The sequence below is a fragment of the Microbacterium sp. 22215 genome (genome assembly GCF_052045655.1).
Classification (GTDB): domain Bacteria; phylum Actinomycetota; class Actinomycetes; order Actinomycetales; family Microbacteriaceae; genus Microbacterium; species Microbacterium phyllosphaerae.
In genome coordinates, this window is sequence record NZ_JBQEPC010000008.1 from 1 (window position 1) to 55,906 (window position 55,906).

Annotated in this window: 51 protein-coding genes (1 of these 51 cut by a window edge); 24 read left to right on the plus strand and 27 right to left on the minus strand. The window is 68.9% G+C overall.

What is annotated here, in order from left to right:
* The first annotated feature begins 162 nt into the window (after positions 1–162).
* Entirely contained in the window at positions 163–1,068 is a 906-nt protein-coding gene (locus ACTJKH_RS13245; protein WP_440737300.1) for a DUF559 domain-containing protein, read from the plus strand.
* Between the two features lie 101 nt (positions 1,069–1,169).
* Here ACTJKH_RS13245 and ACTJKH_RS13250 read toward each other — a convergent pair whose 3' ends face one another.
* Positions 1,170–2,354: a thiolase family protein gene (locus tag ACTJKH_RS13250; RefSeq protein WP_440737301.1), complete on the minus strand. Its 1,185-nt coding sequence runs from the start codon at positions 2,352–2,354 to the stop codon at positions 1,170–1,172.
* Positions 2,355–2,554: 200 nt separating this feature from the next.
* Here ACTJKH_RS13250 and ACTJKH_RS13255 point away from each other — a divergent pair, with 200 nt between their 5' ends.
* The gene (locus ACTJKH_RS13255) at positions 2,555–3,142 is read left to right on the plus strand and encodes an antibiotic biosynthesis monooxygenase (RefSeq protein WP_440737302.1); all 588 of its coding nucleotides are present in this window, start codon (positions 2,555–2,557) and stop codon (positions 3,140–3,142) included.
* A 90-nt stretch (positions 3,143–3,232) separates the two neighbouring features.
* Here ACTJKH_RS13255 and ACTJKH_RS13260 read toward each other — a convergent pair whose 3' ends face one another.
* The 5 genes from ACTJKH_RS13260 to ACTJKH_RS13280 form a co-directional block, all read right to left on the minus strand.
* Positions 3,233–4,192 (minus strand): aldose 1-epimerase family protein, encoded by a 960-nt coding sequence (locus tag ACTJKH_RS13260; protein WP_440737303.1) that lies wholly within the window; start codon positions 4,190–4,192, stop codon positions 3,233–3,235.
* Positions 4,192–5,715, minus strand: a complete 1,524-nt coding sequence (gene araA, locus ACTJKH_RS13265) for an L-arabinose isomerase (RefSeq protein WP_440737304.1) — start codon at positions 5,713–5,715, stop codon at positions 4,192–4,194. Before araA ends, ACTJKH_RS13260 begins: the two co-directional genes overlap by 1 nt.
* Positions 5,716–5,753: 38 nt before the next feature.
* Complete coding sequence (locus tag ACTJKH_RS13270) at positions 5,754–7,373, minus strand: xylulokinase (RefSeq protein ID WP_440737305.1); 1,620 nt, start codon at positions 7,371–7,373, stop codon at positions 5,754–5,756.
* A complete protein-coding gene (locus ACTJKH_RS13275) occupies positions 7,370–8,056 on the minus strand; it encodes an L-ribulose-5-phosphate 4-epimerase (RefSeq protein WP_440737436.1) in 687 nt (228 codons plus the stop codon). Before ACTJKH_RS13275 ends, ACTJKH_RS13270 begins: the two co-directional genes overlap by 4 nt.
* 147 nt (positions 8,057–8,203) lie before the next feature.
* The gene (locus ACTJKH_RS13280) at positions 8,204–9,217 is read right to left on the minus strand and encodes a LacI family DNA-binding transcriptional regulator (protein WP_440737306.1); all 1,014 of its coding nucleotides are present in this window, start codon (positions 9,215–9,217) and stop codon (positions 8,204–8,206) included.
* Positions 9,218–9,274: 57 nt separating this feature from the next.
* Between ACTJKH_RS13280 and ACTJKH_RS13285 the strand changes: the two genes are divergently transcribed.
* Positions 9,275–10,120 (plus strand): NAD-dependent epimerase/dehydratase family protein, encoded by an 846-nt coding sequence (locus ACTJKH_RS13285; protein ID WP_440737307.1) that lies wholly within the window; start codon positions 9,275–9,277, stop codon positions 10,118–10,120.
* A gap of 89 nt (positions 10,121–10,209) precedes the next feature.
* Here ACTJKH_RS13285 and ACTJKH_RS13290 read toward each other — a convergent pair whose 3' ends face one another.
* Complete coding sequence (locus ACTJKH_RS13290; RefSeq protein WP_210096002.1) at positions 10,210–11,232, minus strand: LacI family DNA-binding transcriptional regulator; 1,023 nt, start codon at positions 11,230–11,232, stop codon at positions 10,210–10,212.
* Between the two features lie 191 nt (positions 11,233–11,423).
* On the opposite strand from ACTJKH_RS13290, the gene ACTJKH_RS13295 reads away from it, so the two are divergent.
* The 4 genes from ACTJKH_RS13295 to ACTJKH_RS13310 all read left to right on the plus strand — a co-directional run bounded on the left by ACTJKH_RS13295 (position 11,424) and on the right by ACTJKH_RS13310 (position 16,477).
* The gene (locus ACTJKH_RS13295; RefSeq protein WP_440737308.1) at positions 11,424–12,722 is read left to right on the plus strand and encodes an ABC transporter substrate-binding protein; all 1,299 of its coding nucleotides are present in this window, start codon (positions 11,424–11,426) and stop codon (positions 12,720–12,722) included.
* Between the two features lie 80 nt (positions 12,723–12,802).
* Positions 12,803–13,708 carry a carbohydrate ABC transporter permease gene (locus ACTJKH_RS13300; protein ID WP_210096004.1) on the plus strand — a complete coding sequence of 302 codons (906 nt, stop codon included), beginning with the start codon at positions 12,803–12,805 and terminating at the stop codon, positions 13,706–13,708.
* A 10-nt stretch (positions 13,709–13,718) separates the two neighbouring features.
* A complete protein-coding gene (locus ACTJKH_RS13305) occupies positions 13,719–14,609 on the plus strand; it encodes a carbohydrate ABC transporter permease (protein WP_194762532.1) in 891 nt (296 codons plus the stop codon).
* The gene (locus ACTJKH_RS13310) at positions 14,606–16,477 is read left to right on the plus strand and encodes a glycoside hydrolase family 127 protein (RefSeq protein ID WP_440737309.1); all 1,872 of its coding nucleotides are present in this window, start codon (positions 14,606–14,608) and stop codon (positions 16,475–16,477) included. The genes ACTJKH_RS13305 and ACTJKH_RS13310 overlap by 4 nt, the downstream gene beginning before the upstream one ends.
* 82 nt (positions 16,478–16,559) lie before the next feature.
* On the opposite strand, the gene ACTJKH_RS13315 is transcribed toward ACTJKH_RS13310, so the two are convergent.
* From ACTJKH_RS13315 to ACTJKH_RS13345, 7 genes are all read right to left on the minus strand, one after another.
* On the minus strand, positions 16,560–17,609 hold the full coding sequence (locus tag ACTJKH_RS13315; RefSeq protein ID WP_440737310.1) for an ABC transporter permease: 1,050 nt from the start codon (positions 17,607–17,609) through the stop codon (positions 16,560–16,562).
* On the minus strand, positions 17,606–18,673 hold the full coding sequence (locus ACTJKH_RS13320) for an ABC transporter permease (RefSeq protein ID WP_440737311.1): 1,068 nt from the start codon (positions 18,671–18,673) through the stop codon (positions 17,606–17,608). The genes ACTJKH_RS13315 and ACTJKH_RS13320 overlap by 4 nt, the downstream gene beginning before the upstream one ends.
* A complete protein-coding gene (locus ACTJKH_RS13325) occupies positions 18,670–20,277 on the minus strand; it encodes a sugar ABC transporter ATP-binding protein (RefSeq protein WP_440737312.1) in 1,608 nt (535 codons plus the stop codon). Before ACTJKH_RS13325 ends, ACTJKH_RS13320 begins: the two co-directional genes overlap by 4 nt.
* 88 nt (positions 20,278–20,365) lie before the next feature.
* A complete protein-coding gene (locus tag ACTJKH_RS13330) occupies positions 20,366–21,367 on the minus strand; it encodes a substrate-binding domain-containing protein (protein ID WP_440737313.1) in 1,002 nt (333 codons plus the stop codon).
* Between the two features lie 180 nt (positions 21,368–21,547).
* The gene (locus ACTJKH_RS13335) at positions 21,548–23,095 is read right to left on the minus strand and encodes a sugar ABC transporter ATP-binding protein (protein WP_440737314.1); all 1,548 of its coding nucleotides are present in this window, start codon (positions 23,093–23,095) and stop codon (positions 21,548–21,550) included.
* Positions 23,092–24,111, minus strand: a complete 1,020-nt coding sequence (locus ACTJKH_RS13340) for a LacI family DNA-binding transcriptional regulator (RefSeq protein WP_210096011.1) — start codon at positions 24,109–24,111, stop codon at positions 23,092–23,094. Before ACTJKH_RS13340 ends, ACTJKH_RS13335 begins: the two co-directional genes overlap by 4 nt.
* A gap of 68 nt (positions 24,112–24,179) precedes the next feature.
* Positions 24,180–25,439, minus strand: coding sequence for a D-arabinono-1,4-lactone oxidase (locus ACTJKH_RS13345; RefSeq protein ID WP_440737315.1), 1,260 nt, complete (start codon positions 25,437–25,439; stop codon positions 24,180–24,182).
* Between the two features lie 77 nt (positions 25,440–25,516).
* On the opposite strand from ACTJKH_RS13345, the gene ACTJKH_RS13350 reads away from it, so the two are divergent.
* From ACTJKH_RS13350 to arfA, 5 genes are all read left to right on the plus strand, one after another.
* The gene (locus tag ACTJKH_RS13350) at positions 25,517–26,563 is read left to right on the plus strand and encodes a LacI family DNA-binding transcriptional regulator (RefSeq protein ID WP_440737316.1); all 1,047 of its coding nucleotides are present in this window, start codon (positions 25,517–25,519) and stop codon (positions 26,561–26,563) included.
* A 176-nt stretch (positions 26,564–26,739) separates the two neighbouring features.
* Entirely contained in the window at positions 26,740–28,077 is a 1,338-nt protein-coding gene (locus ACTJKH_RS13355; RefSeq protein WP_440737317.1) for an extracellular solute-binding protein, read from the plus strand.
* The gene (locus ACTJKH_RS13360) at positions 28,074–29,024 is read left to right on the plus strand and encodes a carbohydrate ABC transporter permease (RefSeq protein ID WP_440737318.1); all 951 of its coding nucleotides are present in this window, start codon (positions 28,074–28,076) and stop codon (positions 29,022–29,024) included. The genes ACTJKH_RS13355 and ACTJKH_RS13360 overlap by 4 nt, the downstream gene beginning before the upstream one ends.
* Positions 29,024–29,929, plus strand: a complete 906-nt coding sequence (locus ACTJKH_RS13365) for a carbohydrate ABC transporter permease (protein WP_440737319.1) — start codon at positions 29,024–29,026, stop codon at positions 29,927–29,929. Before ACTJKH_RS13360 ends, ACTJKH_RS13365 begins: the two co-directional genes overlap by 1 nt.
* 39 nt (positions 29,930–29,968) lie before the next feature.
* Entirely contained in the window at positions 29,969–31,492 is a 1,524-nt protein-coding gene (gene arfA, locus ACTJKH_RS13370; RefSeq protein WP_440737320.1) for an arabinosylfuranosidase ArfA, read from the plus strand.
* Positions 31,493–31,597: 105 nt separating this feature from the next.
* Here arfA and ACTJKH_RS13375 read toward each other — a convergent pair whose 3' ends face one another.
* The 5 genes from ACTJKH_RS13375 to ACTJKH_RS13395 form a co-directional block, all read right to left on the minus strand.
* On the minus strand, positions 31,598–32,731 hold the full coding sequence (locus tag ACTJKH_RS13375) for a bifunctional 2-methylcitrate synthase/citrate synthase (protein WP_440737321.1): 1,134 nt from the start codon (positions 32,729–32,731) through the stop codon (positions 31,598–31,600).
* Positions 32,732–32,733: 2 nt separating this feature from the next.
* On the minus strand, positions 32,734–33,636 hold the full coding sequence (prpB, locus tag ACTJKH_RS13380; protein ID WP_210096019.1) for a methylisocitrate lyase: 903 nt from the start codon (positions 33,634–33,636) through the stop codon (positions 32,734–32,736).
* Positions 33,636–35,162, minus strand: coding sequence for an MmgE/PrpD family protein (locus ACTJKH_RS13385; protein ID WP_440737322.1), 1,527 nt, complete (start codon positions 35,160–35,162; stop codon positions 33,636–33,638). Before ACTJKH_RS13385 ends, prpB begins: the two co-directional genes overlap by 1 nt.
* Entirely contained in the window at positions 35,159–35,827 is a 669-nt protein-coding gene (locus ACTJKH_RS13390; protein ID WP_440737323.1) for a GntR family transcriptional regulator, read from the minus strand. The genes ACTJKH_RS13385 and ACTJKH_RS13390 overlap by 4 nt, the downstream gene beginning before the upstream one ends.
* 73 nt (positions 35,828–35,900) lie before the next feature.
* Positions 35,901–36,881 (minus strand): EamA family transporter, encoded by a 981-nt coding sequence (locus tag ACTJKH_RS13395; protein WP_440737324.1) that lies wholly within the window; start codon positions 36,879–36,881, stop codon positions 35,901–35,903.
* Between the two features lie 39 nt (positions 36,882–36,920).
* Here ACTJKH_RS13395 and ACTJKH_RS13400 point away from each other — a divergent pair, with 39 nt between their 5' ends.
* On the plus strand, positions 36,921–37,457 hold the full coding sequence (locus ACTJKH_RS13400; RefSeq protein ID WP_440737325.1) for a CGNR zinc finger domain-containing protein: 537 nt from the start codon (positions 36,921–36,923) through the stop codon (positions 37,455–37,457).
* A gap of 35 nt (positions 37,458–37,492) precedes the next feature.
* Positions 37,493–38,473: an acetylxylan esterase gene (locus ACTJKH_RS13405; RefSeq protein WP_440737326.1), complete on the plus strand. Its 981-nt coding sequence runs from the start codon at positions 37,493–37,495 to the stop codon at positions 38,471–38,473.
* 32 nt (positions 38,474–38,505) lie between these two features.
* On the opposite strand, the gene ACTJKH_RS13410 is transcribed toward ACTJKH_RS13405, so the two are convergent.
* Complete coding sequence (locus ACTJKH_RS13410) at positions 38,506–39,180, minus strand: hypothetical protein (RefSeq protein WP_440737327.1); 675 nt, start codon at positions 39,178–39,180, stop codon at positions 38,506–38,508.
* A 180-nt stretch (positions 39,181–39,360) separates the two neighbouring features.
* Here ACTJKH_RS13410 and ACTJKH_RS13415 point away from each other — a divergent pair, with 180 nt between their 5' ends.
* From ACTJKH_RS13415 to ACTJKH_RS13440, 6 genes are read left to right on the plus strand one after another with little or no spacing between them, the layout of a single operon-like run.
* The gene (locus ACTJKH_RS13415) at positions 39,361–39,951 is read left to right on the plus strand and encodes a glucose-6-phosphate isomerase family protein (RefSeq protein ID WP_259161676.1); all 591 of its coding nucleotides are present in this window, start codon (positions 39,361–39,363) and stop codon (positions 39,949–39,951) included.
* A gap of 9 nt (positions 39,952–39,960) precedes the next feature.
* On the plus strand, positions 39,961–41,463 hold the full coding sequence (xylB, locus tag ACTJKH_RS13420) for a xylulokinase (RefSeq protein ID WP_440737328.1): 1,503 nt from the start codon (positions 39,961–39,963) through the stop codon (positions 41,461–41,463).
* Positions 41,463–42,419: an NAD(P)-dependent oxidoreductase gene (locus tag ACTJKH_RS13425; RefSeq protein WP_440737329.1), complete on the plus strand. Its 957-nt coding sequence runs from the start codon at positions 41,463–41,465 to the stop codon at positions 42,417–42,419. The genes xylB and ACTJKH_RS13425 overlap by 1 nt, the downstream gene beginning before the upstream one ends.
* 11 nt (positions 42,420–42,430) lie before the next feature.
* The gene (locus ACTJKH_RS13430; protein ID WP_440737330.1) at positions 42,431–43,387 is read left to right on the plus strand and encodes a shikimate dehydrogenase family protein; all 957 of its coding nucleotides are present in this window, start codon (positions 42,431–42,433) and stop codon (positions 43,385–43,387) included.
* Positions 43,387–44,355: a phosphotriesterase family protein gene (locus ACTJKH_RS13435; RefSeq protein ID WP_440737331.1), complete on the plus strand. Its 969-nt coding sequence runs from the start codon at positions 43,387–43,389 to the stop codon at positions 44,353–44,355. Before ACTJKH_RS13430 ends, ACTJKH_RS13435 begins: the two co-directional genes overlap by 1 nt.
* A gap of 46 nt (positions 44,356–44,401) precedes the next feature.
* Positions 44,402–44,698, plus strand: a complete 297-nt coding sequence (locus ACTJKH_RS13440; protein WP_120494319.1) for a putative quinol monooxygenase — start codon at positions 44,402–44,404, stop codon at positions 44,696–44,698.
* 70 nt (positions 44,699–44,768) lie between these two features.
* Here ACTJKH_RS13440 and ACTJKH_RS13445 read toward each other — a convergent pair whose 3' ends face one another.
* From ACTJKH_RS13445 to ACTJKH_RS13460, 4 genes are all read right to left on the minus strand, one after another.
* Complete coding sequence (locus ACTJKH_RS13445; RefSeq protein WP_440737332.1) at positions 44,769–45,767, minus strand: ABC transporter substrate-binding protein; 999 nt, start codon at positions 45,765–45,767, stop codon at positions 44,769–44,771.
* A gap of 53 nt (positions 45,768–45,820) precedes the next feature.
* Positions 45,821–46,855 (minus strand): ABC transporter permease, encoded by a 1,035-nt coding sequence (locus ACTJKH_RS13450; protein ID WP_440737333.1) that lies wholly within the window; start codon positions 46,853–46,855, stop codon positions 45,821–45,823.
* The gene (locus ACTJKH_RS13455; protein WP_440737334.1) at positions 46,855–48,357 is read right to left on the minus strand and encodes a sugar ABC transporter ATP-binding protein; all 1,503 of its coding nucleotides are present in this window, start codon (positions 48,355–48,357) and stop codon (positions 46,855–46,857) included. Before ACTJKH_RS13455 ends, ACTJKH_RS13450 begins: the two co-directional genes overlap by 1 nt.
* Before the next feature lie 186 nt (positions 48,358–48,543).
* Positions 48,544–49,413 carry a sugar phosphate isomerase/epimerase family protein gene (locus ACTJKH_RS13460; protein WP_440737335.1) on the minus strand — a complete coding sequence of 290 codons (870 nt, stop codon included), beginning with the start codon at positions 49,411–49,413 and terminating at the stop codon, positions 48,544–48,546.
* Positions 49,414–49,627: 214 nt separating this feature from the next.
* Between ACTJKH_RS13460 and ACTJKH_RS13465 the strand changes: the two genes are divergently transcribed.
* Positions 49,628–50,629 (plus strand): LacI family DNA-binding transcriptional regulator, encoded by a 1,002-nt coding sequence (locus ACTJKH_RS13465; RefSeq protein ID WP_440737336.1) that lies wholly within the window; start codon positions 49,628–49,630, stop codon positions 50,627–50,629.
* 113 nt (positions 50,630–50,742) lie between these two features.
* Here ACTJKH_RS13465 and ACTJKH_RS13470 read toward each other — a convergent pair whose 3' ends face one another.
* Positions 50,743–51,708, minus strand: coding sequence for an aldo/keto reductase (locus ACTJKH_RS13470; protein WP_440737337.1), 966 nt, complete (start codon positions 51,706–51,708; stop codon positions 50,743–50,745).
* Positions 51,695–52,990: an L-fuconate dehydratase gene (locus tag ACTJKH_RS13475; RefSeq protein WP_440737338.1), complete on the minus strand. Its 1,296-nt coding sequence runs from the start codon at positions 52,988–52,990 to the stop codon at positions 51,695–51,697. The genes ACTJKH_RS13470 and ACTJKH_RS13475 overlap by 14 nt, the downstream gene beginning before the upstream one ends.
* 134 nt (positions 52,991–53,124) lie before the next feature.
* Here ACTJKH_RS13475 and ACTJKH_RS13480 point away from each other — a divergent pair, with 134 nt between their 5' ends.
* Positions 53,125–53,985 (plus strand): fumarylacetoacetate hydrolase family protein, encoded by an 861-nt coding sequence (locus tag ACTJKH_RS13480; RefSeq protein WP_440737339.1) that lies wholly within the window; start codon positions 53,125–53,127, stop codon positions 53,983–53,985.
* Positions 53,967–54,740 (plus strand): SDR family NAD(P)-dependent oxidoreductase, encoded by a 774-nt coding sequence (locus ACTJKH_RS13485; RefSeq protein WP_440737340.1) that lies wholly within the window; start codon positions 53,967–53,969, stop codon positions 54,738–54,740. The genes ACTJKH_RS13480 and ACTJKH_RS13485 overlap by 19 nt, the downstream gene beginning before the upstream one ends.
* A gap of 39 nt (positions 54,741–54,779) precedes the next feature.
* Here ACTJKH_RS13485 and ACTJKH_RS13490 read toward each other — a convergent pair whose 3' ends face one another.
* The gene (locus ACTJKH_RS13490) at positions 54,780–55,784 is read right to left on the minus strand and encodes an amidohydrolase family protein (RefSeq protein WP_440737341.1); all 1,005 of its coding nucleotides are present in this window, start codon (positions 55,782–55,784) and stop codon (positions 54,780–54,782) included.
* 46 nt (positions 55,785–55,830) lie between these two features.
* Here ACTJKH_RS13490 and ACTJKH_RS13495 point away from each other — a divergent pair, with 46 nt between their 5' ends.
* Positions 55,831–55,906, plus strand: the start of a protein-coding gene (locus tag ACTJKH_RS13495) for a FadR/GntR family transcriptional regulator (protein ID WP_210096041.1). 602 nt of this gene lie beyond the right edge of the window; 76 of the gene's 678 nt are visible here — the first part of the coding sequence; its start codon is at positions 55,831–55,833; its stop codon lies off the right edge, out of view.

Here is a 55,906-nt window from a genome sequence, read left to right on the forward strand (position 1 = left end):
GACCGATTCCCGGGTCATTCACGCGATTCGAACGCGTCGGGGCTGTGGACAGCGCGAGCCCCGCCCTGAGATTCATGTCACCGTGACGCGATGGGACCAACGACGAATCTTCCGGACGAGTGCGGCGACGGATTCCCGGTCCGTATCGCCCGGATGCACGGGGTGAGCCGAAGCCGACTTCGAGGGCGAGACCTGGAGGCGCCGTTTCGCGGTGTGCGCATCCGCGCCGGGAGCATCCCGTCGCTCAGCGAGGCCACGGACCCATACGTCAGACAGCGACAAGCGAGGATCCACCGCGCGCGCACCTACGCGCCCGGACTCCACCAGGGACACTTCTTCAGCCACCAGACGGCGGCATCGATCTGGGGTGCACCGCTGCCACTCGAGTTCACCGACGACGACCGGATCGCCGGATACGCCGACCTCGCACTGCACGTGAGCGCCGCCGGTGCGACGCCATTCCCACGGGCCACCGGCGTGACAGGACACCGCACGCTGGCCAGTCTGACCTCGATCCGCCAGCAGGACGGACTCCGGGTCACATCCCCAGCCGCGACGTGGGTGTCGCTGGGCACACTCCCTCTGTTCGACATCGTGGCACTCGGAGACCACATGTGTCGGGCATGGCGCGAGGGTCGGGGCAGACCGACGCCTGGCCGTCGATCGCTCTGCACGGTCGATGATCTGCGGGCCGCGATCGATGCCGGACGACGGCGTGGCGCCGCCCGGCTGCGCACCGCCGTCGAGTTGATCCGCGAAGACTCCTGGTCGCCCCGAGAGACGCGGGTGCGATGCATCCTCATCGCGGCCGGTGTGCCGGAGCCCGAGCTCAACGTCGACCTCTTCGACGAACACGGGCGATTCCTCGGCTGCGTTGACATGGCGTATCGACAGGAGCGTGTCGTCATCGAGTACCTCGGGATGCTGCACGACGCCAGGTGGGCTGCCGACGTCGAGCGCATCGCGGCTCTCCGGGCCGCGGGGTGGACGGTCATCGAGGTGACATCACCACTCCTCCACAGGCCGGAGGAACTGGTGCGTCGCGTGACCGCAGCGCTGCGACGGTGACCTGCCCTGCCGTTCGAATCGCGTGAATGACCGCATCTCGCCTGTTTTCAGGGTCATTCACGCGATTCGAAAGGAGATTGGAGCCGAGCCGGATGCCGGGCCTACAGCCGCTCCACGATCGTCGCGTTCGCCATGCCGCCGCCCTCGCACATGGTCTGCAGGCCGAAGCGGCCGTCGACGGCGTCGAGCTGGTCGACGAGCGTGCCGAGCAGGCGGGTGCCCGACGAGCCGAGGGCGTGCCCGAGGGCGATCGCCCCTCCTCGGGGGTTGAGCTTCGCGGCATCCGCCCCGACTTCGGCGGCCCAGGCGAGCGGCACCGACGCGAAGGCCTCGTTGACCTCGTACGCGTCGAGGTCGTCGATCGTGAGGCCGGTGCGTTCGAGGATGCGCCGCGTCGCGGGGATCGGCCCCGTGAGCATCATCAGCGGGTCGTCTCCGACCACCGTGAACGCGTGGAATCTCGCTCGCGGCGTGAGCCCCAGCGCGTCGGCGCGCTCGGCGCTCATCAGCAGCGCGGCGGATGCTCCGTCGGTGAGCGGCGAGGAGTTGCCGGGGGTGATGCGCCAGTCGACGTCGGGGAACCGCGCGGCGAGCGCATCCGTGCGGAAGGCCGGGTGAAGTCCCGCCAGCCCCTCGGCCGTCGTGCCCGCACGAACGGTCTCGTCGTCGACGGCATCCGGAGCCTCGGCGACCGAGATGACCGTGCGGTCGAAGAATCCGTCGGTCCACGCGGCCGCGGCGCGGCGGTGCGATTCTGCCGCATAGGCGTCGAGGGCAGCGCGGTCGAGGTTCCAGCGCTGGGCGATCAGCTCGGCCGAGACGCCCTGGTTCACGAGCCCGTCCGGATACCGCTCGCGCAGACGCGGCGACATCGGCGAGCCACCCGCGGCGGATGACCCGAGGGGCACTCGGCTCATCGACTCGACACCACCGACGATCACCGCGTCATAGGCGCCGGCGATGATGCCCTGCGCGGCGAAGTGCACGGCCTGCTGGCTCGATCCGCACTGCCGGTCGATCGTCGCGGCCGGGACAGACTCGTCGAATCCGGCGGCGAGCACCGCCTGACGGGCGATGTTCGACGACTGGTCGCCCACCTGGCTCACGCAGCCGAGCAGCACGTCGTCGATCTGTCGCGAATCGAGCCCGCTGCGCTCGAGGATCGCGGCGAGCGCTCCGGCAGCGAGATCGACCGGATGCACCCCCGACAGGGCTCCGCCCGGCTTGCCCCGCCCGACGGGGGTCCGGACGACATCGATCAGAACGGCTTCGCTGCGCGTGCTCATGCGTCCCATTCTCTCCCCCTCCCGGAGGGCGGGTCGCGGGTCGCCGCCGTCGGAACCTCGGATGCCGTCTTCGCGCGCCGCGAAAACCGGGCGGCGACCCCGGCATCCGAAATACAATCGTTGATGCGCCCGCACCCTGGCGCATCCCCCACCGTCGAGGCGCCCGTGACCCGGGCGACCGCAGTCTCCGAGGACCCACCATGTCCAGCGAACCCATCACCGTCTCCATCCGCCGCGAGGTCGATCCCGAGCATGTGGCCGCAGCCACGGCCTGGGTGCAGACCGGCGTCAACCTCGCCCACCGGTATCCGGGATTCCTCGGCTCCGGATGGGTCCGCGACGGCGAGGACTCGCACGTCTGGCACATGCTCTACCGCTTCTCCGACGAGAAGTCCCTCGTCGCCTGGGAGCAGTCCGGCGAGCGCGAGTGGTGGAAGTCGACCGGCGACCAGTTCGTGCGCAGCGAGCGTGTACGGCGTCGCAGCGGCATCGAGGGCTGGTTCGACGAGCCGACCACCGACACGATCACGCTGCCGCGGGCGGACGGATCGACGACCACGGTCGCGATGGTCAGCACTCCCCCGCGGTGGAAGCAGGCCGTGTCGATCTGGCTCGGATTCTTCCCGCTGAACGTCGCCCTCACCTACGCTCTGAGCCCCGTGCCCGGCTGGAACGAGCTGCCGATCTGGCTGCGGGTGCTCGCGACGACGGTCGTGCTCACGCCGATCATGACCTACTGGGTGCTGCCGTTCGTCACGCGGTCGCTGCGCACCTGGCTCAACCGCTGACGGCGAGCCGGCGCTCCCGTCGCAATTCGTGCCGCGCCTCAGCCTGCTCAGCGGCACGATCTGCGACCGGAACGACCGCACCGAGCGGCCTCAGACCGCGGAGATCCTCCAGGATGCCGCGTGCGCAGCGCCCGGTTCGAGCACGACGAGGTCGGTTCCCGAGTTGAACGCGTCCGGCGGGCAGGTCATGGGCTCGACCGCGAGGCCGATGCGATGGATCGCGTCGATCTCGGGGTTGTCGGCCGTGTGCACCTGCACCCAGGGGCAGCGCTCGTCGAACGTCATCGCGACGCCGGTTCCGGTATCCGTCACCAGTCGCACCTCGGCGACACCGCCCTCGCGCGCGAGTCCGGTGAAGGCGTGGTCGATGAACACGTCGGAGATCGGGCGCGCAGCGCGGAAGTCCCACTGCGGATGCTCCGCCACACCCTCGAGAGCCACGGGGCTCAGCCGGTCGTCGGTGACGGTGAGCACCTCGGATGCCGGCAGGGTGAGCGTCCAGTCATCCACGCGGCCGTCGGGCCCGGCGACGAGATAGGGGTGCGGTCCGGTGCCCCACGGCGCAGCATCCGCCCCGAGGTTGTGCGCGGTCACGGTCTGACGCAGTCCGTCGGCGTCGATGCGGTACTCCGTCTCGACCTCGACGCGGAACGGATACCCGGTCTGCGGCTCGATCACGGCCGCGAGCACGACCCGGTCGTCGAGCACGAGACGGTCCTCGAACTCGGCCCAGGCGAGCAGGCCGTGCAGCGCCTGACCACGGGCGGGCTCGGTGAGGGCCAACTGGTGCTCGGTGCCGCCGAACGGGTAGCGGCCGTCGACAATGCGGTTGGGCCACGGCGCGAGAGTGGTGCCCCGGTATCCGGGCCGCACCTCGTCGGCGTCGAACGGCACGACCAGGTCGCGGCCCTCGAACGACAGCACCCGCAGCGATGCGCCGACGCTGGCGATCACGGCCTCGTAGCCGTGCCCGGCGATGCGCAGCTGACGACCCGAGCGCGGGCGCGCAGCGGTCGCGACGTCCACGGTGACCGAAGAGACGTCGGTCATCACAGCCCCTGAGCGAGTCGGTAGTACGCCTGGTTCCAGCGCACCTGCTTCTGGAACTCGGGCAGCGTGGTCGCATCGTCGATCACGAGCAGCTCGACCTCGGCCATCTCGGCGAAGTCGCGGAACGCCTCGAGCCCCACGGCCGTCGACATGACCGTGTGGTGCGCGGCGCCCGCGGTCAGCCAGGCGGCGGCGGAGGTGGTGAAGTCGGGCTGCGGCTTCCAGACGGCGCGGCCGACCGGGAGCTTCGGCAGCGACTGACGCGGCGGCACGTTCTCGACCACGTTCGCGGTGAGGCGGAACCGGTCACGCATGTCGCTGAGTGCGACGACGATCGCCGGGCCGGGGTCGGCCGTGAAGACCAGGCGCACCGGGTCGTCCTTGCCGCCGATGCCGAGCGGGTGGATCTCGAGCGTCGGCTTCGCGGTGGTGAGCGATGGCGAGACCTCGAGCATGTGCGCCCCGAGGATCAGCTCGTCGCCGGGGGTCATGTCGTAGGTGTAGTCCTCCATGAGGCTCGCACCACCGGGCAGCCCCGCGCCCATCACGTTGGCGACGCGCACGAGGATCGCCGTCTTCCAGTCACCCTCGGCACCGAAGCCGTAGCCCTCGGCCATCAGGCGCTGCACCGCGAGACCCGGCAGCTGCGTCAGGGCGCCGAGATCCTCGAACGAGGTGGTGAAGGCGCCGAAGCCGCCCTCCTCGAGGAACGTCCGCAGACCGATCTCGATCGCGGCACCATCGCGCAGCGACTGGTGGCGGTCGCCTCCGCGACGAAGCTCGGGGACGACCTCGTACAGCTCTTCATACTCGGCCACGAGGGCGTCGATATCGGACTCGGATGCCGCGGCGACCGCATCCGCCAGATCGTTCACGCCCCACGTGTTGACCTGCACACCGAAGCGCAGCTCAGCCTCGGTCTTGTCGCCCTCGGTGACGGCGACGAAGCGCATGTTGTCGCCGAAGCGGGCGAGCTTGAGCGAGCGGGAGGCCGCGAGGCCGGCGGCCGCACGCTGCCACGTCGCGATCTCCTGACGCACTCGCGGGTCGCTCGCGTGACCGACGACGGTCTTGCGCGGCACCCCGAGACGCGTCTGGATGTACCCGAACTCGCGGTCGCCGTGCGCCGCCTGGTTCAGGTTCATGAAGTCGAAGTCGATGTCGGCCCACGGCAGCTCGACGTTGGCCTGCGTGTGCAGGTGCGCGAGCGGCTTCTGCAGCGCGTCGAGACCGGCGATCCACATCTTGGCGGGGCTGAACGTGTGCATCCAGGCGATCAGGCCGATGACCCTGTCGTCGGCGTTCGCCTCGAGCGCGGTGCGCTTGATGGCCGCGGCATCCGTCAGCACCGGCTTCCAGACGATCTTCACGGGCACCTCGCCGGCCTCGTCGAGGATGCGCGCGATCTCCTGCGACTGGTCGGCGACCTGGGCGAGCGTCTCGGGGCCGTAGAGGTGCTGGCTGCCGGTGAGGAACCAGACCTCGTAGCCGTCGAGCGAGGTGGTGAGCGGGGTGCGGGGCATGAGTGGTCCTTCGGTGTTCCGGTATCAGCGGGAAGAGTTCAGAGAGCCGTGGTCGCGGCGGCTTCGATGGCGAGGCCCGCGCGGTAGCGGTCGAGATAGGCGGTGAAGCCGGCGACGTCGTCGGGGTCGGGGTCGGCGACCGCGAGGGATGCCGAGGCGAAGACGTCGCTCTCGAGATACTCCCCCAGCGTCTGCCCCTCGGCGCGTGCGAGGTACGACGCGAGCACCGCGATGCCCCACGCCCCACCCTCGGAGGCCAGTTCGCCCACCGCGACCGGAGCACCGAGCGCTCCGGCGAGGAAGCGCTGGGCCACTCCGGCGGTGCGGAACATGCCCCCGTGCGCGAACATGCGGTCGAGCTCGACGCCCTCTGCGGCGAGCACCTGCATCCCCAGCGCCAGCGTGCCGAACACGCCGTACAGCTGTGAGCGCATGAAGTTCGCGAGGGTGAAGGCGCTGTCGGGGGTGCGCACGAACAGCGGGCGCCCCTCGGTCAGGCCGGCGATGGGCTCGCCGGCGAGGTGGTTGTAGGCGAGAAGCCCGCCGGCATCCGCCTCACCGTCGAGAGCCTCACGGAAGAGGGCGTCGAAGACGGCGTCGTCACTCAGCGGCTGACCCGCCGCGGCCGAGAAGCGGGTGAAGAGACCCGCCCAGGCGGCGAGCTCGCTCGCACCGTTGTTGCAGTGCACCATCGCCACAGCGTCACCGGCGGGAGTCGTCACGAGGTCGAGTTCGTGATGCACCTCGGCCAGCGGGCGCTCGAGAACGACCATCGCGAAGATGCTCGTGCCGGCCGAGACGTTGCCCGTGCGCGGAGACACGGAGTTCGTCGCCACCATGCCGGTGCCGGCGTCGCCCTCGGGAGGGCAGAGGGGGATGCCGGATGCCAGCGCACCGGTCGGGTCGAGCAGGGCCGCCCCCTCCTCGGTGAGCGATCCTGCGGCGGCACCCGCGGCACGGACGGTCGGGAGCAGATCCTTGGCGCTCGCGGGGAGGCGGTCCGCGGCGAGAGCGTCGTAGGCCTGCAGCATCCGCGCGTCGTAGTCTCCGGTGGCCGAGTCGATCGGGAACATGCCGGACGCATCGCCGACGCCGAGCACGCGCTCGCCCGTGAGGCGGGTGTGCACGTAGCCGGCCAGCGTCGTGACGAAGTCGAGCTGCGGCACGTGCTCCTCGCCGTCGACGACCGCCTGATGCAGGTGCGCGATCGACCAGCGGAGCGGGATGTTCACGCCGAGCAGGTCGGTCAGCTCGGCCGCGGCCACGCCCGTGTTCGTGTTGCGCCAGGTGCGGAACGGCGTGAGCAGCTCGCCCTTCGCGTCGAAGGCGAGGTACCCGTGCATCATGGCCGAGATGCCGATCGCGCCGAACGTCTCGGGGCGCACGCCGTGGCGGTTCTCCGCGTCGGCGACGAGCGCGGCGTAGGCGGCCTGCAGGCCTGTCCAGACCTCGTCGATCGCGTACGTCCAGAGTCCGTCTTCGAGCCGGTTCTCCCACGCGAACGACCCGGTGGCGAGCACATCGGTGGCGTTCGGTCCGATCAGGCACGCCTTGATGCGGGTCGAGCCGAGCTCGATGCCGAGGCTCGTGCGACCGGCGAGGATGTCGTCGCGGGCGGTCGTGGCGGTGGTGTCGCTGGTGTCGGTCGTGTCGCTCATCGTCGGGCGTCCGAGTTCTGTCCGTAGACGTTCTGGTAGCGGGCGAAGAGGCTGTCGATCGCCTCCTGCGGAATCGGGATCAGAGGGCCGGCCTCGCGGGCGTAGTGCACGGTGCGGGCGACGTCCTCGACCATGACGGCCGCCTTCACGGCATCCTTCGCGTCGACTCCGATCGTGAAGGGGCCGTGGTTCTGCATGAGCACCGCGCGGCTGCGATGACCGCTGAGGGTCTGCACGATGCCGCGGCCGATCGAGTCGTCGCCGATGATCGCGAACGGGCCGACCGGGATCGGTCCGCCGAACTCGTCGGCCATGGCCGTGATGACGCAGGGGATCTCCTCGCCGCGGGCGGCCCAGGCGACCGCGAACGTCGAGTGGGTGTGCACGACGCCGCCGACCTCGGGCATGTGGCGGTAAACGTAGGCGTGGGCCGCGGTGTCGCTCGAGGGCGAGCGCTCGCTGCCGGGGGTGCCGGGGATCACCGCGCCGTCGAGGTCGCACAGGATCATGTTCTCGGGGGCGAGGTCGTCGTAGCTCACACCCGAGGGCTTGATGACGAAGAGGTCGGCGCCGGGCACGCGGCCGGAGACATTGCCGCCGGTCCAGACGATGAGGTCATAGCGGACCAGCTCGCCGTGCAGACGGGCGACGTCCTCGCGGACGGCCTGGATGGCGGCGGCGATCTCCGGGGAGAAGGCATTCTCGTCAGAGAAGGCGGGGGCTTCGTTGCTCACGGGTACCTCGGGGTCGGCGGTGGTCACTGTGACCGGTCACAGCAGTGTGTCACGAGGGCACGTCGAGCGTCAAGAAACGGATGCTCGCCGGACCGCTCAGCGCGGCGGAGCGACCGAGGCGCGGGTCACGAGCACCGGGGCCACGGGCGGGAGGTCGGATGCCGCCTCGCCGGAGATCCCCGCCAGCACCGCCGCCACCGCGCGGCGGGCGAGCTCCGAAAAGTCCTGCCGCACGGTCGTGAGCTTCGGCCAGTAGTACGCGGCGTCCGGGGTGTCATCGAACCCCACCACGCTGATGTCGCCCGGCACCGCGAGCCCGGCCTCGTGCAGGCCGCCGAGCAGGCCGAGCGCCATCTGGTCGTTCGCCGCGAACACGGCCGTGACTCCCGATCGCCGCACGGCATCGGCCGCCGCGTAGCCCGAACCCGCGGTCCAGTCGCCCTCGAACACGGGTCCGGCGGCGAGTCCTCGGGCGGCGAGCTCGGCGGCGAATCCCTGGATGCGCGACTCGGCCTCGAGCCAGTCGGCGGGTCCGGCGAGATGGGCGATGTGCGTGTGCCCGGCATCGGCGAGCGCCGCGACGGCGAGCCTGGCTCCAGCCGCCTGGTCGACCGAGAGTCCGCGCGCACCCCGGTCGGCCGCGTGCAGGGTCACCACGGGAACGCCGATGCGCACCTCGTCGAGCGCATCGAGGGTATGGGCGTGGGGCGCGACGACGACGATGCCCTCGACTCCCTGCATCACGAGGTGGTCGACCGCGGCGACGACGGCATCGGCATCCCCTGCATCCGCGAAGGCCGCGCTCAGCCAGTAGCCGACCTCGCGGGCCGACGCCTCGAGCGCGGCGATGCTGCGCGAGGGACCGTAGTGCAGCGCGTCGGTGGCGAGCACGCCGAGGGTTCGGGAGCGGCGGGTTCCCAATGCCCTGGCGGCGTTGTTCATGCGGTAGCCGAGCTCGGCCATCGCGGCGAGGACGCGCTCGCGGGTCTCGACCGCGACCTCGGGATGGTCGTTGAGCACGCGCGACACGGTCTGCCGGGAGACCCCCGCGAGCACAGCGACATCGCGCACGCCGACGGTGCGGCGGGGCCCGCTGCTCGTGTCACTCACGCCGATGAGTGTATGCCGAGCGGCCCCGACACCTCATCGTCGTGCCACCCTGGTGACATGCGCATCGCACTCACAGGATCATCGGGCAAGCTCGGCAGCGTCGTCGCGCGGGAACTCCGCGCCCACGGCCACGAGGTCATCGGCATGGACGTCGCGGGGGTCCGCGGACCCGACTTCGTGCAGGTCGACCTCACGGATTACGGCCAGGTCGTGGATGCTTTCACCGCCGTCGGCGACCGGCACGACGGCATCGACGCCGTGGTGCATCTGGGCGCGATCCCGGCCCCCGGCATCCGCAGCGATGTCGCCACGTTCCACAACAACATGCCGGCCACGTTCAACGTGTTCTGGGCGGCGGTGCGCCTCGGCATCCGGCGCGTCGTCTACGCGTCGAGCGAGACCGTTCTCGGCCTGCCGTTCGACGTGCCACCGCCCTACGTACCTGTCGACGAGGACTACCCCGCCCGCCCCGAATCGGTGTACTCGCTGGTCAAGACGCTCGAGGAGCAGCTGGCGAGGGAGCTCGTGCGCTGGCATCCCGACCTCTCGATCACGGCGCTGCGCTTCTCGAACGTGATGAACCCGGACGACTACGCCGAGTTCCCCGACTTCGACGCCGACGCCCTGCGCCGCAAGTGGAATCTCTGGGGCTACATCGACGCGCGCGACGGCGCGCAGGCCGTGGAGCGCGCGCTCGAGGTGGCGGCCCCCGGGTTCGACAACTTCATCATCGCGGCGGCCGACACGGTGATGTCCCGCCCGAACGCCGAGCTGCTCGCCGAGGTCTTCCCCGATGTGCCGGTCGCCCGCGAGTTCGGCCCGAACGAGACTCTGCTCTCGATCGACAAGGCTCGCCGGGTGCTGGGGTTCGACCCGCAGCACTCCTGGCGCGACCACGTCTGATCGGACGGACCGCCTTCGAATCGCGTGAATGACCCTGTTTCGCGAGGAAACGGGGTCATTCACGCGATTCGAAGACGCGAGGGGCCGCCTCAGCGCCGGGCGATCGTCGACCCGCGGATCACGAGGCGCACCGGCAGGTGGTGCGACCCCTCTCCGATGTCGATCCCGTCAATCGCGTCGAACACCCGAAGCGCCGCCTGACGCCCCAGCTGCTGCAGGTTGGCGTCGATGCTGGTGAGCTCGGGTCGCGCGTTCGTCGCGAGCACTTCCCAGTTGTCATAGCCGATCACCGCGAGATCGTCGGGAACAGTGCGTCCGAGATCCCGCGCCGAGTCGAGCACGCCGCGTGCGATCTGGTCCGAGCCGCAGAACACGGCGTCGATGTCGGGATGCCGGTTCAGCAGCATCGCCGCGGCATCGCGCCCCCAGTGCTCCGTCCACTCCGAGAACATCGGCTCGCCGACGAGCTCGAGGCCGGCTTCGGCGAGCGCGGCCCTGGCCCCGGCGAGGCGGTCCTGCGCTGCGGCATAGGTCGGGTCGCCCGAGATGTGCGCGATGCGCCGGCGTCCGCAGGCGAGCAGATGCTCGATCGCCAGCCGCCCTCCCGCGTAGTTGTCCGGCGTCAACGACAGGTCGCGCGGATCGTCGGACGGCGCGTAGGCGTAGACGACGGGCACGGGGATCTCCTGCCCGAGCGAGGGGCGGGCATCCGTCTGGCGACCGACGACGATGATGCCGTCGACCCGGCGACTGAGCAGCTCGCGCAGGTGGTGCTGCTCGCGGATCGCGTCACCGCGCGCGTCGCAGAGGAAGACGTTGATGCGGCCCGCCCCGAAGGCGTCCTCGGCGCCCATCAGGATCGGGATCATGAAACGGCCTTCGAGGTCGCTCGTGAGCAGGCCGACGGTTCCGGTGCGTCCGGCGAGGAGTCCTCGCGCCATGGCGTTGGGCGTGAAGGCCAGCTCCTCCGCGATCGCGCGCACCTTGGCCCTCGTCGCTGCAGAGACGTCTCCCCGGTCATTCAGCGCCTTCGACGCCGTCGAGATCGACACCCCGGCGCGCGCGGCGACGTCGCCGAGGGTCACCGCCCTTGTTCCCGTCGTGTCGCTCATCCCGCTCCCTGTTGCTGAAAGGTTATCGGAACGAGGGTTGACTCCCCCGCTGAAACCACGCTATACCTTTTCGAAAGGGTTTTCGTAGATTTCGGAGAACCCGATCTCCACCTCATCTCCACACCCGGCGCTGCACTGTCGAAGCGCCACACCGCACCCGCTCGAGGACGAGCCCAGAGGAGCCCCCGCCCATGAACACCACCCGTACACACGCCGCACGCCGGGCAGCAGCCGCCGTGATCGCGGCAGGCCTGCTCGTCGGCGGTCTCGCCGCCTGCGCGCCTGCCGCCGACGACAACGTATCCGACGAACCCATCCCCGCCGAGGGCACGGATGACGGCACCACGCTGACGCTGTGGACCCGCGCTCCGATCGAGCGCCAGGCGAAGCTGCTGGTCGACGCCTACAACGAGAGCCACGAGAACCAGGTCGAGCTCACGGTCGTCCCCAACGACGACTACGTCGCCAAGGTCGGCGCCGCCGCAGGGTCGGGCGGGCTGCCCGACCTGTTCGCCGCCGACATCGTCTACGTGCCCAACTGGGCGCAGCAGGGCCTGTTCCAGGACATGTCCGCGCAGATCGACGCGCTCGACTTCAAGGACGAGATCAACCCCGGTCACCTCTCGGCGGGCACCGTCGACGGCGCCGAGTACGTGCTGCCCTTCGCGCTCGACCTCTCGATGCTGTTCTGGAACAAGGAGCTCTTCGCCGAGGCCGGCCTCGACCCCGAGAAGGCACCCGCCACGCTCGAGGAGTTCGCCGACGCGGCCATGGCCGTGCAGGCGCTGAACAAGCCCGACACGTATGGCACGGCGACCGGCCTCAACTGCGGCGGATGCCTGGTCTTCACGTGGTTCCCCTCGATCTGGGCATCCGGCGACGAGGTCATGAGCGACGACGGCACCGAGTCGCTGCTCGACGGCGACTCCGCCCAGGCCGTGTACGACACGTGGTCCGAGCTGCAGGATGCCGGAGCCATCCTCCCCAGTTCGACCGATGAGGCCGGCCCCACCTGGACCGCGGCGTTCAGCGAGGGCAAGGTCGGCGTGATGCCGTTCCCCGCGACGCTGCTCCCCTCCCTCGAGTTCGACGCGGGAGTCGCCGGCATCCCCGGTGTCGACGGCGGCGCCTCCACCTTCGTCGGCGGCGACGGCATCGGCATCTCGAAGGACTCGAAGAAGTCGGCACAGGCCTGGAACTTCCTCAACTGGATGATGTCGGAGGACGCCCAGGTCGAGGTGCTCGCGAAGGACGGCAACGCCGTCTCGCGCGGCGACCTCGCCGACAACGAGTACGCCGCGGCCGACCCCCGTCTGGTCACGATCAACGAGGTCGCCGCCCAGGGCGACACCCCGGTGGCGCTGAACTTCCAGCAGGCGTTCAACGCACCGGGGAGCCCGTGGCTCACGCTCGTCCGCAACGCGGTGCTGGACGGCGACGACTCGGTCCCCGCCGACAACGAGGAGATCACCGCGATCCTGTCGCAGTGATCTCGTGCGGGGGCGGCGCGGAGCGCGTCGCCCCCGCATCCTCCCGCACGCCCCCGCACTCCCGATCGGAAGAGAACGAGATGACCCAGGCCGCACCCCCGCTGCCTCGCCGCAGACCGCGCACCGGCTTCGGAGGCCCCGTGCAGGGCTGGCTGTATGCCGCCCCGACCGCGATCTTCGTCGCCCTGCTGTTCATCGTGCCGCTGGTGCTCGTCGTGCAGATGTCGGCCTCGGACTGGCCGCTGCTGAGCGGCAACCGGGGCATCAACTTCCCGGAGAACTACACGGATGCCGTCACGCACCGCCTCTTCTGGGACTCGATCCGCTTCACCCTGCTCTACACCGTCATCACGACCGTCATCCTGATCGGCCTCGGGCTCGGACTCGCCCTGCTCGTGCAGGAGTCGACCCGGTGGAAGGGGTTCCTGCGCACGGCGTTCCTGATCCCGAGCGCCCTGGGCCTCGCATCCGCTTCCCTGCTCTTCTACGTGCTGTACTCCCCCATCGCCGGCCCGTTCGCGAACCTCATGAAGTCGTGGGGGATCACGTTCCTCGGCACCCCTGAGGGCGCGCTGTGGTCGACGATCTTCCTGATCGTCTGGCGCTACGCGGGCTTCTACATGCTGCTGATGCTCGTGGGGCTGCAGGGCATTCCCGACGACGTCTACGAGGCCGCGCGCATCGACGGCGCCAACCGGTGGCAGACGTTCCGCGACATCACGGTGCCGCTGCTCAAGCCGACCTTCGCGCTCACGACCGTGATGTGCGTGACCGGGTCGCTGCTCGCGTTCGAGCAGTTCTACATCCTCACCAAGGGCGGCCCCGACAACAGCACCATGACCGTCGTGCAGCTGATCTACAACGTCGCATTCCAGGGGCAGAACAGCCTCGGGATCGCCGGCGCCCTCTCGGTGATCGTGCTGCTCGCGCTCATCGTCATCAACGTCTTCCAGCTGCGCGCGTTCCGCCGCACGGATGAGAACTGAGCTGAGAATCATGTCCCAGACCCTGACACGCACCATCGTCGCCCCGAATCATCAGCCCACCGCGCCCCGCTACCGCTCGAAGGCCGCCCGCGTCGTCTTCGGCATCCCGTACTGGGTGTTCACGACCGCCCTCGCGGTGATCTTCCTCTACCCGCTCATCTGGACCGGCGTCTCGTCGGTCAGCCCGATGGCGGGCACCAGCCAGACCGACGGCTGGGGCTTCGGCAACTACGCCGCCCTCGGCGAGTACCAGGCGGGCATCTGGGTGTACCTCGGCAACTCGCTGTTCGTCTCGGTGCTCACCGTGGCGCTCACGCTGTTCATCTCGCTGCTGGGCGGCTACGCGTTCGCGCGCTTCTCGTTCCCCGGCAAGAACGCCCTGTTCCTGCTGACCCTCGCGATCCTGATGGTGCCGTACGCGACCCTGCTCATTCCGCTGTACGTGATCCTCAACGCGGTCGGCCTGCAGAACTCGCTCGTCGGCGTCGCGCTCGTGATCACCATGTTCCAGCTGCCGTTCTCGATGTTCATGATGCGCATCTCGTTCGAGTCGATCCCGCGCGAGATGGACGAAGCAGCGATGGTCGACGGATGCTCCAGCTGGGGCGCCCTGTGGCGGGTGCTGCTCCCTGCCGTCAAGCCGGGGCTCGTCACCGTCGGCCTGTTCGCGTTCCTCACCGCGTGGAACGACTTCATGGCCCCGCTGATCCTCATCAACGACACCAACCGCATGACGCTGCCGCTCGCGGTCGCGAATCTCCGAGGGCAGGTGCAGGGCGTCGTCGACTACGGCGCCACCGAGGCGGGGGTCGTCGTGCTGGCGCTCCCCTGCATCCTGCTCTTCCTGATCCTGCAACGACACTACGTGCGCGGCTTCATGTCCGGCGCTTTCAAGGGATGACCATGTTCGACACCACCACACCGGCCGCTCCGGTGGTTCCCACGCGCGGACGCCTGCGCCCCCTCGGCCTCGACGAGGTGCGCATCACGGGAGGCTTCTGGGGCGATCGCCAAGCCGTCAACGGCACGGCCACGCTCACGCACATCGAGTCGCGCCTGGAGTCGGAGGGCTGGCTGCCGAACTTCGACCTCGCCGCCGCCGGCACGCTTCCCGCCGGGCGCCGGGGGCGCGAGTTCGCCGACTCCGAGATCTACAAGTACCTCGAGGCGCTCGCATGGGAGATCGGACGCACGGATGCCGCGGCCGACGATGAGCTCGAGCGGCGGTTCCGCCGCGTGGTCGACCGGGTCGCCGCCGCGCAGGAACCCGACGGATACCTCAACACGATGTTCGGGCGCGAGGGTCAGGGCGAGCGCTGGTCTGCCCTGCAGTGGGGGCACGAGCTCTACTGCCTCGGACACCTGTTCCAGGCGGCCGTCGCCCGGGTGCGCACGAGGCCGGATGCCGACGACGGCCTGATCGACATCGCCCGCCGAGCCGCCGACCTCGTCTGCCGTGAGTTCGGCGCAGACGGGCGCGACGCGATCTGCGGGCACGCCGAGGTCGAGGTCGGTCTCGCGGAGCTCGGCAGGGCCCTCGGCGAGCAGCGCTATGTCGACCAGGCCGCCCTCTTCGTCGAACGCCACGGGCGTGGGTCTCTGGGCGAGATCGAATGGGGTCGCAGCTACTTCCAGGACGACGTGTCGGTGCGAGACGCCGAGGCGCTGCGCGGGCACTCCGTGCGGGCCAACTACCTGTCCTCCGCCGCGGTCGACGTCGCTGCAGAGCTGTCGGACGAGTCGCTGCTCGCTGCGCTCCGGTCGCAGTGGGACCGCACGGTCGAACGTCGCACCTACGTCACGGGCGGCCAGGGGTCGCACCATCAGGACGAGGCGTTCGGCGACGACTGGGAGCTGCCCCCGGATCGCGCCTACTCCGAGACCTGCGCCGGCATCGGCTCGATCATGTTCTCGTGGCGGCTGCTGCTCTCGACCGGCGAGGCGCAGTACGCCGACCTGATCGAGCGCACCCTGTTCAACGTCGTCGCGACCTCGCCCGGCGACGACGGTCGCTCGTTCTTCTACGCCAACACGCTGCACCAGCGCACGCCCGGCATCCCCGCGGATCCGGATGCCACGTCGCCGCGCGCCTCGTCATCGCTGCGGGCCCCGTGGTTCGAGGTGTCGTGCTGCCCGCCGAACGTGGCGCGCACCTTCGCGAGTCTCGCCGCCTATGTGGCCACGGCGGATGACGAAGGCGTCCAGCTGCACCAGTACGCGCCGTCGACCATCCGCACGGCGCTCCCGGACGGCCGGGTCGTGGCGTTCGAGGTCGAGACGGGGTATCCGGCCGATGGCGGCATCCGCGTCACGATCCGCGAGGATGCCGAGTTCACCCTGACTCTGCGCGTGCCGGCATGGGCCGAGGGAGCGACAGTGCGCGTGCACAGCGGTGGCGAGGTCGAGTCGTCGGAGGCGGCCCCGGTCGGCTCCGTGTCGGTGACGCGCGCGTTCCGCGCCGGCGACATCGTCGACCTGCGCCTGCCGATCGTCGCGCGCGTCACGTCGCCGCATCCGATGGTCGATGCGGTGCGAGGCAGCGTCGTGATCGAGCGCGGGCCCGAGGTGCTCGCCCTCGAGTCGATCGATCTCGGAGCCGACGTGGGCGACGCGGTCGTGGTCGGCGATCCCGTCGAGCACGACGGTCACGTCGTGCTGCCGGTGCGGCATCGCTCGACCGGCGACACGGTCGATACGCCGCTCATCGCCTATCACGACTGGGCCCGGCGGGGTCCGTCGACCATGCGGGTCTGGATCCCGACGACCTGAACCGGCACCCCCGCACGCGGAACAGGCGAACGGCCCCCTCTCGATCGAGAGGGGGCCGTTCTTCGCTGCGGTTCGACCGGAGCTACTCGCGTCTACGGGTCACGACGCGCTGCAGCAGCACGAACACGAGCAGGATGCCGCCGGTGATGATGGTCGTCATCTCGGGCGGAATACCTCCGTCGCGGGTGATCAGCACGTTCATCAGACCGAGCACCAGCGCACCGACGACCGACCCGAGCACGTAGCCGTAGGCGCCGGTGAGCACAGTGCCTCCGATCACCGCGGCGGCGATCGCGTCGAGCTCCCAGCCGATGCCGGTGATGTTCTGAGCGGTGCCGAGTCGCGCGGTGTACAGCACCGCGGCGAGACCGGCGAGAGCGCCGCTGATCACATACACGAGCACCTTCGTGCGGTGCACAGGCAGCCCCATCAGCAGCGCTGAGCTCTCGGAGCCGCCGATGGCGTAGACGGTGCGTCCGGTGCGGGTGCGGTGCAGCACGAAGAACGCGGCCGCCACGACGATGACGGCGACGAGCACCGCGGGAGTGATCACCAGGTCGTTCACCTTGGGGCCGTCGATGATCTTCAGCTGCGTGCCGATCCAGCGGATGGGTGAATCCTCGCCGAGCCGCTCGGGCTTGGTGCTGAGCAGCGAGGCGAGGCCCCGCCCGAGGAACATCATCGCCAGCGTCGCGATGAACGGCTGCACACTGAAGTACCGGATCAGTACGCCCGACACGATGCCGAAGAGCACGCCGATGCCGATCATCGCGACGATCACGGCGACGGCGTTCCACCCGGCATTCGAGAGCATGACGCCCGCGACCGACGACACCGCGATGATCGAGCCCACCGACAGATCGATGCCTCCGGTGAGGATCACGAAGGTCAGCGCGACGGCGAGCACGATGAGGTGCGCGTTGTTGATGAGCAGGTTCGACAGCGTGTTGAACTGCAGGATGCGGCCGTAGGCCACCTCTCCGAAGATCACCATGCCGACGAAGATGACGACCGAGGCGATGGTCGGCAGCACCGACGGATTTGCCCTGATCATGCGGCGCACGCGGTCGGCGATCGTCTCGGCCGGGCGCACGGTGGGGCTCGGACTGGGGCTGGCGATCAGGGCGCTCATGCCGACACCTCTTCCTTCTGCAGCAGCTGTTCGACCGGTCGGGCTGTGCGGCGCCGGCGGAACCAGCTGCGCACCCGCTGCGACTGCAGCAGGCAGAGCACGACGATCACGATGGCCTTGAAGGCAGGAGTCGCCGACGACGAGACGCCGAGATACAGCACGGTCTTGTCGAGCGTGGCGATCAGCAGCGCTCCGACGAACGCCCCGCTGAGCGAGAACTTTCCGCCCGCCAGCGAGGCACCGCCGATGACGACCGCGAGGATCGCATCGAGCTCGAGCTGATACCCGGTGCGCGAGATGTCGACGGTCATGACGCTGCCGACCGACATGATGCCCGCGATGCCCGCGAGGATGCCGCTCATGATGTACGCCGTGAGCAGCAGACCCTTCGGCTTGATGCCCGCCATGCGGCTGGCGCGCGGGTTGATGCCGATCGCCTCGATCATGAGCCCCAGCGCACTGCGTCTCACGACCCAACCGACGGCGAGCACGATGAGCACGGCGAGGATGAACACCACGGGGATGCCGATCACGAAGCCGTTCGCGATCCAGCGGAAGGCGTCGTTCGAGGCCGTGGTGTTCTGCCCGCCCGTGATCACCTTGGCGATGCCGCGGCCGGCGAGCATGAGCACGAGGGTGGCGATGAACGGCTGCAGCCCGACGTAGGCGACGAGCAGTCCGTTCACCGCCCCGAGAATGCCGGTGATCACCAGCGCGAGTCCGACCGCGGCGAGCGCCGCGCCGAAGGAGTCGCCGGCGGCACTGAGGAACTCCATCGAGACGGCCCCGGCGACCGCCATCAGCGAGCCGACCGAGAGGTCGATGCCGCCGGTCGCGATGACCAGCGACATCCCGATCGCGATCATCATCACGGGCGCCGCTTGGCGCAGGATGTCGATGAGGTTGCCGACGAGATTGCCGTTGTTGGGGTTGATCGAGAGAGCGAGGTACGTCGGATCCTTGATCACGTTCAGCGCGAGCAGCGCGACGATCGCGACGATGCCCCAGAAGAACGGCTTGTGGATCAGATCCCGCCAGATGGTGGTGCCGGCTGCGGCGGTCATCGCGCTGCCTCCTTGTCAGTCGTGTGGCCGATGGTATCCGGCAGCGCGCCGTCGGCGTCGTCGAGGGTCTCGGCGGCGGCCTCGACCCCGTGGGCGGCGATCACGTCGACGATCACCTGGGCGGTGACGTCGGGGCCGTTCTGGATCTCGCCGATCTTGCGGTGGTCCTTCAGCACGACGATCCGCTCCGACAGTCGCACCACCTCTTCGAGCTCCGACGAGATGAAGACGACGGCGACGCCGTCTTCGGCCAGCTCTGCGACCGCCTCCTGGATCTCGGCCTTCGCGCCCACGTCGATGCCGCGGGTCGGCTCGTCGAGGATCAACAGCTCGGGCTGCGTGGCGAGCCAACGCCCGAGGAGCACCTTCTGCTGGTTCCCGCCGGAGAGGTTCTTGATCATCCGGTCGGGGTCGGCGGGGCGCACGTTCAGCTGCTCGATGTAGCGGTCGACGATGGCATCCTGCTCCTTGCGGCTCATCGGCCGCGCCCACCCGCGCTCGGCCTGCACCGCGAGGACGATGTTCTCGCGCACCGTCAGGTCGCCGATGATCCCCTCGTCGCGTCGGTTCTCGGTCGAGAAGGCGATCTTCTTCGGCATCGCGTCGGACGGCGATCGCAGATCGATCCGGCGTCCGTGCAACTCGATCACGCCCTGGTCGGTGCGGTCGGCTCCGTAGAGGAGACGCGCGAGCTCGGTGCGCCCGGAGCCGAGCAGGCCGGCGAAGCCGACCACCTCTCCCGGGCGGATCTCGAGATCGGTCGCCTCGACCGCGCCCCGCCGGGCGATCCCGGATGCGGCGAGCAGCGGCTTCTCGTCGGTGTCTCTCCGGGCGCGGCGGCGATTGCCGCCGAGGGACTTCAGTGCGTCGAGGTCCTTGCCGATCATGGTCGAGATGAGGGCGTGTCGGTCGAGGTCGCGGGTGAGGTACTCGCCCTGGTACCGGCCGTTTCGCAGCACGGTGAGTCGGTCGCTGATCGCGTAGACCTGATCGAGGAAGTGCGAGACGAAGAGGATCGCGACCCCCTGGTCGCGCAGCGAGCGGATGACGGTGAAGAGCCCCTCGACCTCGGCCGCGTCGAGGCTCGAGGTCGGCTCGTCGAGGATGAGCACCTTGGCCCTGATGGCCATCGCACGGCTGATGGCGACGAGCTGCTGCAGCGCGATCGAGAGGGTCGAGAGCGGCTTGCGGGTGTCGAGGTGGCCGAGCCCGAGGCGGCCGAGGGCCTCGGTCGCGGCGCGATGGGTGGCCGTCCAGTTGATGCCGAACACGCCCCTGCGCTCATGACCGAGCATCACGTTCTCGCCGATCGAGAGGTTGGGGGCGAGGTTGACCTCCTGGTACACCGTCGATATCCCGGCATCCTGCGCATCTCCGGCACCGCCGAAGCTGCGTTCGGCTCCCGTGACGACGATCGAGCCGGAGTCGATCGGATAGACACCGGTCAGCGCCTTGATGAGGGTCGATTTGCCGGCGCCGTTCTCGCCCATGAGCGCATGCACCTCGCCCGGGAAGAGTCGGAAGTCGACTCCGTCGAGGGCTTTCACCCCGGGGAACTCGATCGAGATGCCCCGCATGTCGACGATGGGCAGTTCTTCGTTCATGTCTGTCTCTCCGTCCGGGAGAGCCCGGGTGGCACAGGATCTGCCCCACCCGGGCTCGCTGCCGGATCGCTCCGGCGTCGGTGCTCGGTCAGTACTTGCGGTCTGCGAGCACGGCCTGCGCGGCCTCGGCGGAGTCGAACGCTTCGCTCGGGACGACGATGTACGACTCGACGTCTTCACCCGCGAGGGCCTTCTCGACGACCTCGAGCGCGGTCTCGCCGAACAGCGGGTTGTACTCGTGGACGTAGCTGAGCTGACCGTCGGCGAGCGCCTGCATCGCGTTCTTGGTGCCGTCGATGGTGGCGATCTTCACGTCTTCACCGACGACGAGGCCGGCTTCCTCGGCGGCCTGCGCCGCACCGAGGCCCATCTCGTCATTCTGCGCGAACACGAGCTGGATGTCGTTGTTCGAGGCCTTCAGCATGGTCTCGAAGACGCTCTTGCCCTCTTCGGCCGACCAGTTCGCGGTCTGCGCGTCGAGCTTCTCCAGCGACGAGTCGCCGAGGCCCTCGTCGAAGCCCGTGTTGCGCTCGTTCACGACACCGACGCCCGCCGGCCCCTCGAGCACGACGTAGTTGCCGCCGTCGGGGAAGGTGGCGGCGGCCCAGGTGCCGACCTCCTTCGCGACCTCGACATTGTCGGGAGCGATGCGGGTCACATAGAGGCTGTCGTCGTCGGGCTCGATGCCGCGGTCGAGCAGGATGACGGGGATCTCCGCCTCCTGTGCACGCTTGAGCGAGTCCTCCCAGCCGGAGGCCTCGGTGGCCGACAGCAGGATCACATCGACGCCCTCGTCGACGAACGACGTGAAGGCGTCGATCTGCGACTTCTGGTCGAGGTTGGTGGCGGGGGCGTACTTCAGGTCGTATCCGGCTTCCTCCGTGAAGGTGTCCTGGATGTTCTGCTCGTTCGCCTCACGCCAGGCGCCCTCGGGGCCGACGGCGACGAATCCCACGGTGGTGATCTCGTCGGAGCCCCCATCACCGCCGTCGTCGCCCGAGCCTCCGGTCGAGCAGGCTGCGAGGCCGATGGTGAGTGCGCCGACTGCTGCCAGGCCGAACGCGATGCGGATGCGCTTCTTCGCGGACATTTCTTCTCCTCATTGAGATGCCGGTGGTCACTCCGGCAATGGTGGACCCGTCATGGTCCTGTCGTGATTGCAGGACACCTGCACCGCATGCCCTGCGGTGATGTTACCGGGAACATTTTCTGGAACACAAGACTTCATCGTAAAGTCGGTCGAATCAGAGCGCCCGAACCTTGTTACCGATCACAGTTCGGCACTGTGACTCAGCTCGGCGGCGATCATCTCGACCACCGTGTCGACGGTGACGCCCGGCCCGTTGCTGAGCTCGCCGATCTTCTCGCGGTCTTTCAGCACGATGATCCGGTCGCTCAGCCGCACGACCTCTTCGAGCTCCGACGAGATGAAGACCACCGCGACGCCGTCACCCGCCAGCTGGCTGATGCGCCTCTGCACGTCGAGTTTCGCGGCGATGTCGATGCCGCGCGTCGGCTCGTCGAGGATCAGGACGTGCGGACGCACGGCCAGCGCGCGCGCGAGCAGGACCTTCTGCTGGGTGCCGCCGGAGAGCAGCCCGACCGGGCGATCCAGATCCGCGGGGTCCAGGTGCAGCGCTTCGACGTAGGTCTCCACCAGTGCCGACTCCTCCGCCTGCGCGAGGGGACGCGACCATCCGCGCAGAGCCTGCAGCGAGAGGATCATGTTCTGCCTCGCCGTGAGCTCGCCGATGATCCCCTGCGTGCCCCGATTCTCGGCGGACAGAGCGATGCGATGCCGCAGCGCGACCGACGGGTTGCGCAGCTGCACCTGCTCGCCGTCGATCCAGAGCACGCCGCTGTCGGCACGGACGGTGCCGCTCAGAAGCGAGGCCACCTCGGTCCGCCCGGATCCCCGCAGGCCCGCGAGCCCCACGATCTCGCCCCGCTGGATCTCGATGTCCATCTGTTCCAGCTCACCCCGCCGACCGATGTCGGATGCCTGCAGCGCGGGCTGTCCGTCTGTCGAGTAGTGGTGCGCCTTGCGCTCCGAGCCGAGCGCTCTGAGGCTGTCGATGTCCTTGCCGAGCATCTTCGAGATCAGATCGGCGCGATCCAGGTCGCGAGTGGCGTACTCGCCGACCCTGCTGCCGCCGCGCAGCACCGTCATACGGTCGCTGATCGTGAACGCCTGCTCGAGGAAGTGCGAGATGAACAGGATCGCGACGCCCCGCTGCCGGAGCCCGCGGATGACCCGCATGAGCGTTGCGACCTCGGCGACGTCGAGGCTCGATGTCGGCTCGTCGAGCACCAGTACCCGTGGTTCGTCGACGACCGCCCGCGCGAGCGCGACGAGCTGCTTCTGCGCGGGGGTGAGCATCGACAGCGGCGTCTTGGGGTCGAGATCGTCGAGCCCGAGATGGGTCAGCGCCTCGGCCGCATCCGCTCTCGTACGCTTCCAGTCGATGCCGAAGCGCCCGCGGCGCTCGCGTCCGAGCATCACGTTCTCGGCGACGCTGAGATTCGGGCTCAGCTGCGCCTCTTGGAACACCGTGGCGATGCCGGCCGCCCGACTGTCGGCCACCCCCGAGAACCGGCGCGGTTCGCCGTCGACGAAGACCGTGCCCGCCTCGGGTGCATGAGTACCGGTGATCACGCCGACGAGGGTCGACTTGCCCGCCGCGTTCTCTCCCATGACGGCGTGCACCTCGCCGGCGAACAGACGGAAGTCGACGTCGTCGAGCGCACGCACCCCAGGGAACTCGACCGTGATGCCCTCGAGCCGCACGACCGGCTCGGCATCACGCTCGGGAGTCATCGCACCTCCCGCGGCGCGGCCGACGATGCACGGGGCACGAGTTCGGTCGGGATGCGGGTGAGAGCCGGGATGTCGCGGCCCTCGATCGCCGCCCGCAGCATCTCGACGACCGAGACCCCCAGTGCGCCGAAGTCCTGTCGAACGGTCGTGAGCGGCGGCAGGAAGTGGCGCGCGAGCGGGATGTCGTCGAACCCGACGACGCTGAGGTCGGTCGGCACCTCGAAGCCCCGGTCGTGCAGCCCGTGGATGAGGCCGATCGCCATGTCATCGTTGGCGGCGAAGATCGCTGTGTAGTCGGGCAGCCGGGTGAGGCCCTTGGCGAAGTCGTAGGCGAAGTCGGCAGACCAGTCGCCCACCACGATCGGGCGCTCGCGGATACCCCACGATTTCGCCCTCGAGTGGAAGGCGCGCTCCCTGGCCCGAGCATCGAGCCAGTCCAGCGGACCGGAGAGATGCAGGATGTCGCGGTGGCCGAGTGCGACGAGATGGTCGACGACGAGAGTCGTGCCGGCGTGCTGGTCGATCGACACGGTGAGGAACGTCGGGTCGGCGTCAGCCTTGACGACGAGCATCGGCACCGTGATCGCGATGCGGCGGAGGGCCGCCACCGACGACGAGCGCGGCGCGATCACGCAGAGCGCATCGACCCCCTGAGTGACCAGGTTGTCGACGGCCTCCTGCGGCGACAGCGCATCGCCCTCGTGCAGCGCGATCGGCGTGACCGAATACCCCGCCGCGCGCGCCGAGAGTTCGACCGCGCGCAGAATGCTCGTGGGGCCGTGCGCCACCGCGCTCTCGACGATCACGCCGATGCGGCGGGTGCGCTGCGTCGCCAGCGCTCGGGCGACGAGGTTGGGCCGGTAGTCGAGCTCTTCGATGGCCTCGAGCACGCGGCGTTTGGTGTCGGGTTTGATGTTCGGGTGATCGTTGAGCACCCGCGACACGGTCATGTGCGAGACGCCCGCGATGGTCGCGACCTGACGGATGTTGGGCTTGTCGGAACCGACGTTCACCATGCGCACCTCCGTCGGCCGAGCCTCGGAGAATGTTACCGAGAACAACCACGGTGGTGCAATGAATCGCGCTACAGCCCGAGGCGCTCGAGGTACGGGTTCACGAGCCGGCGCTCCGGGTCGAACCGGGCGGCGAGCGCGGCGAAGTCGTCCCACCGCTGGTAGCGAGAGCGCACCTCGGCGGCGTCGAGCGTGAACACCTTGCCCCAGTGCGGGCGGGCGGTCGCCGGCAGCAGGGCTTCGAGCGTCGGCAGGAACTCGCGCACCGCCGCCTCGTCGGGCTTCCAGGTGAAGTGGATGCCGACGGCATCCGTGTCGTGCGACGAGCTCAGCCACAGCTGATCGGCGGCGACCGTGCGGATCTCGTTCACGAGCAGCAACGGGGCGATCTGACCTGCGAGCGTGCGCACGGCCTGGATCGCGGCGACCGCATCGGCACGCGGCACGAGGTACTCGCTCTGGATCTCGGCGCCGGCCGACGGCGTGAACTCCAGCTTGAAGTGGGCCAGGCGCTCGAACCACGGCCCCGGCTCGCCGAGCTGCTCGGTGCAGGCGACGGGATCGACGCCGAGGATCGGATGGCGTTTGCTCGCCGCCGGCTCCGCACCGAGCCGCTCGAAGAGGTCGTCTCGCACGAGCTCGTGCGCCTCGGGGTGGCGCTGCTTGACCCAGATCTGGTCGGCGATGTCGGTGCGGGTCCAGGTCGAGAAGATGCTGACACTCGTCCCGATTCCCGTGACCTCGTCGAAGTCGGCGAGGATCGCATCCCACGACGGATGCTCGAACACGTGCTGCGCGACGTCATAGGTCGGCTCGACATCGAGCGTCACGTCGACGACGGCGCCGAGTGCCCCGAGACTCACGACCGCACCGTCGAAGTCCGCGTCGCCACGCGAGAGCGTGCGCGTCTCGCCGACGGGGGTGATGATCGTGAGTGCACGCACCGCGGTCGCCAGCGACCCCGTCACGTCGCCCGACCCGTGCGTCCCGGTGGCGACGGCTCCCGCGATCGAGATGTGCGGCAGCGAGGCGAGGTTCGCGAGCGCCAGCCCCTCCGCCCCGAGTCGCGGCGCGATGTCGCCGTACCGCAGACCCCCCGAGACGCGCACCGCGTCGCGGGCGTCGTTGATCTCGAACACGACGGGCAGCCGGTCGAGGGCGATGAGCACCCCGTCGGTGTCGGCGATGTCGTTGAAGCAGTGGCGTGAACCGAGGATGCGCACCGCACCGCCCTGGGCGAGCAGTGCCTTCAGCTCCTCGATCGAGGCCGGATGCTCGACGGAGGTCGCGCTGTACGTGAGGTTGCCTGCCCAGTTGCGTTCGATGGTCATGGCGCCATGTTAGTCAGCGCTCCCGCGCGTACAACGATGTAGTGACCGCTGCGCGGTGTGATGGATAGGCTGACCGGATGACAGCGACGATGCCGCCCCGCGCGACGATGAAAGACGTCGCCGCGCTGGCAGGCGTCTCGCCCAAGACCGTCTCGAACGTCGTCACCGGCACCGTCGCCGTGCGCGAGGAGACACGCGTCAGGGTCGAGGCGGCGATGGCGCAGCTCGACTTCGTGCCCAACCTCAGCGCGCGTGGCCTCCGCAAAGGTCGCTCCGGCATCATCGCCGTGGCGCTTCCCGATCTCGCCACCGCGTTCTCGGCCGAGCTCATGCATCGCCTGGTCGATGCGGCTCACGAGCGAGGACTCGCCGTGCAGATCGAGGAGACCGCGACCGATCCCGATCGCGAGAAGGAGCTCGTCTCCCGTGCGCGAGCCCACCTCGTCGACGGCCTGATCCTCAACCCCATCCGTCTCGAAGACAGCGTGCTGAAGTATGCCGACCGCCTGCCGCCGCTCGTCGTGCTCGGCGAGGTCGAGCAGAACAGGGCCGACCACGTGCGCATCGACAGCCGTCGGGCAGCCGCCGATATGACGCGGCATGCGCTCTCTCGCGGGGCGACTCGCATCGCGGTGATCGGCGCCGACGACGACCCGTCGGTCGCCACGGCGACCAGCCGTCTGCGCCTCGAGGGCGTGCACGACGCGCTCCGTGAGGCCGGCATCCCGCGCGACACCGCGCTCGAGATCAACCCGATGCCCTGGTCGATGACCGGTGGAGCGGATGGCGTCGAGACGCTGTTCCGACGGGGCGTGGCCTTCGACGCGATCGTCGCCTTCACCGATTCGCTGGCGCTCGGCGCTCTGCACGCCCTGCACGACCACGGCGTGAGCGTGCCCGGCGACGTGATCGTGACGGGCTTCGACGACGTCGAGTTCTCGCGGTACACGTCGCCGTCGCTCACGACGATCGCCTTCGACCGACGAGCCTTCGCCGATGCGGCGCTGGGCCTGCTCGAGTCGCGGATGGACGATCGCGGAGCCCCGCCCCGGGCGCTCACGCTCTCGCATCACCTGCTCGAGCGCGACAGCACGCGGGGCACCCCGCGCGGCTACCGCCCCTGACGCACGCTGCTGAGCAGCCACTCAGCCGCTCAGATACCCAAACCTGCACGTTCCGGTTGCAGTTCGTGCCGTGTCGAGCCGCAAGGCCGCGGATGCATCAGGGTCGCTCTTGCGCGCTCGATTACATCGATGTAATGATGTACCTCGATCCCGCCCGCAGTCACGAAGGAGTGACGATGACGCCCCCGCTCGATATGTCCAGGCGGCAGTTCCTGACTGCCGCCTCCGTCACGGCCGCCGCAGCTCTGCTCGCCGGCTGCGCCCCCGGAGCCGTCCCCGGCTCGAACACGACGACCCTGCAGTTCTGGCATCTCCTCTCGGGCGGCGACGGCGTGACCATGTCGCAGCTGCTCGACACCGCGAACTCGGCGCAGAGCGACTACCGCATCCGCCCCACCGTCCTCGCTTGGGGAACCCCGTACTACACGAAGCTCGCGATGGCGGGCGCAGGTGGCCGTGCCCCCGACGTCGCGATCATGCACGCGACCCGCACCGTGGGCTGGGCCCCGGGCGGACTGCTCGACACGTGGGATCTCGACCGTCTGGCCGACCTCGGCGTCGACAGCACGAAGTTCCCGAAGCCCATCTGGGAGAAGGGCTTCGTCGGCGAGAACATGTACAGCATCGCGCTCGACGCGCATCCGTTCGTGGCGATGTTCAACACCGACATCTGCGATGCGGCGGGCGTGCTCGACAGCGACGGGCGGCTGCTCGCGACGTCGTCTCCAGACGAGTTCCTCGACCAGCTGCGCGCCATCGGCGGCAAGGCCGAGGGCCACGCCCTCTCGTACGGCTACCTCGGCGACGGCGCCCAGATGTGGCGCCTCTTCTACACGTTCTACTCGCAGCACGGCGGCGCGATGGAGCTGCCCGCCGGCGGCAAGGCCGTGATCGACAAGGATGCCGCGGTCGAGTCGCTCTCGCTCATGCGCACCCTCCTCGACGGCGAGATCGCTCTCGCGCAGGCCGATTACGGCAGCGCGGTCGCCGAGTTCGCGACCGGCAAGAGCGGCATGTTCTTCACCGGCGTGTGGGAGCTGCGCACGATGCAGGCGGCCGAACTGCCCCTGGATGCCACCATGATCCCCACACTGTTCGGCACGCCGGCGGTCTACGCCGACTCGCACTCGTTCGTGCTGCCGCATCAGACCAACGCCGATCCCGCGAAGCGCGACCTGACCTACCGGTTCGTCGCCGACATGCTGAAGGGCTCGTTCGGGTGGGCCGAGGCCGGGCACATCCCTGCATTCCTCCCGGTCACCGAATCGCCCGAGTACGCCGACCTCATTCCCCAGGCCAACTACGCCGAGGCCGCGCAGCACGTCGTCTACGACCCCACCGCGTGGTTCACCGGCTCGGGGTCGAGCTTCCAGGGCGAGTTCGGCGCCGCCGTGCAGGGGGTCCTGCTCTCGGGCGACGACCCCGCCGCCGCGATCGACCGCTTCGAGGCCCGAGTCAACACGCTGCTCCGCCAGCCGAACCCGGCCGACCCCGAGGGGACGTTCGCATCATGACCACGGCGACCGACTCCACCCGCACCATCGTCACCGGCTCCAAGGCCGCACTGCCGATCCGGCGCGCAGGCTCCCGCAACCGCGAGCAGCTCATCAGCTGGGCGTTCCTGGCCCCGTTCCTCATCGCCTTCGCGCTGTTCCTCGTCTGGCCGATCGTGCACGGCGTCATCCTCAGCTTCACCGATCAGTCGCTCACCGGGGCAGGCGGATCCTTCATCGGCTTCGCGAACTATGCCGAGGCGCTCGCCGACCCCAAGATGTGGCAGTCGATGGGCAACACGGTGTGGTTCACGCTGCTGTCGACCGTGCCGCTCGTCGTGATCGCGCTGCTCATGGCGGCGCTCGTCGACCGCGGCATCCCCGGCCAGTGGCTGTGGCGTCTGTCGTTCTTCATGCCGTATCTGCTGGCCTCGACCGTCATCTCGCAGATCTGGGTCTGGATCTTCAACCCGCAGATCGGCGCGGCCAACAACATCCTCGAGTTCTTCGGCCTCGAGCCGCTGGCCTGGCTGCAGAACCCCGACACCAACATGCTGTCGATCGTCATCGCCACCATCTGGTGGACGGTCGGATTCAACTTCCTTCTCTATCTCGCCGCGATGCAGAACATCCCGCCGCAGCAGTACGAGGCCGCATCGCTCGACGGCGCGGGCCCGTGGCGGCAGTTCTGGTCGATCACGCTCCCCCAGCTGGGACCGGCGACCGTGCTGATCCTGATCCTGCAGATCCTGGCATCGCTGAAGCTCTTCGACCAGGCGTACCAGATGCTCGGCGGGGTCGCGAGCGACACCACCCGCTCGATCGTCCAGTACATCTACGAGGCCGGCTTCGTCAGCTACCGATTCGGCTACTCGGCCGCGATCTCCTACGTGTTCTTCGCTCTCATCGTCATCATCGGCGTCGCGCAGGCTCTGATCATGCGCCGCCGGAAGGAGTCGCAGCTGTGATGTCCACCGCCACACTCACCGAGACCATCACCACCGCCAAGCCGGCGCGAGCCCGCCGCTCGCACCTGCCGGGTCAGAAGCCGTTCGGTGCGCTGCGCATCAGCGCCCTCGTCGTGCTGATCATCCTGGCCGTCGGCTGGCTGCTGCCGTTCCTCTGGGCGGTCGCGACCGCCTTCAAGACCGAGACGGATGCCGCCAGCGGCGACCCGTCATGGATCGGCGCCTCGGGCCCGACCGTCGAGGCCTTCGCGGCGATCCTGTCGCAGGGCAACGTCTACACCTGGGCGTTCAACAGCCTGTGGACGTCGATCGCCGTCACCCTGATCACGCTGACGATCTCGGCCCTGGCCGCCTACGCGTTCTCACGGCTCGACTTCACCGGTCGCAGATGGCTGTTCGTGGTCATCATCGCCTCGATCGTCGTGCCGCCCCAGGTGCTGATCATCCCGCTGTTCTACGAGATGCTCGCGTTCAACATGATCGACACCTACTGGGGTCTGATCCTGCCGCAGGTCGTCGCCCCGGCGATGGTGTTCATCCTGAAGCGCTTCTTCGACGCGATCCCGATCGAGCTCGAAGATGCGGCGCGCGTCGACGGCGCCAGTCGCCTGCGCATCTTCTGGTCGATCGTGCTGCCGCTCTCGCGGCCGATCCTGGCATCCGTCGCGATCTTCGTGTTCATCGGCGCGTGGAACAACTTCCTCTGGCCGTTCCTCGTCATCAACGACACCACGCTGATGACGCTGCCGGTCGGACTCCAGACGGTCATCAGCGCCTACGGCGTGCAGTACGCGCAGGTCATGGCACAGGCCGTGCTCGCGGCACTGCCGCTGATCATCGTGTTCATCATCTTCCAGAAGCAGATCGTCAAGGGAGTCGCGACCAGCGGCTTCGGCGGTCAGTAGTCCCCCACCCGGCTCGAGAGCCAGAAATCTAGGAGAGCAATGTCTCAGGCCCGCATCACCATCGACCGCGACTTCACCATCGCCGACGTCCCCCGGAGGCTCTTCGGGTCGTTCGTCGAGCACATGGGGCGCTGCGTGTACACCGGAATCTACGAACCGGGGCACCCGCAGGCCGACGAGCGCGGCTTCCGTCAGGACGTGCTCGCCCTGGTGAAGGAGATGGGTCCGACCGTGGTCCGCTACCCCGGGGGCAACTTCGTCTCGGGCTACCGCTGGGAAGACGGGGTCGGCCCCGTCGAGGATCGCCCCGTGCGCATCGACGGCGCCTGGCACACGATCGAGACCAACGCGTTCGGTCTGCACGAGTTCATGGACTGGGCGAAGGAGGCCGACGTCGAGGTCATGGAGGCCATCAACCTCGGCACCCGCGGCGTCGAAGAGGCGCGGTCGCTCGTCGAGTACGCGAACCACCCCAGCGGCACCTACTGGTCGGACCTGCGTCGTAGGAACGGCGCCGAGAAGCCGTTCGACATCAAGCTGTGGTGCCTGGGCAACGAGCTCGACGGACCGTGGCAGATCGGCGGCAAGACCGCGACCGAGTACGGCCGCCTCGCCCAGGAGTCGGCCAAAGCCATGAAGCTCGTCGACCCGACGATCGAGCTCGTCGCGGTCGGCTCGTCCGGCCGATCGATGCCGACGTTCGGCACCTGGGAGAACACGGTTCTGACCCACGCGTACGACGAGGTCGACTTCATCTCGATGCACGCGTACTACCAGGAGCACGACGACGACGCCGAGTCGTTCCTCGCGGAGTCGGTCGACATGGATGCGTTCATCGACGGCGTCATCGCGACCATCGACGCCGTCAAGGCCGCGGGAAAGCACACCAAGCAGGTCGACATCTCGTTCGACGAGTGGAACGTGTGGGACCAGGTGAAGTTCAACGACATCGAGTCGGTCGAGATCGCGAAGGCCGGGTGGAAGAAGCATCCGCGCCTGATCGAAGACACCTACAACGTGACGGATGCCGTCGTCGTGGGCACGCTGCTCAACAGCCTGCTGCGTCACGGTGACCGCGTGAAGATCGCCAACCAGGCGCAGCTCGTGAACGTGATCGCGCCGATCCGCTCGGAGGAGAACGGTCCGGCCTGGCGTCAGACGAGCTTCTGGCCCTTCGAGCGCATGGCCCGTCTCGCGAAGGGCCGCATCCTGCGCCTCGCGGTGTCGGCGCCGCAGATCGAGACCAAGCGCTACGGCGGGGTCGACGCGGTCGATGCCGCGGCCACCTGGGACGAGGAGACCGGACGCGTCGTCGTCTTCGTCGCGAACCGCTCGCTCGACGAGGAGAGCGACCTGACGGTCGAACTCCGCGGACTCACCGGTCTGCGCGTCGTGAACGCCGAGACGCTGACCATTCCCGAGGGCGGAGACCGCCACACCGCGAACCTCGAGACCACGCAGGATGCCGTGCACATGGTGCCGCTGGCCGGTGCCGAGGTCGTCGACGGCGCGGTGCGCGCGACGCTCCCGCCGCTGTCATGGTCGGTGATCGAGCTGGCTTAGTCCCGCATCGGGGCAACCCTGTCCCGGGGAGTTTCGAATCGCGTGAATGACCCTGTTCCCTCGCGGAACAGGGTCATTTGCGCGATTCCAACGCGGAGGGCCGTGTCAGCTCTCGACGTGCCGCTCGTCGACGCCGTCGTAGAACGACAGCGGACGGATGAGCGCGTTGGCGCCCGCCTGCTCGATCACGTGCGCCGTCCACCCCGTCACCCGCGCCGCGACGAACAGCGGCGTGAAGGTGAGGGTGTCGAAGCCGATCAGGTTGTAGGCCGGGCCCGACGGGTAGTCGAGGTTCGGGTAGATGCCCTTGCGCGCGACGAACTCCGACTCGAGGACGTCGTAGAGCTCTGCCACCTCTGGCTTGTCGTAGTGCTCGACGAGTGTGTCGAGCGCGGCCTTCATGGTGGGTACGCGCGAGTCGCCGCTCTTGTAGACCCGGTGGCCGAAGCCCATGATCTTGCGCTTCTCTGCCAGCGCCTCATCCAGCCACGGCACGACGTTGGACGCCTCGCCGATCTCGTCGAAGATGTGCAGCACGGCCTCGTTGGCACCGCCGTGCAGCGGGCCCTTGAGCGCGCCGATCGCTCCGACCACGGCCGAGTACAGGTCACTGAGAGTCGACGTGATCACGCGGGCCGTGAAGGTCGAGGCGTTGAACGAGTGCTCCGCGTAGAGGATCATCGAGCGGTTGAACGCGTCGACGACGACCGGGTCGGGCTCCTCGCCGAACGTCATCCAGAGGAAGTTCGCCGAGTAGTCGAGGTCGTCGCGAGGCTCGATCGGCTCCTCGCCGCGGCGGCGACGCTGGCCGTAGGCGACGATCGCGGGAAGGGCGGCGAAGAGGCGGATGCTGCGCTCGAGGTTCTCCTCGGGGCTGCCGCCGGCGTCGAGCACCGATCCGCCGGCGTTCGTGTCGGAGGCGCCGATCAGGCTCACGGCCGTGCGCACCTCGTCCATCGGGTGCGCCTCGAGCGGGATCAGATCGATCGCCGTCTTGACGTTCTCGGTCAGCGCGCGGTGCGGGCGCTCCTGCGCCCGGAAGGCAGCCAGTTCTTCGAACGTCGGCAGCTCGCCGTGCCACAGCAGGTACGCGACCGCCTCGAACGGCTGCGTCGCCGCCAGCTCCTGCACGGGGTAGCCGCGGTAGAGCAGGCTGTTCGTCTCGGGGTTGACCTTCGAGATCGCCGTCGTGTCGACGACGACGCCCGCGAGGCCCTTCTTGATGTCCGGCTCGGTCATGCTCACTCCTTCGTGACGGTGAAGCCTGCGACGCCCGAGTCGAACCGCGTGTAGGACTCGTAGTCGATCAGGTCGTAGAGATCGGCACGGTGCTGCATCTCACCGAGCTTCGAGGTGAGGTGCCCCTCCTCGCTCAGCGTATCGAGCGCGCGGCCCGCCGCGCCCATCGCGATGCGCAACAGCGAGACGGGCCAGATCACCATGTTCACGCCGGCATCCCGCAGCTGGTCGACCGAGAACAGGTCGCTCTTGCCGAACTCGGTCATGTTGGCGAGGATCGGCACGTCGAGAGCATCCGCCATCGCCTCGAACTCGGCGAGAGTGCGCATCGCCTCGGGGAAGACGGCATCGGCTCCGGCATCCACCAACGCCTTCGCGCGGTCGATCGCAGAGTCGAGTCCCTCGACCGCGCGGATGTCGGTGCGGGCCATGATGAGGAAGTTCGGGTCACGTCGGGCGTCGGCGGCAGCGCGGATGCGTCGGATCGCGGTGCGTTCGTCGACCACGCTCTTGCCGTCGAGGTGACCACAGCGCTTCGGGTTGATCTGGTCTTCGATGTGCGTGCCGGCGAGGCCCGCGTCTTCGAGTTCCTGAATCGTGCGGGCGACGTTCAGCGGCTCGCCGAAGCCGGTGTCGGCGTCGACGATCGCGGGGATGTCGGTCATCCGTGCGATCTGCTTCGCGCGTCCGGCGACCTCGGTCAGCGTGGTGAGGCCGATGTCGGGCACGCCGAGGTCGGCAGAGAGCACCGCGCCCGAGATGTAGACCCCGTCGAAGCCCTTCTGCTCGATCAGCCGGGCGCTCAGCGGATTGAACGCACCGGGGAACTGCAGCAGCTCGCCGCTCGCGAGCCGCTCGCGGAACAGACGGCGCTTCTCGGCCGGGGTGACGTGGGAGTACAGCATCAGAACAGACCCTTCGGAGCGTCCGCGCCCTCGAGGACTCCGGGCTTCGCGATGATCGACAGCTCGCCGACCTCGGCGGCCGTGAGCTCGGGCAGACGCTGCACCAGCTCGAGGAAGCGCTCGATCTCGGCCGACTCCAGCACGGGCTCAGCCAGCAGGCGGAACTTCGCGATGTAGTTGTCGCGCGCGAACGGACGGGCGCCGAGCGGATGCGCGTCGGCGACGGCGATCTCGTCGGTCACGGTCGTGCCGTCGGTGAGGCGGAACTCGACGCGACCGCCGAACGCCTTCACGTCGGGGTCCTCCGAGTGGTAGCGGCGCGTCCACTCGGCGTCCTCGGCCGTGGTGATCTTGTGCCACAGCGCGACGGTGTCTTGGCGACCGGCCCGCTCGGGGGTGTACGAGTCGACGTGGTGCCACCCGCCGTCCTGCAGCGCGACCGCGAAGATGTACGGGATCGAGTGGTCGAGCGTCTCGCGCGATGCCGTCGGGTCGTACTTCTGCGGGTCGTTCGCCCCCGAGCCGATCACGTAGTGCGTGTGGTGGCTGGTGTGCAGCACGATCGCGTCGATGTTGGCGGGATCGCGCAGCGCCGGGTTCTCGGTGCCCAGCTTGCGGGCGAGGTCGATCCATGCCTGCGCCTGGTACTCGGCCGAGTGCTCCTTCGTGTACGAGTCGAGGATCGCGCGCTTCGCCTCTCCCGCGGCAGGCAGCGGCACCTCGTAGGCGGCATCCTTGCCGTCGAGCATCCACGCGATCACGCCGTCTTCACCCTCGTAGATCGGGGCGGGGCTCGTCTGGCCGCGCATCGCACGGTCGACCGCCTCGACCGCGAGCTTGCCCGCGAAGGCCGGGGCATGGGCCTTCCAGGTCGAGATCTCGCCCTTGCGGCTCTGACGCGTGGCTGTCGTGGTGTGCAGCCCCTGGCCGACGGCCTGATAGATCGTCTCGACGTCGAGGCCGAGCAGGGTGCCGATGCCGGCGGCGGCCGACGGGCCGAGGTGGGCGACGTGATCGATCTTGTGCTTGTGCAGGCAGATCGCGCGCACGAGGTCCATCTGGATCTCGTAGCCGGTGGCGATGCCTCGGAGCAGCGCGCGGCCGTCGGCCTGCACGTGCTGGGCGACGGCGAGGATCGGCGGGATGTTGTCACCCGGGTGCGAGTACTCGGCCGCGAGGAAGGTGTCGTGGTAGTCGAGCTCGCGCACGGCGACGCCGTTGGCCCACGCCGCCCATTCGGGGCTGGTGCGGTGGTCGAGAGCGGCGCCGAAGACCGTGGCACCGATGCCGCCGGTCGAGACGGGGTGGCTGAACGCCTGCGCGCGGGCCGCGTTGATGGGGCCGCGGGTGAGCGATGCCGCGGCGACCGACGCGTTGTCGATGATGCGGTTGATGATCATGTCGACGACGTCCTGCTCGACCTCGACCGGGTCTGCGGCGACCTCGGCGATCTTCCAGGCGAGCTGGTCTTCTCGGGCGAGGTTCTCGTCGCTGCGGTGGACGCGGACGTGGTGGGTGACGGTCATTTCACACCTTCGGGGTTGGCTGACAGGGAGTCGAGGATGCCGGCGAGCGCGTTGTGCAGGTGCACGTGCGTGGCGTGGGCGGCGAGGTCGCCGTCACGGGCACCGAGTGCTGCGGCGATCGTGCGATGCTCGGCGGCGGAGGCGGCGAGGCGAGCGGGCTTGTCGCGGGCCATGCGGCGCACGCGCACGAGATGGGTGCGCACGGTACGCAGAGCCGAGGCGATGTAGTCGTTGTCGACGGCACTGTCGAGAGCCGCGTCGAAGCGGGCGATGAGGGCGTAGTAGGCGTCGCGCCCTTCGACGGCGGCGAGGTCGACGTGCGCGAACTCGTCGGCGAGCGCGGCGAAGAGCGCGGCGTCACCCCTCTGTGCGGCGAGACGCGCGGAGGTCTCCTCGAGCGCGCGGCGGATCTCGAACAGCGCGCGGATGTCGTCGGCATCCAGGTCGGCCACCACCGTGACCCTCGGCGACTGCTGCACGACGAGGCCGTCTGCCGCGAGGCGGCGGAGCGCCTCGCGCATCGGCGTGCGGCTGATGCCGAGGCGGGCGGCCTGTTCGACCTCGCCGAGCACGGAGCCGGCGGGGAGGGCGCCGGATTGGATCTCGTCCAGCAGCGCCGCGTGCGCTCGATCGCTCGCGGTGATGCGATCGGCGACGGAGCTCATTCCCTCAGTGTATACACAAATGCAGTCTCTCGGTCAGGAGTGCGGATTTCAGCCGCTTCGCGTATACATTGCCTTAATGCGGCGGCAGCGCGACGGCATCCGGGATCGGCTCGACGAACTCGGCGGGGCGCGGCTCGCCGAGCTTCACGACGACCACTCCGACCAGCACGAGCGCGCCGCCGAGAGCCTGCAGCAGGTCCGGCAGCTGACCGAGCAGCAGCCAGCCGAAGAGCAGCGCGGCGACGACTTCGGACAGCGCGACGAACGAGGCGAGGCGGGAACCGAGCATCCGGGTCGAGGCGATGCCGAGCACGTACGCGAGCGCTGTCGCGATCAGGCCGATCGCGAGCACCGGCACGAACCACGGCACGGTGCCGAAGCGGTAGGTGATGTCGTCGGTCGTCCACGCGAGGGGCAGGATGCCGACGAGCCCGGCGATCGTGAGAGCGACCGCCCCGAGCAGCAGCCCACCTCCGGCGAGCACGATCGGCGGCAGCCCGGTGTCGGCTTTGGCGGAGAGCAGGAAGTACGTCGCCGCCCCCACCATCGCGGCGAGCGCCCAGAGGATGCCGGTCACGTTGACCTCGGCGCCGGTGATGATGTCGAGCATCAGCACGAGGCCGACGAAGGCGATGGCCGCGCCGATCACACTGCGGCGACTCGGCCGTTCGCCCCTGCGCAGCCATAGCCAGAGGATCACGGCGATCGGCGCCGTGTATTCGATGAGCAGTGCGAGCCCGACGTCCATCACGGCGACGGCCTGGAAGTAGCAGAGCTGGGTGGCCGTCACGGCGAGCAGCCCGTAGGCGGCGATCATCCCGGCGTTCTTCGTGAGCACGCCCCATCGACCCCGCAGTGACAGGATCGTGGGGACGAGCAGCACGAGCGCCGCGACCCAGACACGGACCGTCACGGCTGCTCCCGGCGTCCACCCGGCATCAATGAGCCCGCGAGCCCAGGCGCCCGACATCCCGAACGCGAAGGCCGCGCCGATGGCCAGCGGCAGGCCGAAGCGCACCCCCGGCGCCGTGACGTCATTTGCAACGGTGCTCATGACAGGTGACGCTACTCGCGCACGATGTAAGGTGTCAACATGAACTTCACCGATGACACGGAAGAGGCCCTTCGCTCGGCCGTCTGGCTGGTGAACTCGGCAGAAGAGCCGGAGACGCTCGAGACGCTCGCCGACTACGACGCCTTCCTCGCGGACTTCCCGTATTCGGGCCGGCTCGACCGCGACGAGGCTGAGCTGGCCGAGCTGCGCGATCTGCGCCCGCGCCTTCGCGCCATGCTCCTCGCGCCCCGAGACGAGATGGCCGAACTCGTGAACGTCGCCCTCGCCGACACGCAGATCACCCCCCGCCTCGTGCGGCACACGGGAGTCGACTGGCACCTGCACGCGGTGGCCGACGAACGCCCGCTCGCCGAACGGGTGCTGATCGAGACCGCCATGGCGCTGATCGACGTCATCCGCGCAGATGAAGGCTCGCGCATCTCGATCTGCGCCGACGATACTTGCCAGGCGCTCGCTCTCGACCTGTCGCGCAACCGCTCGAAGCTCTACTGCTCGACGACCTGCACCAACCGCAACGCCGTGGCCGCGTATCGGGCTCGACGCGCGGGCGCCTGAGCCGCCGCATCCGGATTCGGTAGCGTCGTCTCGTCATGACCTTCCCCTCCCCCTACGACACCTGGTTCGCCGGCGCTGACTTCGACGCGAGCTACGGCCACACGCTGAGCACGCTCCGCACGATCGCTCCGATCGCCCCACCCGATGGTTTCGCCGACCGGTGGCAGGACTGGCGCGCGCAGGCGAAGACGATGGATGCCGCACCCACCGTGCTGTCCACCGAGACCGCGCACGGCCGACGCGTGTCGGTCATCGAGCACTCCGGAGTCGACGGCACACGCCTGCGGGCCTGGCTCGTCGAACCCGTCACCGCCCCGGCGCGTGTCGGCGTCGTGCACGGTCACGGCTACGGAGGACGTGACGCGATCGATCTGGCCAGGGTGCCCGACGATGCGGCCGCGATCTTCCCCGTCGCCCGCGGGCTGCCCACTCTGAACGCGGGCATCGGCGCTCCCGAACTCCAGGCCGAGCACGTGCTCGCGGGAATCGACGACCCCGAGCGCTACGTGCTGGGGCTCTGCGCCCGCGACCTCTGGCTCGCGGCGGATGCTCTCACGACCCTCGTCGGATCCCTGCCCCTCTACTACGTCGGCGAGAGCTTCGGCGGTGGCATCGGCGCCCTCGCCCTCCCCTGGGACGAGCGCTTCATCGGCGCGACCCTCATCGTGCCGAGCTTCGGCCAGTACGACGAGCGGCTCGCGGTGCACTGCGTGGGCAGCGGCGAGACCGTGCGCGACCATGTCGCCGCGCATCCGGAGGCCCTCGAGGTGCTGCGCTGGTTCGATGCGTCGACGGCCCTCGGCTTCGCCCCCATCCCGGTGCGGGTCGAGGCGGCCCTGTGGGATCCGTACGTGCCACCCGCCGGACAGTTCGGCGTCGCGAACGCGGCAAGAATGCTCGAACTCGCCGTCCTCCCGGCGGGCCATGCCGAGTATCCAGGGTCCGAAGAGGTGACGGCCGAGGCGATCAGGGGCGGCCGGGCCCACCTCGCTCGGGCGCTGGCCGCAGCATCCTGAGATTTGGGCATTCCCGACCATCCCTCTCCCCGTCACACCCCGTTTCGGATAGAATCTGTCGGTAGCTCCCCCTTTGCGGAGGCTGGAGAAGTGAACCCGGGATTTCCTGCTGATTGTGGGGCCCGGGTTTCGCGCATCTCGGTGACGATGCGGAGCTGATGGTCGAGTCGGCCCGCCCATAGGTCACGTCCTGTGACGCGTCCATTGACCGCCCCACAGACCGCATCCGGAAGCCAGAGCAACGGCTCGCTCGATCCTCGAACGTGCTCGACTCGCATTCTCGACCCGATCACGCGCGATGCCCGCAGCGCCTGCACCATGGCCATGTCCCGGCGGTCATCACTCTGTCCACGTGATTCGAAGACGACGCGGTCGACGACGTCGAGTCGGTCGAGTTCCCAGAAGAGCCGAGTGATGCACGCGCGGCGAGTCCGTTCGCTGCGATCTCCCGCTTCCGGATGAACGACGACCGCCCAGTGAGCGAGCGGCATCGCCGAGATGACGGAGACGGTTTCATCCTTGAGAGCACCGACGTTGTCATACCAGTGCAGCTTGATCGCACCTTTCGGCTTCAACGCGACCAATGACCGGCGAAGGTCCTGCAGATCCGCCATCTCGCCGCACTGCGGGAGCGTCGCCACCATGACGTACGGCCCGCTGTTGCCTGCCCCGAGCGGTTCGGACTCGTCGATGAAGGCGAATTGCACCGTCTCAGGGTAGAGGCGATCCGGGGGCTCCTTGCGATCGGATTCCGGCATCCCAGGCCAGCGCACACCCGCGCCCGAAACCCCGCGCATCCGAGCACTGGACGCTACTTGTCATAACAGGTACACTCAACTTGTCATTACAGGTTGTGCAGCGCCGCAGCACCCGCACGAGGAGCACCGATGCCCCAGTTCCACACGCCCCCGATCTCGCCGATGGCGATCGCGTTCGACGCCGAGAAGCTCACGCTCTCGCCCGAGGGGCCCACCCTGACGCGGCGCATGTCCGACCTCGAGGGCCTGTTCCTCGACGCGGATGCCTGGGCCGCCGCATCCGCCGGCGACAACCCCGTGGTCTACACCGTCGTCAGCTCGCCCGTGCCCGAGGTCGACCGCGAACTGCCCCAGTCGATCACGACGATCATGCCCGGCGACACCTCCGGCGAGCTATGGATGACCAAGGGCCACCAGCACCCGAACCACCAGGGCGAGATCTACCTGGCGCTGAAGGGTCGCGGCGGGCTGCTCATGTTCGACGGCGAGCGCACCGAATGGCTCGACATGCTCCCCGGCACCATCGGCTACATCCCGCCGGGCTGGGCCCACCGCTCGGTGAACACGGGTGACGAGCCCTATGCGTTCCTCGCGGTGTACCCGGGCGGCGCCGGCCACGACTACGGCTGGGTCCTCGAGCACGGGATGGGCTCCCGGGCCTATCGCGCCTCCGAGGGCGTGGACCTGCGCCCCTATTCCGCGACCCCCTCCGCGGAATAGGCTCCGGCCATGCTGATCGCGCACGATCTGGGGACGACCGGCAACAAGGCGTCCCTGCACCATGACGACGGCCGCCTCGTCACCTCTGTCACCGTCCCCTATCCGGCGCACTTCGCCGCGGGCGGCATCGCCGAGCAGGATCCGGCCGACTGGTGGGATGCCGTCGTCGCGGCGACCCGACAGCTGATCGCCCGCGCCGGCGTCGGGCCCGAGACCATCGGAGGCCTCGTCGTCAGCGGCCAGATGATGGGCACCGTGCTGCTCGACGGGCATGGTGAACCGGTGCGCCCCGCGATCATCTGGGCCGACACCCGCTCGGGCGCGCAGACCCGGGCACTCGAACAGCGCCTGGGCGCCGAGGACGCGTACCGCGTCCTCGGCCACCGCCTGAACCCCACCTACTCACTCGAGAAGATCATGTGGGTGCGCGACAACGAACCCGACGTGTGGGCGCGCGTGCGACACTTCTGCGTCGCCAAGGACTACATCGTCTACCGGCTCACCGGGCGACTCGCCACCGAGCGGTCCGACGCGTCGGGTACGAACGCCTATGACCAGCTGCGCGGCACCTGGTCGGCAGACGTGCTCGCGGCCGCAGGGCTCGACGCCGCACTCTTCCCCGAGATCCTCGAGTCGACGACCGTCGCTGGCTCGCTCACGACCGAGTCGGCCGATGCACTCGGGCTCCCGGCATCCGTGCGCGTCGTGATGGGCGGCGGAGACGGACCGCTCGCCGCGGTGGGCTCGGGCATCGTCGCCCCCGAAGACGGCGCCTACGTGTGCCTGGGCACTTCCTCGTGGATCTCGTTCGCGAGCCTCGCTCCGCTGCACGACCCGCAGATGCGCACCATGACCTTCGACAACGTCGTGCCGGGCTCCTTCGTCCCGACCGCGACGATGCAGGCCGGCGGCGCATCGGTGCAGTGGATCGCCGAGGCGCTCTCCCCCGACCCCGCGCACCCCGACACTGCGCGGCTGACAGCGGAGGCCGGAGGCGACCTCGACACCGAAGACCTGTACTTCCTGCCCTACCTGCTCGGCGAGCGCTCCCCGCTGTGGGACCCGCACGCCCGCGGCGCGTTCGTCGGACTCGGGCGTCACCACACCCGCGCGCACCTCACCCGCGCCGTGCTCGAGGGTGTGGCGTACAACCTGCTCACCTGCATCCAGGCGTTCCGCGACTCCGGAGCCACGTTCGACCGCATCGACGCGGTGGGCGGCGGAGCGCAGAGCGACGCCTGGCTCGGCATCCTCGCCGACGTCTGGGGTGTGCCGATCCGTCGCCGCACGATCGTCGAAGAGGCCAACAGCCTCGGCGCCGCGGTCACCGGCGCGGTCGGGCTCGGCCTGGCCGACTTCTCGGCAGCCAGGGCGCTGAGCGAGGTGACGGCGGAGTTCACGCCGGATGCCGGCCGGCACGCCGTGCACGCGCAGCGACACTCCCGCTTCGTCGACGCCTACGCCGCGCTCGAGCCGTGGTTCGCCCAGGCCCCCGTCACCCGGGGCGCCTGATGGGAGTCATCCTCGCCACCAGCCGCTCGTTCTCGGACGGCGACCTCGACCTCGTGGGCCGGGCGCACGCCGCCGGCCACGATATCGTCCGCGGACCCGCGCACCACGGGCTCACCGAGCTCGCACCGCTGCTGGCCGCGGCCGAGGGGTGGATCGCGGGAACCGGCCCCGTCACGGACGAGCACCTCGCCGCCGCGCCGAACCTCCGAGTCGTCGCCCGCTACGGGGTCGGCACCGAGGCGGTGGATCTCGATGCGGCGCTGAGACGCGGCATCCCGGTGACCAACACCCCCGGCGCGAACGCGGATGCCGTCGCCGACCACGCCGTCGGACTCATGCTCGCGGCCCTCCGCTTCATTCCCGACGGCGACCGCCGCGTGCGCGCAGGCGACTGGGCAGTGCGCCGCGGGCGCGAGCTCGGGGCGGCGACGGTCGGCATCGTGGGCTTCGGCCGCATCGGCCAAGGCGTCGCCCGGCGACTCGGAGGCTTCGGCTCGCGAGTGCTCGCCGCCGATCCGTTCCTTCCCGCTGACGCCATCGCCGAGCGAGGGGCCGAGCCGGTCGACCTCGACGAGCTGTTCCGCACCGCCGACCTGATCACCCTGCACGCCCCCGGCGGCCAGACCCTCGTCGATGCGGCGCGGCTCGACGGCATCCGTCCGGGGATGATCCTGGTGAACACGGCGCGCCCCGACCTCGTCGACGAGGTGGCTCTCGCCGCCGCCCTGCGCGACGGACGCCTCGGCGGGTACGCCGCCGACACCCTGAACGGCGACACCGCGGCGAGCGCGAGCCCGCTGCTCGCCGACGACCTCGCCGACCGCGTGACGGTCACCCCGCACCTCGGCGCGCAGACCACACAGGCGGTCGACAACATGGGCGCGATGTCGCTCGACGACGTGCTGGCGGTTCTCGCGGGCACGACCCCCGCACACCCCGTCTCTCCCCGACCCTGAAGGACCAGACCATGACCCTCACCGAGACCCCCTCGACTGCCGCGACTCCGGCGACCGGCGGCTACATGGGCTTCATCGGCGTGAGCACCGGCTCGTCGTCGATCATGACCGTGTTCCCGAAGTGGGCCGACGTCCTGGGTCTTCCGACCGCGAACCTCATCGGGCACGACCTGCCGATGGATGCGACGCCCGCGCAGTACGTCGCGATGGTCGAGCAGATCCGCGACGACCCCCACCACCGGGGTGCCCTCGTCACGACGCACAAGATGAACGTCTTCGCCGCGGCATCCGACCTCTTCGACGAGCTCGACCCGTTTGCGGTCTCGTGCTCCGAGATCTCGAGCATCTCGAAGCGCGGCGACCGCCTGATCGGCCGCGCCAAGGATCCGCTCACGGTCGATCTCGCGCTGAACGACTTCCTGCCCGCCGACCACTTCGCCCGCACGGGAGCCGAGGTCGTGATCCTCGGCGCCGGCGGCTCGGGCACGGCGCTCAGCTGGGCGCTGGCGGAGCGAGCGGACACTCCGGCGAGGATCACCGTCACCGCCCGCGACGACGAGAAGCTCGACCACCTGCGCGAGGTGCACCGCCAGCACGGCACTCCCGAGGGACTGATCACGTACGTGCGCACCGACACGGCGCAGGATGCCGCGACGATCGTCGCCGCGGCCCCGACAGGGTCGCTGATCGTGAACGCCACGGGCCTCGGCAAGGACCGCCCCGGCTCGCCGCTGCCCGACGATGTGGTGTTCCCCGAGGGCGCGTGGGTGTGGGAGTTCAACTACCGCGGGTCACTCGAGTTCCTGCATCAGGCACGCGCCCAGGAGGCCACGAGGGGCCTGCACGTGGTCGACGGCTGGCGCTACTTCATCCACGGCTGGTCGCAGGTCGTCGCCGACGTGTTCGAGATCGACCTCACCCCCGAGATCGTCGAGCGCCTCGCCGAGGCCGCAGAATCGGCGCGCTGATGGCCGTCGTCCGGACGGTGCTCGGCGACATCGATCCGACACAGCTCGGGTCGACGAACTATCACGAGCACCTCTTCCAGATCTCACCCCTGCTCCCGGGAGACGAACTCGACGACGAGGACCTCTCGGGCCGCGAGGCCGCTTTGCTGAAGGCCAGCGGCTTCGAGGCCATGATCGACGCCACGCCCTTCGGTCTCGGCCGCGACCCCGAGGCGGTCGCCCGCATCAGCGCGGGCTCCGGGATGCACGTGATCGCGACCACAGGCCGCCATCGCGAGGCTCACTACGGCGCCGACCACCCGCTGCAGGCGTGGAGCGGCGACCGCCTCGCGGCACTGTTCATCGCCGAGGTGACGCGCGGGATGCCCGTCGACGATGCCCTGGTCTTCGAGACGCCCGACGTGCCCCGGGCCGCAACGCCCGATGGCTCGCCGGTGCGCGCCGGCATGCTCAAGGCCGGCGTCGGCTACTGGAGCATCACCTCGTTCGAGCACACGACGCTGGTCGCGCTCGCCGAGGCTCATCGTGCGACCGGGGCGCCGGTGATGGTGCACCTGGAGTTCTGCACGGCGGCCCACGAGGTGCTCGATCTGCTCGAGGCCGAGGGCGTGGCATCCGATCGTGTGGCGCTCGCGCATGCCGACCGAGACCCGGATGCCGGCCTGCATGCGTCCCTCGCCGAACGCGGTGCCTACTTGGGATACGACGGCTTCGCCCGACCGCGCACCCGATCGGATGCCGAGCTGCTCGCCCTCACCGAGAAGGTCGTGGCCTTCGGCGCCGCGGACCGGGTGCTGCTCGGCGGCGACGTCGCCCGCCGCACCCGGTACATCTCCTACGGCGGCATGCCCGGACTCGCCTACCTCGGCGAGCGCTACCTGCCGCGCCTGCGCTCCGCCGTCGGCGACGACGCCGTGGAGCGGATGCTCGTCGCGAACCCCGCACGCCTGCTCACCCTGTCGTCCTGACCGCCGCATCCAGATCCGCATCCCGCATCCACCCCGAGGAGTCCTCATGGCCGAGCCGACCATCCTGCACGCCGTGTTCACCGCACGCCCCGAGAAGGGCGACGAGGTGGCTGCACTGCTGCGCGATTTCGCCGAGGTCGTACGCGCCGAAGAGGGCAACGTCGTGTTCGATGCGACGCGCCTCGTCGATGACCCCGACCGCTTCTTCGTCTACGAGGTCTATCGCGACGAAGCGGCATTCCAGGCGCACATCGCAGCTCCGGCCGGTGTGCCGTTCAACGAGGCGCTGCAGCAGCTGATCGTCGAGCCGTCGTCGATCCTGACCTTCCTCCGCCGCATCTGACCCACGCCGCCACCGGGCACGCAAGAAGCCCCTCGCCCGAAGGCGAGGGGCTTCTCGTCAGATCAGCGGGTCACTGGTAGAGAACCGCGGCGATCTTCTCGTCCTCGATGTTCGTGCTGTCGTACCAGTACGAACCGGTGTCGTAGAACTCGTCGACGTCGTCGCCGTTGGCGGCGTCGTACGCCGCCTGGACGACCTGCTCGCCGATGCCGATCGGGTCCTGCGTGATGGCGCCGGCCATCGTGCCGTCCTTGATCGCGTTGATCTGCGCGGCTCCCGAGTCGAAGCCGACGATCGTGATCTTGCCCTTCTCGAGACCGAGCTCGTTCACGGCGTTCACGACACCGATGGCCGAGCCCTCGTTGGTTCCGTAGATGCCCTTGAGGTCGGGGTGGGCGGCGATCAGCGTCTTGGCGATGTCGGCCGACTTCAGGTGGTCGCCGTCACCGTACTGGATGTCGACGATCTTGATGTCGGGGAAGTCCGCCTCGATCTTCTCGACGAACCCGTCACGACGCTCGACGCCGGTCGAGTTGATGTTCGAGTGACCGACGATGGCGACCTCGCCCTTGCCGCCGATCAGCTCGGCCATGTGCTCTGCCGCGAGCGCGCCGGCGACCTTGCTGTCGGTCGCCGAGAGGCTCAGGCCCACGTCGCCGTCGCAGGGGGCGTCGAAGTAGACGACGGGGATGTCCTTGGCCTTGGCCTGCTCGAGCGGGGCGACGCACGCCTCGGGGTCGAGGGCGGCGTAGGCGATGGCATCCGGGTTCTTGTCGATCGCGGTGGTCAGCATCTCGAGCTGCTGGGCGATCTCGGTCTCGGCCGCGGGGCCTTCGAACGTGATCTTCACGCCGAGCTCCTCGGCCTTCTGCTCCGCGCCCTTCTTGACGGCCTGCCAGAACTGGTGCTGGAAGCCCTTCGAGACGAGCGCGATGTACATCTCGCCGTCGCCGCTGCCTCCGTCGCCGCTGCCTTCTTCGATGACGTCACCGCCGCCTGCGCAGCCCGCGAAGACGAGGGCGGATGCGGCCACGAGTGCCGCGAATGCGGTCTTCTTGCCGAATTTCATGGAAACTCCATTGTTCTCTGTGTGGTGGTGGTGGGGGGTGTAGATCTGTGGGATCAGGTGCGCTGCCGGTTGCGCAGCGAGTCGAGGAACACGGCCAGCAGCACGACGATGCCGACGACGATGTTCTGCCATTCGGACTGGATCGACATGATGCGCAGGCCGTTGACGAGCACGCTCATGATCAGCGCACCGATCACGGTGCCGAGGATCGAGCCTCGTCCGCCGAGCAGCGAGGTTCCGCCGATGATGACCGCGGCGATCGCCTGCAGCTCGTAGCCGGTGCCGATCTGCGGCTGAGCCGAGTCGAGTCGGGCGGCGATGACGATGCCCGCGATGCCGGTGAAGGCGCCGGCGAACATGTAGATGAGGATCGTCCAGCGCCGGGTGTTCACACCCGAGAGGCGCGTAGCCTCCTCGTTCGAGCCGATCGCGAAGGTGTACCGGCCGAGAAGCGTCTTCGACAGCACCAGCCAGGCGATGATCGCGGCCACGGCGGTGATCAGCACGGCGTTCGGGATGCCGGGGATGATCACGCCGAGCGCGATCTTCTTGAAGTCAGGGGCCGACGTCGAGAAGTAGATCGGCGAGACGTTCGAGATGACGAGGGCGAGGCCGCCGGCGATCATCATCATCGCGAGGGTCGCGATGAACGGGGGCAGTCGGAGGAACGTGATGTTGATGCCGTTCACGAGCCCCATCAGGACGCCCGTGAGCACACCGCCGATCACGCCGACCCAGACCGGGAGTCCCATGTTCGTCACGAACACACCCGTCATCACGGCGCAGAGCGCCATGCCGGTGCCGATCGAGAGGTCGATGCCGCCGGTGATGATGACGAAGGTCGTGCCGAGCGCCAGGATGCCGATGACCGCGGTCGACAGCAGCACCGTGGCGATGTTGCTGAAGGTGAAGAAGGCGGGGCTGGCGATCGAGAAGAAGACCACGAGCACGATCAGCGTGCCGAAGGCGAGCGACTGCTGGAGCTGGCGCCGGAGGAACCCGCCGATGTCGCGCTTGTCGGTGTTCTCGTCGACCGCTGTCTGGATGATCGTCGTCGTCGACGATCCCTGCTTCTGCGGGGTGCTCATCAGTCTTCCTCCCCGTGGGCTGCGAGTTGCATGATCTTCTCCTGGCTGGCTTCTTCGTTGCGGAGCGTCCCGGTGATGCGACCGTTCGCGAAGACCGCGATGCGGTTCGCGACGCGGAGGATCTCCGGGAGCTCCGATGAGATGACGATGATGGATTTGCCCTGATCAGCGAGCTGCTGCATCAGGCGGTAGATCTCCTCTTTCGCGCCGACGTCGATGCCTCGGGTCGGTTCGTCGAAGATGAGGATGTCGCAGTCGCGCATCAGCCACCGGGCGATGACGACCTTCTGCTGGTTCCCTCCGGAGAGGAGCTTGACGATCTGGTTCACGGAGGGCGTCTTGACCCTCAGCTGCTGCACGTACTCCTTGGTGCGGTTCTTCGCCTTGTTGTCGCCCATCCAGCCGATGCCGTTGGCGTACGAGCCGAGCGACGCGAGCACGGTGTTGAACGTGACGTCCTGCTCGAGCATGAGGCCCAGGAGCTTGCGGTCCTCCGAGAGGTAGCCGAGGCCGTGCTTCACGGCATCCGCCGGCTGTCCGATGCGCACCTGCTGTCCGCTGATCGCGATCGACCCTCCGTCGCGATGATCCGCGCCGATGACCGCTCGAGCGGTCTCGGTGCGCCCCGCGCCCATGAGTCCGGCGAAGCCGAGGATCTCGCCCCGGTGCAGCTGGAACGACACGTCCTTCAGGAGGGTCTTGGTCGAGAGTCCCTGCACGTCGAGCACGATCGGGTCGTTGATGTGATCGCGGGCTTCGGGGCGGGTGCCCTCGTCGATCACTCGTCCGACCATCATCTCGATGATCTTCGGGATGCTGACCTCCGACTTGTCCAGTGATCCGATGTATGTGCCGTCTCGGAGCACCGTGACCCGGTCGGCGAGGCGTCGCAGCTCGTCCATGCGGTGCGAGATGTAGACGATGCCGGTGCCGGATGCCCGCAGCTGCTCGATGAGCACGAACAGGGTCTCGGTCTCGGAGTCGGTGAGCGCCGACGTCGGCTCGTCCATGATGAGCACCTTGGCGTTGAACGACAGCGCCTTCGCGATCTCGACCATCTGCTGCTCGGCCACGGTGAGCTCGCCGACGAGCTGGCGCGGATTCAACCGGATGCCGAGGCGCTGCAGCAGCTCGGCGGTCTGCTTGTTCAGCTTGCCCTCCGAGAGGAACGGGCCGGTCGTGGGCTCACGCCCCACGAAGATGTTCTGCGCGACGGTGAGGTCGGGCATCAGGTTGAGTTCCTGGTGGATGATCGTGATTCCGAGCTGCTGCGCCTGCAGCGGGCTGGTGAGTTCGACCTCCGCGCCCTCGAACGTGATCGTTCCCTCGTCCTTGGTGTAGATCCCGGACAGGATCTTCATCAGGGTGGACTTGCCCGCGCCGTTCTCGCCCACGAGCACGAGCACCTCACCGGCCCGCACCTCGAGGTGCACGTCCTTGAGAGCCTGCACACCGGGGAATCCCTTGCTGATCCCCTCGACTCTGAGAATGGGGTCACTCATGTGCTCACCTGCTTCCTTGAAGGTCGTTATCCGCTGAGTCCGGTCGGGTCCGGAAACATCGGATCAATTCTGCAACCTGCGCCCTGCCCTGCGCAAGTTGTATCTAAATGTAACTAACACTCTCCGGGAAGGAAAGACCTGTAATAACAAGTTGGCCACAGGTTGCCCGCCGGGAGCTCTGAGTCCTCAGTGCAGCCGGATGGAGTCGACGGCGACGAGCTTGTCGCGGATGTACGCGTTCGCGTGCGCTCCGAGCTCGGCGTTGTCAGTCCAGAGGTTGCGCCAGATGCCGAGCATCCGACTGAGATCGGGTGCCACCACCGCCGACGAGAACGACTCGAACACGATCGGGCCGTCGTAGCCGATGCGGCCCAGCGCCTTGAAGAAGTTGTCGAAGTCGACGGTTCCCGTGCCGAGATACCCGCGGTGACTCTCGCCGATGTGCACGTACCGGAGGGCCGGTGCGGCGTCGAGGACCGGCGCGAACATATCCGACTCCTCGATGTTCATGTGGTACGTGTCGAGGTGGATGCCGACGTTCGGCCGATCGACCTGTGCGAGGTAGGCGAGCGCCTGCCGCGCCGTGTTCAGCACGTTCGTCTCGTAGCGGTTGACGACCTCGAGCGAGACCGACACTCCGCGTTCGGCGGCGTGGTCGGCGACGCGTGCGATCGTGCGACGACTGCTCTCGAGCCCTTCGGGCGTCACCGGATCCATGTACTTCTGCATCGCGCTGTAGATCACGCCGCAGAAGTGCTGTCCGCCGAGATCGGCGAGCACATCGACCGCCTTGAGCAGCAGCGCCTCGCCGGCGGCGACGACCGCCGGGTCGGAGCTCGTGACGTCGGTCGCACCCGACAGGCCGAGCGAAGCGCTGACCGCGAGATCATGCTCTTCGAGGGCATCCCTCGCCGCGGCGACGTCGAACGAGAAGGGATCCATGAGCGGGAACTCGATCAGGTCGAATCCCGCCGCCTTCGTCTTCTCGACCGACAGGCGGATGCCGTCGGCATCGAAGCGTCCGGTCCAGACGAGCCCGTGGCATCCGATGTTCATGAGACCTCTCGGAGACGGGTGTGGGGCACCATCGCCTCTGCGGGTTGGCACGTTCCAACCCCGCGTTCAGGTCACGGTACGCGGGGCGTGGATGCCGTGTCAAGAACTTTCTTGGAACGTGCCAACCGCTCGGCTACTGTGGACACGTCGGTGCCGCGCCGGTGCGCAGAGGCCCCCGCGCAAGAGCGCACCGGCGAAACCGACAAGGAGCTCCATGCCCGCCAGCGTCAAAGATGTCGCAGCCCTCGCCGGGGTGTCGTCCTCGACCGTCTCGAACTACCTGAACCACCCGCACGTGCTCGGCGAGGCCAGCTCCGCGAAGGTCAGAGACGCGATCGAGAAGCTCGGCTACGTACCGAACGAGTCGGCGCGGCAGCTGCGAGCGGGATCGAGCAAGGCGCTCGCGCTGATCCTGCTCGACGCCTGGCTGCCGTACTTCCACGAGCTCTCCCGCGGTGTCGAGGACGTGGCCCGAGAGGGCGGATGGTCGCTCTTCTTCAGCAACAGCGCCCGCGATGCAGCCCTCGAACGCCGCAACATCGACATGTTCGAGGCGCACCGGGTGCAGGGCATCGTGATCTACCCCCTCGACGACGTCGTGCCCCGACTCGAGCAGCTCGCGGAGCGCGGCATCCGCTCCGTCGTCGTCGGTCCCATCCCCGACTCGTCGACCGTCGGGTCGGTGCGCTTCGACGACCGCGGCGGCGGGCGCCTCGCCGGCGAGCATCTGCTGTCGATCGGCCGTCGCCGCATCCTGTTCCTGGGGGCGCCGAGCGTCAGCCAGTCGAACGACCGGCTGCAGGGTCTGCGCGACGCGGCGGAGGGATCGGATGCCGCGGTCGACGTGTTCGACGTGCCGCACCTGACGACGGAGGACGGCCTCGACATCGCCGAGCGGATCATCGCGCTGCCGTCCGCTGACCGCCCCGATGCGATCTTCGCCGCGAACGACATGGTCGCGATCGGGGTGCTCACCCGACTGCTGCGCGAGGGGATCCGCGTGCCGGAGGAGATCGCGCTGGTCGGCTTCGACGACGTCGCACAGGCGCACCAGACCGTCGTGCCGCTCACGAGCGTGCGGCAGCCCGGGTACGAGATCGGCCGCGCGGCGGGTGCGGCACTGATCCGCCAGCTCACCGATCCCACCGCCGACCTTCCGGCGCCGACACCGTTCGCCGCCGAGCTCGTCGTGCGCGAGTCGACCGCCGGCCGCTGAGCCTTCTGCTCGGTTCACAACTCAGCATGACGCCGCGCTGGAACCGATGCCGAAGGCCCGGAACCCGACTCCCGGGCCCGCTCATGCTGAGCTGTGAACGCGCGACGTCCGACTCAGGCGGGGATCAGCCCCTCCGCCGCGAGCTCGTCCCACAGCGCACCGGGGATCTCGAGAGCCGCGTACTCGGCGTTCTGGGTCAGCTGCGTCGGTCGGCTGCCCCCGACGACGACCGAGCGCACGACGTCGGACTGCAGCGGGAACTGGATCGCGGCCGCGGGCAGCGGCACGTCGTGCTCGGCGCACACCCGTGCGATGCGCAGCAGCCGCTCCCACAGCTCGTCCGGCAACTGCCCGTACTCATAGCGTCCGTCACGACGCGGTGCATTCGACGCGAGCAGCCCCGAGTTGAAGACGGATGCCGCGACGATGCCCGTGCCGGTCTCCCGGCACGCCGGCAGCACGTCGGCCGCGGCAGGCTGTTCGAGCAGCGTGTAGCGCCCCGCGACCATGATCAGATCGAGATCGGCCGAGCGCACCGAGGCGGCGAGCGCGTCCGACACCATCGACCCGATCCCGACCGCGGCGACCTGGCCGTCGGATCGCAGCTGCTCCAGAGCCGGCAGGGCTTCGGCGAGCGCGAGATCGAGGTCGTGCCGTTCGGGGTCGTGCAGGTAGAGCAGATCGATGCGCTCGATGCCCAGCCGCTCGCGCGACTCGTCGAGGCTCGTGCGGATGCCGTCGGCCGAGAAGTCCCAGACACGCTGCAGGTCGTCGGGCACGTGGAAGTCGTTCGCGGTGTCGAGGCCGCCGTCATGCTCGGGGTTCGGCCGCAGCAGCCGCCCGACCTTGGTCGACAGCACGAACTCGTCGCGCGGCTTGGTCTGCAGGAACGCTCCGAGGCGGCGCTCCGAGAGACCGAGCCCGTAGTGCGGAGCCGTGTCGAAGTAGCGGATGCCACTGTCCCACGCAGCGTCCAGCACGGCCCACGACTCGTCGTCGGTGAGCGGGCGGAAGAGGTTGCCGACGTTCGCGGCCCCGTACCCGAGCGTCGGAACCGTGAGAGGTTCAGGCGCCGACATGCTGACCCGTCCACGTGTAGGCGGCGATGCTCTCGGCCTTCATCTCCATGCCCGAGCCGGGCGCGGTGGGCGCCATGTACGAGCCACCCTGGATGTCGGTCGGGATCACGAAGTGCTCGTGCAGGTGATCGACGAACTCGATCATCCGGCCCTCTCGCGTGCCGGTGACGGCGACGAAGTCGAACATCGACAGGTGCTGCACGGCCTCGCACAGACCGACACCACCGGCATGCGGGCACACTGGCACGCCGAACTTCGCGGCCAGCAGCAGGTTGGCGATGTTCTCGTTGACACCCGCGACGCGCACGGCGTCGATCTGCATGACCGAGATGGCCCCAGCCTGCAGGAGCTGCTTGAAGATCACGCGGTTCTGGGCGTGCTCGCCGGTGGCGACGCGGATGGGCGCCACTCCCCTGGCGATCTCGGCGTGACCGAGCACGTCATCGGGGCTCGTGGGCTCTTCGATCCAGGCGGGGTGGAACTCGGCGAGCGCGTTCACCCACTCGATCGCCTCCGACACCTCCCAGCGCTGGTTCGCGTCGATCGCGATGGGGAAGTCGGGTCCGCAGACCTCGCGCGCCTTGCGGAACCGACGGATGTCGTCGTCGAGGTCGGCACCGACCTTGAGCTTGATCTGGGTGAAGCCGTCGGCCATCGCCTCGCGAGCGAGTCGTTCGAGCTTCTCGTCGGAGTAGCCCAGCCAGCCGGGGCTCGTCGTGTATCCGGGATAGCCCGTGGCGAGCAGCTCGCGCTCGCGCTCGAGTCGACCGGGCTCGGCCGCACGGAGGATCTCGAGCGCGTCCTCGGGCGTCAGAGCGTTGGTCAGGTAGCGGAAGTCGACCAGGTCGACGAGCTCCTCGGGTGTCATCCGCGCGAGCAGCTGCCAGAGCGGCAGACCGGCGCGCTTGGCCTTGATGTCCCACAGCGCGTTGATGACCGCGCCGATGGCCATGTGCATCACGCCCTTCTCCGGGCCGAGCCAGCGCAGTTGCGAGTCGCCGATGATGTCGCGGAAGGTCGTGCCCATGTCGTCAAGGAGCGGTTCGATCTCGCGGCCGACCAGGTGCCCGGCGAGCGCGTCGATCGCAGCCACCTGCACATCGTTTCCTCGACCGATCGTGAAGACGAAGGCGTGCCCGTCGATGCCGTCCTCGGCGTCGGTGCGCACGATGACGTACGCGGCCGAGTAGTCGGGGTCGGGGTTCATGGCATCCGACCCGTCGAGGCTCAGCGACGTGGGGAAGCGGATGTCGGTCGTGTCGAGGGCGACGATGCGGCTCACGGGTTCCTCTCGGGCACGGGGTGGATTTCCGTGCAGATCTCTTGGAGTGTAAACATCCGATGTCTATACTGTCAACGAGACGGGCCGCGAGGATGCGCCCCGACGACACGGAATCCTCACTGATCAGGAGAGACATGAAGTTCGCACGTCTAGGTGCCCCCGGCGCCGAGATCCCCGTCCTCGTCGAGGGCGACAGCCACCTCGATCTTCGGGCAGTGACATCCGATGTGAACGGTGATTTCCTCGCCGGCGATTTCCGGGCCCGCGTCGAAGCCGCCCGCGCCGCCGGCGAGCTCCCGGTGATCGAGGATGCCGCCGCGATGCGCATCGGAGCGCCGATCGCCCGCCCGAGCGCTGTCATCTGCATCGGCCAGAACTACGCGGCCCACGCCCGCGAGTCCGGCGCCGAACCGCCGACCGTGCCCATCATGTTCCTGAAGACCCCGAACACGGTCGTCGGCCCGAACGACGCGGTGACCATCCCCCGCGGCAGCGAGAAGACCGACTGGGAGGTCGAGCTCGGCATCGTGATCGGCGCCCGTGCCGCCTACCTCGATTCGCCCGACGACGCCGACGCGCACATCGCCGGCTACGTGGTCGCGAACGACGTCTCGGAGCGCGCCTTTCAGATGGAGGTCTCGGGCGGACAGTGGTCGAAGGGCAAGATCGCTCCCGGCTTCAACCCGACCGGCCCGTGGCTGGTCACCCCCGACGAGGTCGACGTCGACGACCTGCGGTTGCGCAGCTGGGTCAACGGCGAGCCCCGCCAGGACTCGAACACCGACGACATGATCTTCGACGTGCGCGTGATCGTGCACCACCTGTCGCAGTACGTCACGCTCGAGCCGGGTGATCTGATCCTCACCGGCACCCCGCAGGGCGTCGCGTTCGGCGGCAAGTTCCCGTATCTGACCGCGGGCGATGTGGTCGAGATCGAGATCGAAGGACTCGGGCATCAGCGCCAGGAGTTCGTGGCATGGGAGGCACAGAAGTGAGCAGCGCACTCGACGGACTCGTCGCGATCGTGACCGGCGGAGCATCCGGAATCGGTGCGGCCATCGCCGCCCGCCTGCGCGCCGACGGCGCGCAGATCGCGGTGCTCGACCGCGACACCTCAGGAGCGGATGCGGCGTTCGCCGCGTTCACGGCCGATGTCTCCGACCGCGCATCGGTGGATGCCGCCGTGGCCGCCGTCGCCGAGAAGTTCGGCCGCATCGACATCGTCGTGAACAACGCCGGCGTCGGCGCGCAGGGCGACATCAGCGCGAACGACGACGACGAGTGGGCCCGCGTGCTCTCGATCAACGTCACCGGCATCGCCCGCGTCACCTCGGCGGCGCTGCCGTGGCTGAAGAAGTCGCCGAGTGCAGCGGTCTGCAACACGGCATCCATCGCGTCGACGACCGGCCTGCCGCAGCGCGCCCTCTACAGCGCGTCGAAGGGTGCGGTCTCGGCGCTCACCCGTGCCATGGCGGCCGACCATCTGCGCGAGGGCATCCGCGTCAATGCCGTGAACCCCGGCACCGCCGACACCCCCTGGGTCGGGCGCCTGCTCGACTCGGCCGACGACCCCGCCGCCGAGCGCGCCGCCCTCGAGGCGCGTCAGCCGCACGGTCGCCTGGTCTCGCCCGACGAGGTCGCCGCGGCCGTCGCCTACCTGGTCAGCCCCGCCGCGGGGTCGACCACCGGCACGTTCATCGAGGTCGACGGCGGCATGGCGCAGCTGCGCCTCCGCCCCGTCGGCGGCTGAGGCTCCGCATCCGGGCTGGCTGTTCGGCTGGGGACCTCGCTACGAGCGCCCGCCGCGCAGCCAGCCCAGGATGCCGCGGCGAGAGCGCGGCTCGACCGCATCCGCTCGCACATCCGGGCGCTCCTGCACCCGCACCGGCCGTTCGCGCACGCGATAGAACCCCTCGGCGTTGCGCCATAGGATCGCGTCGACGTCGTGTCCGCGCCGCTCGGCCCACGCGATGACCGTGTCTGCCCATCGGCTGCGCGCGGTCGACTGATACGTCGGCGATCCGTCCTCCGGAGCGTGCTCGTACCCCTCTTCCGCGGGGCCGATGACCGACACCGGCCAGTCGCTCCCCCACATCAGCCGTTCGACCCCGAAGGCGTCGGCCGCGGCGTCGAGGAACGGCTCGAGCTGCTCGGCCGACCAGTCGCCGCCGGCTTCGCCCGGCAGCCCCGAGAGCTTGCAGAAGACCTGAGGATGTCGGGCAAGGTCGTCGAGATCGCGCACCCACTCCATCGACGGCGCGACCGGAGCATCCGCTGTGCCGACCTCGGGTTTGCCGAGGTGGTCGAGCACGATCCGGAGCTCCGGCACCGCCCCCGCGAGTCGGGCGATCTCGGGCAGCTGTTCCGCTCGCACACAGGCGTCGAAGGTCCAGTCTCTCGCCGCGACCTCGCGTGCACCGGTCACGAAGGCGGCCGACACCGCGAGTCCGTCTGGCTCTCCCTGCAGGTTGTGCCGCACGCCGACGACGAGGGGCTCGGCTGCGAGCCCTTCGAGGTGCGCTGTCGTGTCGGTGCCTCGGTCGAGCCTCGCGCCGGCCACGATGCCGACGACACCGACACGGTCGGCGAGAGAAGCGACCCAGCGCACCTCGTCGAGGAAGTCGTCCTCGACCGTCTCGGCCTGCACGAACACGGCCTTCTCGGTCGTCGCACGCACGATGCGAGAGTTCTCGACCTCGGTCTCACCGAACAGCCAGGCGAGGGGACCTTCGAGCCAGGTGTAGTGGAGAAGCTCGGGATCCCAGAGGTGCAGGTGCGAATCGAATACGCGCATGCCCCCATCCTGCCGCAGACATCCGATGAATGGCTAGGATGACGCCATGGCAGTGACTGACGAGGCGATCGAGAAGATCAAGGCGATGATCGTGTCGGGCGAGCTGGCCCCGGGCGATCGAC

Excerpts from the sequence above, each read along its gene's own strand:
- ACTJKH_RS13250 (WP_440737301.1), bottom strand. The coding sequence starts at position 2,354 with ATGAGCACGCGCAGCGAAGCCGTTCTGATCGATGTCGTCCGGACCCCC.
- ACTJKH_RS13255 (WP_440737302.1), top strand. The coding sequence starts at position 2,555 with ATGTCCAGCGAACCCATCACCGTCTCCATCCGCCGCGAGGTCGATCCC.
- ACTJKH_RS13260 (WP_440737303.1), bottom strand. The coding sequence starts at position 4,192 with ATGACCGACGTCTCTTCGGTCACCGTGGACGTCGCGACCGCTGCGCGC.
- araA (WP_440737304.1), bottom strand. The coding sequence starts at position 5,715 with ATGCCCCGCACCCCGCTCACCACCTCGCTCGACGGCTACGAGGTCTGG.
- ACTJKH_RS13270 (WP_440737305.1), bottom strand. The coding sequence starts at position 7,373 with ATGAGCGACACGACCGACACCAGCGACACCACCGCCACGACCGCCCGC.
- ACTJKH_RS13285 (WP_440737307.1), top strand. The coding sequence starts at position 9,275 with ATGCGCATCGCACTCACAGGATCATCGGGCAAGCTCGGCAGCGTCGTC.
- ACTJKH_RS13290 (WP_210096002.1), bottom strand. The coding sequence starts at position 11,232 with ATGAGCGACACGACGGGAACAAGGGCGGTGACCCTCGGCGACGTCGCC.
- ACTJKH_RS13295 (WP_440737308.1), top strand. The coding sequence starts at position 11,424 with ATGAACACCACCCGTACACACGCCGCACGCCGGGCAGCAGCCGCCGTG.
- ACTJKH_RS13300 (WP_210096004.1), top strand. The coding sequence starts at position 12,803 with ATGACCCAGGCCGCACCCCCGCTGCCTCGCCGCAGACCGCGCACCGGC.
- ACTJKH_RS13305 (WP_194762532.1), top strand. The coding sequence starts at position 13,719 with ATGTCCCAGACCCTGACACGCACCATCGTCGCCCCGAATCATCAGCCC.
- ACTJKH_RS13310 (WP_440737309.1), top strand. The coding sequence starts at position 14,606 with ATGACCATGTTCGACACCACCACACCGGCCGCTCCGGTGGTTCCCACG.
- ACTJKH_RS13315 (WP_440737310.1), bottom strand. The coding sequence starts at position 17,609 with ATGAGCGCCCTGATCGCCAGCCCCAGTCCGAGCCCCACCGTGCGCCCG.
- ACTJKH_RS13320 (WP_440737311.1), bottom strand. The coding sequence starts at position 18,673 with ATGACCGCCGCAGCCGGCACCACCATCTGGCGGGATCTGATCCACAAG.
- ACTJKH_RS13325 (WP_440737312.1), bottom strand. The coding sequence starts at position 20,277 with ATGAACGAAGAACTGCCCATCGTCGACATGCGGGGCATCTCGATCGAG.
- ACTJKH_RS13330 (WP_440737313.1), bottom strand. The coding sequence starts at position 21,367 with ATGTCCGCGAAGAAGCGCATCCGCATCGCGTTCGGCCTGGCAGCAGTC.
- ACTJKH_RS13335 (WP_440737314.1), bottom strand. The coding sequence starts at position 23,095 with ATGACTCCCGAGCGTGATGCCGAGCCGGTCGTGCGGCTCGAGGGCATC.
- ACTJKH_RS13340 (WP_210096011.1), bottom strand. The coding sequence starts at position 24,111 with ATGGTGAACGTCGGTTCCGACAAGCCCAACATCCGTCAGGTCGCGACC.
- ACTJKH_RS13345 (WP_440737315.1), bottom strand. The coding sequence starts at position 25,439 with ATGACCATCGAACGCAACTGGGCAGGCAACCTCACGTACAGCGCGACC.
- ACTJKH_RS13350 (WP_440737316.1), top strand. The coding sequence starts at position 25,517 with ATGACAGCGACGATGCCGCCCCGCGCGACGATGAAAGACGTCGCCGCG.
- ACTJKH_RS13355 (WP_440737317.1), top strand. The coding sequence starts at position 26,740 with ATGACGCCCCCGCTCGATATGTCCAGGCGGCAGTTCCTGACTGCCGCC.
- ACTJKH_RS13360 (WP_440737318.1), top strand. The coding sequence starts at position 28,074 with ATGACCACGGCGACCGACTCCACCCGCACCATCGTCACCGGCTCCAAG.
- ACTJKH_RS13365 (WP_440737319.1), top strand. The coding sequence starts at position 29,024 with ATGTCCACCGCCACACTCACCGAGACCATCACCACCGCCAAGCCGGCG.
- arfA (WP_440737320.1), top strand. The coding sequence starts at position 29,969 with ATGTCTCAGGCCCGCATCACCATCGACCGCGACTTCACCATCGCCGAC.
- ACTJKH_RS13375 (WP_440737321.1), bottom strand. The coding sequence starts at position 32,731 with ATGACCGAGCCGGACATCAAGAAGGGCCTCGCGGGCGTCGTCGTCGAC.
- prpB (WP_210096019.1), bottom strand. The coding sequence starts at position 33,636 with ATGCTGTACTCCCACGTCACCCCGGCCGAGAAGCGCCGTCTGTTCCGC.
- ACTJKH_RS13385 (WP_440737322.1), bottom strand. The coding sequence starts at position 35,162 with ATGACCGTCACCCACCACGTCCGCGTCCACCGCAGCGACGAGAACCTC.
- ACTJKH_RS13390 (WP_440737323.1), bottom strand. The coding sequence starts at position 35,827 with ATGAGCTCCGTCGCCGATCGCATCACCGCGAGCGATCGAGCGCACGCG.
- ACTJKH_RS13395 (WP_440737324.1), bottom strand. The coding sequence starts at position 36,881 with ATGAGCACCGTTGCAAATGACGTCACGGCGCCGGGGGTGCGCTTCGGC.
- ACTJKH_RS13400 (WP_440737325.1), top strand. The coding sequence starts at position 36,921 with ATGAACTTCACCGATGACACGGAAGAGGCCCTTCGCTCGGCCGTCTGG.
- ACTJKH_RS13405 (WP_440737326.1), top strand. The coding sequence starts at position 37,493 with ATGACCTTCCCCTCCCCCTACGACACCTGGTTCGCCGGCGCTGACTTC.
- ACTJKH_RS13415 (WP_259161676.1), top strand. The coding sequence starts at position 39,361 with ATGCCCCAGTTCCACACGCCCCCGATCTCGCCGATGGCGATCGCGTTC.
- xylB (WP_440737328.1), top strand. The coding sequence starts at position 39,961 with ATGCTGATCGCGCACGATCTGGGGACGACCGGCAACAAGGCGTCCCTG.
- ACTJKH_RS13425 (WP_440737329.1), top strand. The coding sequence starts at position 41,463 with ATGGGAGTCATCCTCGCCACCAGCCGCTCGTTCTCGGACGGCGACCTC.
- ACTJKH_RS13430 (WP_440737330.1), top strand. The coding sequence starts at position 42,431 with ATGACCCTCACCGAGACCCCCTCGACTGCCGCGACTCCGGCGACCGGC.
- ACTJKH_RS13435 (WP_440737331.1), top strand. The coding sequence starts at position 43,387 with ATGGCCGTCGTCCGGACGGTGCTCGGCGACATCGATCCGACACAGCTC.
- ACTJKH_RS13440 (WP_120494319.1), top strand. The coding sequence starts at position 44,402 with ATGGCCGAGCCGACCATCCTGCACGCCGTGTTCACCGCACGCCCCGAG.
- ACTJKH_RS13445 (WP_440737332.1), bottom strand. The coding sequence starts at position 45,767 with ATGAAATTCGGCAAGAAGACCGCATTCGCGGCACTCGTGGCCGCATCC.
- ACTJKH_RS13450 (WP_440737333.1), bottom strand. The coding sequence starts at position 46,855 with ATGAGCACCCCGCAGAAGCAGGGATCGTCGACGACGACGATCATCCAG.
- ACTJKH_RS13455 (WP_440737334.1), bottom strand. The coding sequence starts at position 48,357 with ATGAGTGACCCCATTCTCAGAGTCGAGGGGATCAGCAAGGGATTCCCC.
- ACTJKH_RS13460 (WP_440737335.1), bottom strand. The coding sequence starts at position 49,413 with ATGAACATCGGATGCCACGGGCTCGTCTGGACCGGACGCTTCGATGCC.
- ACTJKH_RS13465 (WP_440737336.1), top strand. The coding sequence starts at position 49,628 with ATGCCCGCCAGCGTCAAAGATGTCGCAGCCCTCGCCGGGGTGTCGTCC.
- ACTJKH_RS13470 (WP_440737337.1), bottom strand. The coding sequence starts at position 51,708 with ATGTCGGCGCCTGAACCTCTCACGGTTCCGACGCTCGGGTACGGGGCC.
- ACTJKH_RS13480 (WP_440737339.1), top strand. The coding sequence starts at position 53,125 with ATGAAGTTCGCACGTCTAGGTGCCCCCGGCGCCGAGATCCCCGTCCTC.
- ACTJKH_RS13485 (WP_440737340.1), top strand. The coding sequence starts at position 53,967 with ATGGGAGGCACAGAAGTGAGCAGCGCACTCGACGGACTCGTCGCGATC.
- ACTJKH_RS13490 (WP_440737341.1), bottom strand. The coding sequence starts at position 55,784 with ATGCGCGTATTCGATTCGCACCTGCACCTCTGGGATCCCGAGCTTCTC.